The organism is Ensifer canadensis, from assembly GCF_017488845.2.
In the GTDB taxonomy this organism is placed as follows: domain Bacteria; phylum Pseudomonadota; class Alphaproteobacteria; order Rhizobiales; family Rhizobiaceae; genus Ensifer; species Ensifer canadensis.
In genome coordinates this window covers 3236077-3285000 of record NZ_CP083370.1, presented here as the reverse complement: position 1 = coordinate 3285000, position 48924 = coordinate 3236077, and the positions used below count along the sequence as shown (strand labels likewise).

Below are 48924 nucleotides of genomic sequence, written 5' to 3'. Positions count from 1 at the left end.
GATCCCGCTCAGCTCCACCATTCGATTGGTGTTGAACTGGCGGAAAGGTATCCTTGGAGAAATAAAAGTTTGCATCGGCTTTAGGGCCTGATGCCTGTTCTGATTACATTGTGAAGAGAAGATATGTCTGGAAGCTTCCAGGTGTTGAAGATGGTCGAAAGATCGTTGGAGATGTCCGAGCCCAGTCCTTATGAAACCATGGAAGGTCTAGCCGACCGGATATGGAAGAGGGGCTGGAGGTAGGAAGGAAGCTTGTCTTATGGGCATGATCATTGTTTGGGTGTTCTTCGGAACGCCCTTCTGGTGTTCGTGCCTGATTGGTGTTGCCTGACCGCGCATCACCGGACAGATCTCGAGAAGCTGGTCTTAAGACAGGCTGCAAGCGAACCGCTCGGCGTGGTTCCAATAAAGCAGGCCTGTCGAACACGTCGATGGCATCTGATTGGCTCGGTTGTAAAAGGTAACCGGGTTTTTGGAGTTTGACATTCAGGCGACCTGAGGGTTGTCCGGATTGCCAGATACAGCACCCCTTCGAGCGCAAGCGAGGAGGATAGGTTTGCTGGATCCAAATAAGGATGAGCATTGGCAATGAGAACGATCAAGTGAAAGAAGGGCATTTGGTGGATGCCTTGGCATGCACAGGCGATGAAGGACGTGATACGCTGCGATAAGCCGTGGGGAGCTGCGAATAAGCTTTGATCCATGGATCTCCGAATGGGGAAACCCACCTTAAATACTTGGAAAATTTAAGTCGTGCTTAGGTACGGCTTAGGTTTCCAAGTATTGTTTAAAGGTATCTTGCTCTGAATACATAGGGGTAAGAAGCGAACGCAGGGAACTGAAACATCTAAGTACCTGCAGGAAAGGACATCAACCGAGACTCCGCAAGTAGTGGCGAGCGAACGCGGACCAGGCCAGTGGCACTGAGGAATAAAGTGGAACGACATGGAAAGGTCGGCCGTAGAGGGTGATAGCCCCTTACACGTAGAACACTCAGTGTCCTTGAGTAAGGCGGGACACGTGAAATCCTGTCTGAACATGGGGAGACCACTCTCCAAGCCTAAGTACTCGTGCATGACCGATAGCGAACAAGTACCGTGAGGGAAAGGTGAAAAGCACCCCGACAAGGGGAGTGAAATAGAACCTGAAACCGGATGCCTACAAACAGTCGGAGCCCGCAAGGGTGACGGCGTACCTTTTGTATAATGGGTCAACGACTTAGTGTGACGAGCAAGCTTAAGCCGATAGGTGAAGGCGCAGCGAAAGCGAGTCTGAACAGGGCGTTCAGTTCGTCGCATTAGACCCGAAACCGAGTGATCTAGCCATGAGCAGGTTGAAGGTTGGGTAACACCAACTGGAGGACCGAACCCGCATCTGTTGCAATAGATTGGGATGACTTGTGGCTAGGGGTGAAAGGCCAATCAAACTCGGAAATAGCTGGTTCTCCGCGAAAACTATTTAGGTAGTGCGTCGACCGAATACCCTCGGGGGTAGAGCACTGGATGGGCTATGGGGACTCACCGTCTTACTGATCCTAACCAAACTCCGAATACCGAGGAGTACTAGTCGGCAGACACACGGCGGGTGCTAACGTCCGTCGTGAAGAGGGCAACAACCCTGACCTCCAGCTAAGGTCCCCAAGTCATGGCTAAGTGGGAAAGGATGTGAGGATCCCAAAACAACCAGGATGTTGGCTTAGAAGCAGCCATCATTTAAAGAAAGCGTAACAGCTCACTGGTCTAATTAAGGGTCTTTGCGCCGAAAATGTAACGGGGCTAAAGCCATGCACCGAAGCTGAGGATACGTCGCAAGACGTGTGGTAGCGGAGCGTTCCGTAAGCCTGTGAAGGGATACCTGTGAGGGGTCCTGGAGGTATCGGAAGTGCGAATGTTGACATGAGTAACGATAAAGAGGGTGAGAGACCCTCTCGCCGAAAGACCAAGGGTTCCTGCTTAAAGTTAATCTGAGCAGGGTTAGCCGGCCCCTAAGACGAGGCGGACACGCGTAGTCGATGGGAACCACGTTAATATTCGTGGGCCTGGTGGTAGTGACGGATTGCTTAACTTGTACATTCTTATTGGATTGGGTGTGCAGGGACGCGGTTCCAGGAAATAGCTCCACCGTATAGACCGTACCCGAAACCGACACAGGTGGTCAGGTAGAGTATACCAAGGCGCTTGAGAGAACTATGCTGAAGGAACTCGGCAAATTGCACGCGTAACTTCGGAAGAAGCGTGACCCTTTTTGACGCAAGTCAGAAAGGGTGGCACAGACCAGGGGGTAGCGACTGTTTATCAAAAACACAGGGCTCTGCGAAGTCGCAAGACGACGTATAGGGTCTGACGCCTGCCCGGTGCTGGAAGGTTAAGAGGAGGGGTGCAAGCTCTGAATCGAAGCCCCAGTAAACGGCGGCCGTAACTATAACGGTCCTAAGGTAGCGAAATTCCTTGTCGGGTAAGTTCCGACCTGCACGAATGGCGTAACGACTTCCCCGCTGTCTCCAGCATAGACTCAGTGAAATTGAATTCCCCGTGAAGATGCGGGGTTCCTGCGGTCAGACGGAAAGACCCCGTGCACCTTTACTATAGCTTTACACTGGCATTCGTGTCGGCATGTGTAGGATAGGTGGTAGGCTTTGAAGCAGGGACGCCAGTTCTTGTGGAGCCATCCTTGAAATACCACCCTTATCGTCATGGATGTCTAACCGCGGTCCGTTATCCGGATCCGGGACAGTGTATGGTGGGTAGTTTGACTGGGGCGGTCGCCTCCGAAAGAGTAACGGAGGCGCGCGATGGTGGGCTCAGACCGGTCGGAAATCGGTCGTCGAGTGCAATGGCATAAGCCCGCCTGACTGCGAGACTGACAAGTCGAGCAGAGACGAAAGTCGGTCATAGTGATCCGGTGGTCCCGCGTGGAAGGGCCATCGCTCAACGGATAAAAGGTACGCCGGGGATAACAGGCTGATGACCCCCAAGAGTCCATATCGACGGGGTTGTTTGGCACCTCGATGTCGGCTCATCGCATCCTGGGGCTGGAGCAGGTCCCAAGGGTTTGGCTGTTCGCCAATTAAAGCGGTACGTGAGCTGGGTTCAGAACGTCGTGAGACAGTTCGGTCCCTATCTGCCGTGGGTGTAGGAATATTGACAGGATCTGTCCCTAGTACGAGAGGACCGGGATGGACATATCTCTGGTGGACCTGTTGTCCTGCCAAGGGCATAGCAGGGTAGCTATATATGGAATGGATAACCGCTGAAGGCATCTAAGCGGGAAACCAACCTGAAAACGAGTATTCCCTTGAGAACCGTGGAAGACTACCACGTTGATAGGCTGGGTGTGGAAGTGCGGCAACGCATGAAGCTTACCAGTACTAATCGTTCGATTGGCTTGATCGTTCCCATTGCTCATGCTCATCATTGATGAGCGACGTGTTCAAAACAAAACGAGGCGGTTTATCCTCCTCACCAGCTTCTCATTCGGTTTGCCCCAGCTAAGGGCAAATCTTGCGCTTTGCCGACCTGGTGGTTCTGGCGGGGTGGCTGCACCCGTTCCCATTCCGAACACGGCCGTGAAACGCCCCAGCGCCGATGGTACTTCGTCTTAAGACGCGGGAGAGTAGGTCGCTGCCAGGTCTGCAAAACGCAAGATAAAAAAACCGCCGCTCCCCTTCGAGGCATAGCCGAGAAGGACAAGGCAGCGGCGAAAACAAACCGAAAATCTTCTCTGAACAAACGCTCGGCCAAGCCGAAACGCAAGGGCCGCCTACAAGCGGCCTTTTTGCTTGGTTAAACTCGCAGTAACAAACGGGATTTTGCTTCGCAAAACCCGAACCGGATTAAAGCATAACCGCTAAAGCGGTTACGCAACCGCGATAAACCGCACAGCGGTTTACGCACCGGATAAACCGCATAGCGGTTTACCGAGATGGCGCGGGGTGGAGCAGCCCGGTAGCTCGTCAGGCTCATAACCTGAAGGCCGCAGGTTCAAATCCTGCCCCCGCAACCAAATCAAACAAAAAGCCCGCGAGACCGAAAGGTCCGCGGGCTTTTTGGCGTTCAGGGGCAAAGAAAACAAAACCGGCTAACCGCCAAGCGCGCCCAGAACAAAGTCCAGGAAAACACGGACCTTCAAGGGCAAATGAATGCGAGACGCGTAAACCGCATACACGTGCGTCAACGGCAAAGGCTCGAACCAGCATCGTCTTGGAAGAGGGCGTCGGTTCTGACGGTTTTGACGGTCGCATCAGGCGCCGTAACATGGCGAGGATCCGGCATAGAGCATTTCTAGGAAAAGTGCGAAGCGGTTTCCGTGAGGAAATGCGTAAAAACAAAGAGATAGAGCGTTTGTGCGGTTCCGTCTAAATCGGAAGCCCCCTGGGATGTCGCTCTGATGAGCCAGGATGCGACCCGGCCTTGAAGGCGTCGGCGGCCACGCACCGGCGGCCGCACAAATCAACTCACTGTAAAATCTTGCACCGCTCAGCCTGTTGGACAGAGAAAACGCGTCAGCAGCAGGTGCAGCATCGGCGCCTCTTCCAGCGGCTTAAAACCCGGATCGACGGCGATGCGCCCGAAGATGCCGTCGATGATCGCTGCAATCCAGCGTGCGCCGCCCTCGGGATCGATGGCGGCATCGATCTGTCCGCGTTCATGCGCCGCTTTGATCACAGTGGCAAGGGCGGTGCGCAGGTCAGCGTCATTCGCCGCCACCAGTTCGCCGATGCGTTCGTCGCGCGTGGCCTCGGCGGCGATCTCCAGCGCCAGGCTGGAAAAGACCGGATCGGCCGCCAGCCGCAGGACAACGTCCATAAAACCCAGAAGGGCGGCAAAAAGATCCGACGCTTCATGGAGTTCACGGAAAAACTCCGCCGTTTCTTGACGTTCGACCTCCACGATCGCGGCGATGATGGCGTGTTTGGTCGGAAAGTAATGGAAGAGATTGCCCGGGCTCATGCCTGCCTCGGCGCAGATTTCCGCAGTCGAAGTGCCGTGGAATCCCTTACGGGCAAAACAGACGATTGCGGCGTCGAGGATGACTTGCCGCCTTGCGGCATGTTTTTCCGGGTCGATCTTGCGCATCGTGCCTGCTCCCAGTGGCCATCATTCTTTAATAGACTGATCGATCTCATATGCGATGCGGGTCTTGCAGAGTCAATAGAAGCGGTCTGGTGCCAAGAGCGCCATGTTCCCGCAATGCTTGCATGCGATCGCCTTACTATTGACGTGTTCAGCTGATGGAATTAATAGATTGACTAATCGAAGAAATAATTCCTTCTGAACGCGATAATCAGGGACCTGTCGACGCGATGCGATCCTCAAGAGGATTGGTCGACATCCATTCCCGTCAGCGAAAGCCAACCAGAATGAGACGTTCCCCAGTTCTGAGCGCAGCAATTGCCACGTTCCTGCTTGCTGCCACTGCAGGCGAGCTGCTTGCCAACGAGGCTGCCGCATCGGTGGGCGCCGATGTCGCAGCCGCAACCCGCACCGTCTCGACGCTTGTGGCCGACAGGCAGCCACAGAAATGGATGCGGTCCTTTGCCGGCATCTTCGTCGCACGCGAAGAAATCGCCGTCGGCACGACGTTGACCGAGCAGCGGATCGCCAAGGTCGAGGTCGAGGTCGGCGATCGAGTGGTCGCCGGCCAGGTTCTTGCCCGACTGGAAACCGAGATGCTGGAAAACCTCCTGCGGGAAGCCGAAGGGCGCGTCGCCCGCACCAGTGCGGCGGTTGCTCAACAGGAAGAGACCGTTCGACAGGAAGAAAAGAAGCTCGACCGTGCACGCCAACTGCGGCACCTGAAAGCCGAGACTTTCCTTGAAGAGCGTGTTTCGGCAGTGGCCATCGCGCACGAGGCGGTCAAAGTCGCCCGCGCCGAGGACGCACAGGCTCAGGCGCTCCAGGCGGAGGCGCGGCGCAAGCTCGAACGCGCCGTGATCGTCGCCCCTTCCACCGGCATCGTTTCCGAGCGCCTTGCCCGCGCCGGTGCATTGGCCGGAACGGAACCGCTGATGCGGCTGATCCGTGACGGCGAGATCGAGCTTGCCGCTGAAATACCGGAAAGCGAGCTACCCCTGCTTGCTGTCGGTCAGCAGGTGAAGGTCAAGCTTTCCGGACGCACGGACACGATCGAGGGTCATGTCCGGGTGATCAATCCGAAGATCGATAGCGAGACACGACTTGGCACGGCCAAGATTGCGCTCATGACCGACAAGCCGCCCTATGCCGGAACGTTCGGCCGCGCGGAAATCGTTGTTGCGGAACGTCCGGCCATCATGGTCGACGATTCCGCGCTGCTTTACGGCACGCCGGACGGAATGCCCTCAGTGTTCATTGTCGAGGACGGCAAGGTCAAGCGCAAGACCGTCCAGGCCGGGATGCGCCAGAACGGCAAGGTGGAGATCGTGTCGGGGCTAAATACCGGCGAACGCGTTGTTGCCAAGGCCGGCGTCTCTCTTCGTGAGGGTGAGGCCGTTGCCACCAAAGACATTGAACCCGCTCAGGCAGGCGCGCAGAAATGACCAGCAATATATCCGCCTGGGCGATCCGAAAGCCCGTACCGACGCTCGTCCTGTTCGTTGTTCTGACCCTTGTCGGCATCGCCTCGTTCCTGCGTCTGCCCGTCAACGCCAATCCGAGCGTGTCGTTTCCCGTCGTCACCGTGACAATCACCCAGCCGAGCGCCCAGCCGGCGGAAATGGAGACGCAGGTCACGCGGCGCGTCGAGGGGGTGGCCGCCGGCTTGGTCGGCGTCAACCACATTCGCTCGACGGTTACCAACGGTGTCTCGACAACGACGGTCGAGTTCAAGATCGGCACGGACCCTGACCGTGCCGCCAACGACGTGCGCGAAGCGGTCGCCCAGATCCGCTCCGATCTGCCGCAGTCGATCCAGGAACCGGTGGTCTCGCGCCTCGACGTTGATGGCAGCGCCATCATTTACTACACCGTGCGCGCACCCAACATGTCCGCGGTCGAGCTGTCGTGGTTCGTGGACGATACCTTGAACAGCGAGCTTCTGACGCTTCCGGGCGTCCAGAAGGTTCAGCGTCTCGGTGGCGTCAGCCGCGAAGTTCGCGTTTCCTTGGATCCGGAGCGCCTGCTGGCGCTTGGCGTGACGGCCGACCAGGTCAACACCGCGATGCGCGAGCTCAATACCAATGTCCCGAGCGGGCGTGGCGAGATCGGCGGGCGCGAGCAGTCGATCCGAACGATTGGCAGCGCCACCTCCGTCGAGGAGCTTTCGCGCCTGTCGATACCGATTTCGGGCGGCCGTTGGGTCCAGCTTTCGGATGTGGCGAAAATCGAGGACACCTCGTCCGAACCACGCAATTTTGCCCGGCTCGACGGCGAGCCGGTCGTCAGCTTCTCGGTGTCGCGCAGCAAGGGCGCGAGCGACACGGTGGTTGCCGATCGCGTTGCCACGCGGCTTGTGGAAATCCAGGCGCGTACACCCGGCGTCGAGATCAAGGAGTTGATCTCGCTGGTCGAGTACACCAAGGACAGCTACGACGCGGCGGTGACGGCGCTGCTCGAAGGGGCGGCGCTGACCGTCGTGGTCGTGTTCGCGTTCCTGCGCAATTGGCGGGCAACACTGATCTCGGCGCTGGCCATGCCGCTATCGATCCTGCCGACCTTCATGGTCATGGATCTGCTCGGCTTCACCTTGAACAGCATCAGTCTGCTGGCGCTGACGCTCGTCATCGGCATTCTGGTCGATGACGCCATCGTCGAGATCGAGAATATCGAGCGGCATGTGGACATGGGCAAACGGCCGTTCCTTGCCGCGATCGATGCCGCTGATGCGATCGGGCTGGCGATCGTGGCGACGACGCTGACGATCGTGGCGGTGTTTGCGCCCGTCAGCTTCATCGGCGGCGCCGTCGGACAATATTTCAAGCAGTTCGGCCTGACGGTCGCCATCGCTGTCCTGTTCTCGCTGGCGGCCGCCCGCCTGCTGACGCCGCTGATGGCGGCCTATCTGCTTCGTCCGAAGGCGGGGCATGGCCATGAGGTCAAGCGCTCGCGCATCGCCGATACCTATGTCCGGATGCTCGGCTGGACGCTCGATCATCGCAAGACGGCGCTTTCCATCGTTGCCCTGATCTTCGTCGGTTCGATCGCGCTCCTGACCATGTTGCCGACCGGCTTCATACCGGGGAGCGACAGCAACCTCTCGACCTTGAAGGTCACTCTGCCGCCGGGCACGCGGCTCGAGGAAACGGCGCGTGTTTCGGATGAGCTGACGCGCAAGATCAAAGCGCGGCCGGAGGTCGACAGCGCGCTTGCGACTGCCGACAGCCTCAACCGGGTCGACCTGCTGATCAAGCTTCGTCCGCGCAAGGAGCGTGCGCTCGGCCGCAAGGCGTTCGAGCTTTCTTTGCGGCCGCTGCTTGCGGAGACGCCGGATATCCAGGCGACCTTTGCGTCCGACCAGGGCGCCAAGGATCTGTCGATCTATCTGACCAGTGATGACGCGGAGGCATTGACCCAGGCCGTGCGCCAGCTCGAAAACGAGATGCGGGCGATGCCGGGCCTTGTCAACGTCCAGTCGACCGAGCCCTTGCTGTCGCCTGAGCTGTTGGTGAAGCCTCGCCTCGACGAGGCTGCCCGGCTTGGCGTCTCGGTAACGTCGATCGGCACGGTCGCGCGCATTGCCACGATGGGCGATAGCGAAAGCAATTCGGCACGGTTCAATCTCGGCAACCGGCAGGTGCCAATCCGGGTGATGCTCGACGAAACCGCGCGGGCGGATTTCGACACGTTGCGAAATTTGCGCGTCGGCACCAACTCCGGCAAGCTGGTGCCGCTGACATCGGTGGCTGACATTTCCTTTGGCGCGGAGGAGGGCAGCGTCGAACGCCTCAACCGCAAACGCCTGATGGCGGTGGAGGCCAATCTGAACGGCATCACGCTTGGCACGGCATTCGAGGCAGTTTCAGCCCTGCCGGCCATGACCAAGATGCCGGCGGGGGTTTCGCAGGCCAGTTACGGCGAAGCCGAATACATGTCGGAAATGTTTCGCAATTTCGCGCTTGCTCTGCTTGCCGGCATCCTGATGGTCACCGCGGTGCTCGTGCTCCTATTCAAGGACTTCCTGCAGCCGATCACCATCCTGATTGCCCTGCCGTTGTCGATCGGCGGCGCTGCGCTGGCACTCATCCTGTTTGGGGCGGCGCTCGATCTGTCCTCGACCATCGGTATCCTGATGCTGATGGGCATCGTCTGCAAGAACTCGATCCTGCTGGTCGACCATGCGATCGTCTGCCGCAAGGAAGGGGCGGACCGGCGAACGGCCTTGCTGACGGCGGGCACGACCCGTGCACGGCCGATCATCATGACGACGATCGCCATGGTCGCCGGCATGGTGCCGGCGGCGATCGGCGTTGGTGCGGATGCAGCCTTCCGCGCGCCGATGGCGATCGCCGTGATCGGCGGCTTGATCACATCGACGATGCTGAGCCTCGTCTTCGTGCCGGTGATGTTCACGGTGATGGATGATGTCAGCGTTCGCCTGGGGCGCCGGCTGAAGCGGCTGTCATCGGTAACAGATGAGGACAAGATCGCTGATGCCGCGCGCAAAGGCCGCCCGCTCGCATCTGGCTCTTCCCATTGAGCCGACCGGCCTATTCGAAATAGTTGACGAGCCGCGTTTCGCCGACGGCGTGAACGCGGCAGTCGACGTTGAAGATCGCCTGCAGGCGCGACGGCTCGATCATCTCCTTCGGTGCGCCCTCGAAGGCGAGCTTGCCGTCGCGCATGGCGACGATGCGATCCGAATAGGCGGAGGCGAAGTTGATGTCGTGCAGCACGACGACAACGGTCTTGGCGAAATCGTCGGCCAGGCGCCGCAGCAGCTTCATCGTCTCGACGGCATGTTTCATGTCGAGATTGTTGAGCGGCTCGTCGAACAGCATGTAATCGGTATCCTGGCAGAGCACCATGGCGATGAAGGCGCGCTGGCGCTGGCCGCCCGATAGCTCGTCGAGGAACCGGTGTTCCAGGAAGTGCAGGCCAACATAGGCGATCGAGCGCTCGATATGCTCGACGTCAACCGCCGTCAGGCGACCCTTCGAATAGGGATAGCGGCCGAAGGCGACGAGATCGCGCACACTGAGGCGCGCGGTGATGTGGTTGTCCTGGCGCATGATCGACAGGCGCCGGGCGAGCACGTCGCCGGCGGTCCTGCTGACATCGAGCCCGTCGACCAGAACCTGTCCCTCATCCATTGGTATCAGCCGGCTGACGATCGACAGCAGCGTCGATTTGCCGGCGCCGTTCGGGCCGATGATCGAAGTGAGGCCGCCGGCCGGCAAGGTCATCGAGACCCGGTCGACGACCGCATTGCTGCCATAGGATTTGGTCACGTCGCGGATTTCGATCATCGGGCGGAGCCTCGAACAAGCAGGAAGATGAAGACAAGACCACCGACAAATTCGATGACGATGCTGAGCGCGGTGTTGAAAGCGAACAGCCGCTCCAGGATCACCTGGCCGCCGACGAGCGTGACGATGGCCAGGCACACGGCAATCGGCAGCACGAAGCGATGGCTGGCCGTCGGGGTGATCTGCCAGGCGAGGCTGGCGACCAGAAGACCGAAGAACGTCACCGGGCCGACAAGCGCGGTGGAGACGGAAACGAGAACGGCGATGAGCACGAGCAGGATGGTAAGGGTGCGGTGATGGTCGACACCGAGCCCGATGGCGCTTTCGCGGCCGAGTGACAGCACGTCGAAGGTTGGGAACAGCCGCCAGAGAACGAAGGTAACTGCTGCGACGGCGACGGCGGAAATGCCGAGAAGGTCGGCGTTGACCGTGTTGAAGCTGGCAAACAGCCGGTCCTGTAGCACCACGAATTCGTTGGGATCGAGGATCCGCTGCAGGAAGGACGAAAGGCTGCGAAACAGCCCGCCGAGGATGATGCCGACCAGCATCAGGAGATGCAGGCTGCGGGTGCCTCCGGAAAACAGCGCCCGGAACAGGAGTACGGAAAAACCGACCATCGCCGCGGCTTCGATGATGAACTGAAACCGCGGGTCGACGGCGGTGGCGCCGGCGGCTCCGAGGAAGAACACCATGACCGTCTGCAGCAGCGCATACATCGCATCGAAGCCGATGATCGATGGCGTCAGGATGCGGTTGCCGGAGATCGTCTGGAACAGGATGGTCGAGACGGCGATCGCATAGGCGACGAGAACCATGCCCGCAAGTTTGGTGCCGCGGAAGGAGAGGATGAAGGCCCAGCTTCCCCTGGCACCGAGTGTCATGAAGGCCAGCATCGACAGGAGCGCGAGCATAGCTGTGACGAGCAGCATGCCGGAGGGTGAAACCCTTTTAATGTCAGCCTGCATGGGCGCGCCTCGAAAGCAGCAGATAGAGGAAGACGACGCTGCCGACGACGCCCATGACCGTTCCGACCGGGATCTCGTAGGGCGCAATCACGATGCGGCCGACGATGTCGCAGGCGAGCACCAGCCCGGCCCCGGTTGCGGCGATCAACGGCAGGGTGCGCCTGAGATTGTCGCCGACCAAGAGGCTGATGATGTTCGGCACAATCAGTCCGAGGAACGGCACCATGCCGACGGTGGCAACGACCGTGGCCGTCACCATCGAAACGATGCCAAGGCCGAGCGTCACCACCTTGTTGAAGTCGAGGCCGACATTGCGGGCGATCTCCTCGCCCATGCCGATGACGGTAAAACGGGCAGCGGTGACATAGGCGATCAACGTCAGAACAAGTGCGATCCACAGCAACTCGTAACGACCGCGCAGTACGCCGGAGAAATCGCCTGACATCCACGCCCCCATCGACTGCATCATGTCGTAGCGATAGGCAACGAAGGTGGTGACGGCGCTGATGACGCCGCCGAGCATGATGCCGACCAGTGGCACCATCAGCGCCGAGCGCAACGGGATCTGGCGCAGGATTTTTAGAAACAACGCCGTACCGGCGAGCGCGGTGAGCGCCGCGACGCCCATCTTGGCGGCGACCGGCAGAGTGGGCGCAAAGATCATCGTCAGCAGCATGCCAAGGGCGGCGGATTCGGCGGTGCCTGCGGTCGATGGTTCGACGAAGCGGTTGCGGGCGAGCATCTGCATGATGGTGCCGGCGACGGCGAGACCGGTTCCGGCGAGCATCAGTGCGAGTGTGCGCGGCACCCGGCTTTCGACGATTAACAGCCAGCCGCGACCATCGCTCTCAAGTCCTGAAGCGAGGCTGCCGACGCCGGTAATGACGCTGATGACGGCAAGCACAAAGATGACGGGAACGGCAATCAGAAGTGGTTTCATCGATCGGTCTTTAGGCGCGCCGGCGTTTTGGTGATTGGCTCTTCTTTGTCGACTTGTTGCCGTTCATTCTTCCGTCGCCTCCAAGCAGCTTGGGACAGGTTTTGTTTGCGTCTTTCCCGGCACCGCTAAAAGCTTGCCCCGCCCAGCGCCGGATTGGAGCTGAGCTTCATTCATATATATGACATGGCTAGTCAAGTTTCGTCGCATCCGCTGCGGCAGTTCGCTCGACGTCGCCGATGCCAGCGCAGGCTGGCCTGTGGATCGGTCCAGGACATTTTTGGTGGCGCTCGCACACGTTCATGGGCCGCGGTTTGGCGCACGGCATTTGCAAGGACGGCAAACGGCCTTGTTGCCCTCTTTGGAAAATCGCGCTAGGACGATCGAAAAGATGAGGGAAAAAGTCATGAATATATCTCTGTTTTCTAATGGTCTTCGTAGTGTTGCAGTCGCTGCCGTCCTGGCTCTGGCGCCTGCCGCAAGCGCTGAAACGTTGAAGATCGAGCACAGCAGCGGTACGACGGATGTCGAAAAGAATCCGAAGACCGTGCTGGTTTATGACTTCGGAATGCTGGAAACGCTAGACATGCTCGGCATTCCCGTGGCGGGCGTTCCCGGCTCTGCGATCCCGCCGTCACTCGAAAAATACAAGTCCGACACCTATCCGAAGATCGGCACGCTGTTCGAGCCCGACTACGAGGCGGTCAATGCCGCCGAACCGGATTTGATCATCGTCGGTGGTCGTTCGCAGTCGAAATATGCCGAGCTTGCCAAGCTCGCGCCGACCATCGACCTCACCTCCGACGACAAGGATCTGATCGGCAGCGTCAAGAAGAACGCCGCTATTCTCGGCCTCATCTTCGGCAAGGAAGCGGAGATCAAGGCAGCTTCGGAGAAACTCGACGCCTCGATCGAAAAGCTGCAGGGTGTTGCCAAGGGTGCCGGCACCGGCCTCGTGCTGCTGACGACCGGCGGCAAGATCAGCGCCTATGGCAAGGGTTCGCGGTTCGGCGAAATCCACGACATCTTCGGTGTGGAACCGGCTGATCCGAAGCTGCAGGTCGCGACGCATGGCCAGGCCGTTTCCTACGAATATATCCTCGAGACCAATCCGGACTGGATCTTCGTCGTCGACCGCGACGCGGCGATCGGCCAGGAAGGCCAGCCGGCCGCAGCGCTGCTCGACAACGAGCTGGTGCGCCAGACCAAGGCCTGGAAGAACGAGCGGGTCGTCTATCTCGATTCCGCCAAGCTCTACCTGACGAGTTCGGGCCTGAAGTCCGAGCAGGATATCGTCGATCAGCTCACCGAAGCACTGAGCAAGAAGTAGGCTTGAGGTTCCGATAAGGGCGGTAGGAGCAATCATGGCGCCTTTTCTCTTTCATTGGCCTGCCCACCGACCCCATGCAGTGTGGAGAAGAACATGTTGAAAGCCACGAGCGGTATTACCACCGCGCGCGCGTCGCAATACCTGCAGCAGCTGTCCAAGCATTTCGCCCACAAGACGACGGTCGAATATACCGAGACGGATTCTGTGGCGACGATAGGGGCGAGCACCGCGCGCATGACGGCGCGCGGCGATCAGCTATCTTTCGTCGCGGAATCACCGGATGCCGAGGCGCTGGCGGAATGTAAGGACGTCATCGAACGCCACATCATCCGCTTCGCATTTCGCGAGGAGCTGACGTCGCTCGACTGGTCCGACACCGCCGAGTGAGCGGTCGGCCACCTCGCAATCGATATATTTAATGCTTGATCCGTGAACCTGTTTCGCCCGGCCTGTTCGATCGCGACTGCAGGTGCGCCGATATGCCTGATGGCAGGGACGGCTGAAGCAGGGGTGGCGCGGTCGGCAGGCGCACGGATGCATCAAGCGCTCGTTTCGGCGACACCAACACTCTCTGCGGCGGCGGGATCGATACCGGCGTTTGCTCCGGTTCGGGAACCTCGTCCTGCTGCGGCGTTTGCAGGGCTGCCTTCAGACGTATGACGGCTTCCTGCGCCTTGAGCTTGCAGCGCACATGATCCGGATCGTCGGAAAGGATATCCTCGAAGCTGCTGAAGATGCTGAGGGCCTCTTCGCCTCGGCCCGTCGCGCAGAGGGCGACGCCGAGCTTGTAGCGCACGAGGCTTACGAGCGGATGGCGGGCCAGCAGGGCCTCGAAGGTCTCGGCCGCTTCAGCGTAGTGCCCTTGCGCCATCTGGCTGTCGCCGAGCCGATGCTGGATCTTGCCAGCGCCCGGCATCGTTGCAAGCAGGCTTCTGTAAAGATATTCGGCCTCGTCGTGCTCGCCCTTGTCGTCGAAAAGCTGGGCGAGGCCGTAGCGAGCCCGGGTGTGTGTCGGCACGGTGTGGATGACCTGCCGGTAGCCGGGTTCCGCCTTGTCCAGTCGCCCCTGGCTGTGCAGTTCCACCGCGCGCTCGTAGACATGTTCGATGCTGCGCGGGTTGAGGCAGTTGCGCAGATTGCGGCCTGATCGCGTTTTGACACGCATGCTGCGAATGCGGCGCTCTTCAACCCCGAAGGAATATTTGTAGGCTTCGTTGCCGCGCAGGAAATCGTAGACCCGATATCCCCAGGCGATCGCATTGCGAATGGCAAAGCCGTGCAGCAGAAGCCCCGGGGAAGGGGTCGTCCACGTCTCGTCGCGGCCGGTGATGTAGAACAGGACGGTCTTCTTCTGCCGGTCGAGCAGATTGGCAAGCACGCCGAGCGGCTGGTCCTGATACCACAGAACGGGAACATCGAGCGCGCCCTGGTTAAAGGCGTCCAGCAGCATCTCACGTGTGAACGTGATTAGCCGATCGACCTTGCTGCCTTTGCGCTCTGCCCATTTGATGCGCCACAGCCGGAACAGCGTGTCGAGGTCTCTTTCGATCGTGTCTTTTGTCGCGTGGGTAATGCGGTAATCGGGTGATGCCTCGACCATCCGCATGAAGCGACGCAGCTTCTGCCGCGTCTGGGCGCTCATATGCGTGGCGAGATAGTCCTCCCAGCTTTCGGGCAGGTTCACATAGGGGCAGATCGTATTGTCGATATTGTCGGGATTGCTGCGCTCGTTGCTGGTCTGGACGAACTGGTCTTCGGGAAAGGCGCCGAGCAGACGATCGAGCCGCGAAGAGGCCGTAGAGAAATAATCGAACGTGAGGGTCGTCCAGTTCTCCTTGCCGATGTGGGCAGAAAAGGTATCGGCCGCAGCATCCTCCAGGCCGGGCCGGCACAGGAAGCCGGTATAGTCGGCGCCATAGTTGCCGGCCATCCGGATCTCGTCGCAGAAAAGCTTGGTCGTGTCGTCCTGGTAGGTCGACACTTTCAATGGCAGGAAGGCGCAATACCGCCCATCGTCTTCCTGCTTGAGGGCAAGAATGAACCAGCGGTGTCGGTGCGACAGATATTTCTGCAGCCACTCCCAGGAAAGAAATAGATGAGCTTCCGGGTCTTCTAGGTAGATCAGATCCCAATCTTCGCGAACTTTCTCAAAATATTCTAAAGTATCAATAATATCTATTTTCATAACGCCCTCTTACGCAACTGAGAAGTATTTTTAGTTTAGCGTATTTCAAGCCAGAATTTCTTCGAAACAACTTTAGCTTATAGTCAATATTTAGCCATTATATACCAAGGATATTATCCGAATGCAGGATGTCGCCTGCCGGCTGTGGCAATCTCGTCTAGATCGAACGCTCGTCGAAGTTCGGCCGTGAGCGAATGAAGGCCCAGAGGCTCTTGCTGATTTCGGTGATCTCCTGGATGGCGGCTTCGAGCCGCTCCAGTTCCCGGGCGTCCAGTTGCTCGACCTTGCCGTAGCGAATGTCCTTGTCGCCCTCGACCAGGCGCATCAGCTGTGTACTGGAGATCTCGCCCTGCTCGTCGAAGGAATAGATGCAGTGATTGTATTTGTTGCGCATCTTCGACTGCTGTTTCAGCCGGTCCATGATCGAAAGAACGCTGTCGCGCGTGTCGACCGGCGTGACCGGCAGCTTGGCCAGGCGCTCGGTCAGATCGATGCGGGCGCGCGTCGTGTTCAAGGTCAGAAAGACCACGATCGCCCGCTCCTTGTCGACATTCAACAGGTGGGCGATGATATAGATCAGCAGGCTTTCGGTATTGGTCCAGACATAGTTGAGGCGGCCGACAAGCAGAAGCACCTCGTGTATCGCTGCCATCGAACGTCTCCTCTGTGCGCCATCGATGACGCGCTGCCATTGCCGGCGCAAACCATTTTGACGGAAATGACCGAGCCTTCAAGGCGTTGGCAGATTGCTGGTGAAACAGCGAAAGCTGCCGCCCCATTCTGCTTAGCCCCTTCGTCATCCCCACCCCCCGTACTTCGCCTCAGGTTTCCTTGAAGGCGCGTGACATGCTGTCGGTGATCGGCTTTGTCAGATACTCGAAGAACGTGCGCTCCGACGTCGTGATCAACACTTCCGCCGGCATGCCCGGCACCGGATGGAAGCCGTGGATGCGGTGGATCTCGCTGACGGGAACCTCGACGCGGACGATATAGACATCGCGCTGCTGGCCGCCGCTCACTTCTTCAACCGAGTCCGCCGAGACGTAGAAGACCTTGCCGCTCAGCACCGGAGTCGTGCGGCGGTTGAGCGCCGAGAGACGGATGGTCGCATCCTCGCCCACCCGCAACTGATCGATCGAGGTTCGCAGCACCTGCGCTTCGATGATCAGCGGCACATTGGCCGGCAGGATTTCCATGATCGGCTTGCCGGTCGCGATCACCCCTCCGGCGGTATGGAAATAGCTGCGCACCACTGTGCCGTCGACGGGCGAACGGATGGTGGCGCGGCCGAGAACTTCGCTTGCCTCGCGCAACTGCTCGCGCACGCCATCGAGATCGGCTTCTGCGGCCTCAAGCCCATCGAGCGCCGCCTGCTTGTTGGCGTTGACGGCAATGACCGCCTCCTGGCGATAGCGGTCGATCTGCGACAGGCTCTCCTTGACCTCGGCGTCGAGCCTGCCGATCTCGCCCATCGCATCGGCCGCGGCGCGGTCGAGCGCCATCAGTTCGGATTTCTTGGTCAGTCCACCTTGGACAAGCTTGCTCTTGGCGTCCCGCTCCTCGTTGAGGATATCCAGCTGCTTGTTGAACGATTCCTGCTGGCGCTGGTAGCCCTGGGCTCGGAACTCCAGCGACCTGATGTTCTGGTCGATGAGGTTCAGCTGGTCGTCGAGCTTGATCTTCTTGCTGTGAAAATTGACGTTCTGGCTCTCGATGATCGCGTGGATATCCGGATCGCTGGCCTCGTTCTTGACGATGTCGGGGATCTTGAATGTATCGCTGCCCATGGCTTCGGCACGCAGCCGTGCGACCACCGCCTCGAGACGCAGGCGTTTGAGGTTGAGGGCGCGCTCGTTGGCGCGCGACGGCGTCTGGTCGAGCTTGACCAGGATATCGCCGGTCTTGACCTTGTCGCCTTCGGCCACCAGCATCTGCTCGATGATGCCGCCTTCGAGGTGCTGAATGATCTTGTTGTTGCCGTTGGCGACGAAACTGCCCTGGGCGATAATTGCCGCTGCCAGAGGGGCTGCGAAGGCCCAGTAGCCGAAGCCGCCGAATGAAGCGACGATCAACGCGAGGCCGACCATGCTGTGCAGCTTGATCGATCGCGGCACCTCCGAGTACCACTCGACGGCATGTTCTTCGGCGGCATTCTTCTTCTCGCGGCTCATGGTCATTCTCCGGCGATACGGGGTGCGGACTTTTCGTCCTTCGGCTTGGCGCCGATGGCTGCAAGCACGTCATTGCGCGCACCGAACATGGCAACGGTTCCCTCGTTCAGAAGCATGATCTTGTCGACGCATTGCAGCAAGGAGGGACGCTGGGTGATGGTCACGGTGGTGATGCCCTGCTTCTTGGCATGCACCAGTGCGCGGGCAAGCGCTGCCTCACCATTGGTGTCGAGATTGGAATTGGGCTCGTCCAGCACCACGAATTTTGGGTTGCCGAAGAAGGCGCGTGCCAGCGCAATGCGTTGCTTCTGGCCCCCCGAGAGCGGCGCACCGTCCGCAGCGACGATCGTCTCGTAGCCCTGCGGGAACGACGCGATCAACTCGTGCACGTCGGCGAGTACGGCCGCTTCGAAGATCGCGCTGTCTTCGACATCGTCGCGCATGCGCGAGATGTTGGCCTTGATCGTGCCGGGAAACAGCTGCACGTCCTGCGGCAGATAGCCGATGCTTTCGCCGAACTGCCGCTGGTCCCAGTTTCTCAAATCCATGAGATCGAGGCGGACATTGCCTGAGGTCGGCACGATCGAACCGACGAGCATCTTGCCGAGCGTCGTCTTGCCGGAGCCGGAATTACCGATAACCGCAAGCGACTCCCCCTTGTTGAGCGAGAAGGAGATGCCGTTGAGGATCACGCGCTTCTGCGGCGGCGGCACGAAGAGGATGCGTTCAACATCGAGCCGGCCCTCCGGGTTCGGCAGTCGCAGGCGCGGAAAGTTCAAGGGCGAGTTGACCAGCAACTGCTTGATCCGGCCATAGGCGGCACGTGAATGATTGAGCTGGTTCCAACCCTCGATTGCCCCTTCGACCGGCGCAAGCGCCCGCCCCGAGATGATCGAGGCAGCAATGACCATGCCGCCGGTGAGGTGCCCGTCCATCGACAGATGCGCGCCCCAGCCAAGCAGGGCGACCTGGGTGAACATGCGCACCGCCTTTGATGCCCCGGTAAAGATGATGCTGCGGTCCTGGGCATAGACTTGCGATTTCAGCGAACCGGCAGTCTCGCGGCCCCACATCTTTACTGCTTCCGGGATCATCGCCAGTGCGTTGATGATCTGTGAGTTGCGCGACATCGAATCCAGGTGGAAATTGGCGCGGCTGAGGAAGGCGTTGGCCTCGCTGAAGGGCTGCGACGTCGCCTTCTGATTGAGATACGCGATCACGAACAGCACCACGCAGCACATGATGACGATCAACCCGAGCTGCGGCTGGATCATATAGACGACCACCACGAAGAACGGCATCAGCGGCGCGTCGAGGAACGAGATCAGGGTGCCGGAGACGATGAAGGAGCGCAGTTGCTGGAGGTCGCTCAACACCTGATAGTCGCGACCGTTGCCGTGCAGTGACGCTCTCGCGGCCGCACTCAAGATAGGCGCGCCGAGCTGGACCTCCATTTCGACGGCAGTGCGCATCAGGATGAAGCGGCGGATGGAATCGAGGATGACCTGCAGGACGATGGCACCGAGCACGGCGATCGTCAGCATCACCAGCGTATCCTGCGAGCGGCTGGTCAGCACCCGATCGGAGATCTGGAAGAGGTAGATCGGAATGGCAAGGACCAGAACGTTGATCGCGATGGTAAACGCGATGACGATCATCATGTTGCGGCGGACGACGGCCATACCGTTGCGCAGGCTGGCGGCAAAATTGACCGGTCCCATGCGCTTGTGGAAGGTGTGCTTGTCGCCACCACCACCACCGCCGCCATCGGTCGGGGCGCCGCCGCCGTCGCGGACGGCCGGACGGCGGTCATTCTCTTTCAGCGGGCCTGGATCGTTGTCGATCGTCTGCGGGAGAGCGCGACCCGGTCGGCCCTTCAATTCATCGGCCGGGTCGCTGTCGTTGCCACGACGATGTGCTTGCTGCTGCGCAGTCGAGCTGTTTTCCGGCAGTTCCGCCGGCGCCGCCTTTGCGATCGGCATCTCGGCGATTGCCGCGACGACCGGCGCTGCCTGACGCTCAACTTCCTCCAGCGGTGCGCTTTCGCGGTCTTGCCACCGGGCGCCGTCGCGCCTTGGGCCGAAGTGATAACTGGCCTGCTTCTTCTCGGTATGGCGGATGGGGTTTGCCATCGAGCGGGCGAGGGCGAGAAACTCTGCGTCGGAATCGTCTTGGTCGCGGGGGGCGGGGGCATCGGCGAGTTTCGCGGGTTCCGACATCGCTTTCGGTGCCGGCGCGTGCCCTTTCCGTGTCGTGCGGATATCCAGGCCGACCTTTCGCAGGCCTTCAACGGCCTCGTTGATCGCGGCGATGCATCGGTTGGTCAACGCTGCTTCGAGTTCGTCGACGACCTCCGGAGCCGGCTCTTCCCGTGCAGGCGCCTTGCTGCCGCTGCCACGCCACTTAGAAAGATCGTTCATGCCTTCCCCCGTTCGTGTTCTTGTTAGGTCAGCACCGTGTGCATGACGTCGTTCCATTGGCCGTTGGACCAGGACAAGTCATTGCCGGCGTCGATCACTGTTTCGGTCGGATGTGACGGTGCGTCGTCGTCGCCGATGAAGGCGATGACTTCGTTGGCGAGCCGGTCGCCCTTGGGCGTCACGTCATGGGTATCGGTGTCGTGGTCGACAAGGCCGGCCTGGATCAGGATCGCATCGGAATAGACCTGGCCGCCGACATAGGTCGTGTGGCCGAAACTGTCGTAGTCGATGATCTGAGCGCTGTTGACGACGGCGTTTGCACCAGTGTGGATGGTAATGTCAGCATCCGGATTGTCGCTGAGGATCTTGCTGGCGACGTAACTGACGGAATCGGCGTCGCCGAGAATGCTGATCTGCTTGATGACATTGACGTCATACAGGTTGCCGGTGATGTAAAGAATGTTCAGGCCTTCATAGCCCTGGAAATTGAGGTCATGCGAAAAGCCTGAGGGCAGTTCGTCAATGCGGTCGTTGATGTTGTCGACGGCCTTCTGGATATAGTCCGGGATCGCTTCGAAGCGGTCATTCGCGCCGATGTTCTGGATCGACGCCTGGTTCCAGATCAGGTTGCCGCTCTCGTTTACGGTCATGCCGTTGCCGGCGGCAATGCCACTGATGTGGTCGTTGTCGTAGAAGACGGCGACCTGGGTGATCATGTTGAGGTCCAGGACCTTGCCGCCGACGATCACCAGGTCGTACTGGTCGCCCAAACCGAGGAAGGAAGCGAGGTTGACCGCCACGTTGCCACCGGTCAGGGCCGTTGTCTGGACGCCGGTGGTGGTCACGGTCACCGTGTCGTTGTCGTTTACGAAGTTGTACTGCTCGACCCAATGGACGAAGGAAACGTCGCCCTCCACCATGCTGACGCGCCAGGCGTTCGGGAAGATCGACGATTGAGCCGTATCGCCGTCCTGCTCGGAAGACGATGAATGATAGGCATCACGGCCGAAATTGGCGATGTTCATCGCAACCGTGCGTGACGTAGATTCGGCCGAGTTTTCACTCAGAACCCTATCCAGCCTGTCACTGTCGGCATAGGCGTAGGATTGCGAGATGATGTCGATCTGATGGTATCCGCCCATCACCGCCGTTACGGGGGCGATGACGCCGGTCTCGACGATGCTGACGATATTGGCGACGATGTTGGCGCCGGCTTCGACGTAAACGGAATTGCCGCTCTTGTCGTCTTCCTCCTGCAGCGGGCCGTCGGTGCCTTCCGGATCGGCAACCGGTTGCGCCAGTCCACGATCAGGCATGAAGTCCGCAAGAACCGGGGCTTCGTCGACGCGGCAGCCGTTGACGTAGACGCCCTCGATGCTGTCGGCGGCCAAGGCGAAATTGCCGTTGTCATCCCTTGGCAATTCGTCCGGAGAGACGGTCGTGGGAAGGTCGATTTCGTCGTCGAGCGGATCCGTAGTGGCGGGTTGCTCGGTGAGTACAATGGTTGTGCCAGCATCGGCGCCTGCGTTGAGGGCGGGCTCGCTGCTTGAGGCTGGCGGTTCCGGCAGTCGGTTTGCCGCGGCGTAGTCCGACAGATCGTCGGCGATTTTCGAGAGACCTTCAAAGGTGTCGACGCGGGTGTAGTGCGCGAATGGAGTGGCTTCGGCTGCCTCGGCGCTGAATTCGGCAAGTTTGTAGCTGACGTAGGTCGTGTCGCGCGGGGCGACCTCGGAATCCGTCATGTTCAGGGCGTCGTCGTCGCGCACCATATTGGCCTGGACCACATGGGCGATGACCGAGCCGGGGCCGTCGTGGACAATCAACTTGTCTTCGACAGGTGCCCCGTCGGGTTGGCCGAGGTTGGCGAACAGCTTCACCGGTACGGTATTGCCGTATTGGGCGACAGCATCGGCAAAATGATCGCCGAAGCCGCGGATCCGGCCGAACAGGTCCACATCGGCAATGTCATGGGAGGGCGCTCGATAAAGCACTTCAGGATCATAGTCGACCAGCTGGTATGAGGATGTAAAGTCGGACGGCTTTGCTTCGCCGTCTTCGAGCTGCTGCGCAACTTCCTTCAGATCACCGCCTTCGAGCTGCTTCTGCCTCAGCCGTGCTTCATCGGTATCGGCTTCGAACAGGCCGATGAAATGTGCAATGATTTCATTCACTCTTTCCGTATGCATTGTCCCGATCCTTCCCTTTTTTCCGCATCAAAGGGAGACTTCGGTGGGCCTAGACAGGAATGCCCCGGTAAAAAAGAAACGAACCGATCCGAAATCAAATCTGCGCGACTGCACCGGCCGCGCGGGGGGCCGGTGCAGTCTTCTCTTGTGAAACGGATCGATCAGCTGTCGGTGTCGTGACCGACATCCGTAGTTTGCGAATTGCCACCGATGACGCTGGAGTCGACGGTGTTGCTGACAAGGTTCGCGCCCTGGACGATTTCCTGATGGAAGCCGGAATTTGCCAGGATCGCCGACGAGTCGGAGGTCGTGCTGCCGTTGATGCCGTCACCGGCCTTGAGGTCCCAATCCGACTTGGTGTCGAAGTTCAGACCATCGCCGCCATCCGAGTGCCCGCCGTCGGCGCGCAGGTCGTTGTTGGCGTCCGAGTTGTTCATCCTGACGTCGTAGGCCTGGTCCTGATCGGCAAGGTTGTTGGCCTGTACCACGCTGAAACCGGTATCGTTGCCGGCGCCTTCGAGCGAGTTGTTGAGGATGTGGTCGACGTTCAGATTAAACGAGAAGTCGTCGCCGAGATTGAAGGTGAGGTCCCCACCGGCGATGCCGAGATTGTCGAAGTCCTTGACGTCCTTCAGCGTTGCAAAGTCGTCGTCCGATTTGGTGATGATGTCGTTGTCGGATGACGAGTAGTTGTTGCGATTGTCGCCGTTGTCGTTGGCTTCCGTCTTGATGTCGGTATCGATGTCTGTCTTGGTGGTAACCTTGCTGTCATAATCCCATTCATAGGAATTGTCGCGGTTGTCACCGTTGGCCTTCTGGTCGATATCTGTTTCGACCCTGCTGTTGTCCTTGTAATCGTAGTCGTAATTGTAGTCGGTCGAGCTGTCGGAGTAGTTGTTGCGGTTGTCGCCGTTTTCATTGGCCTCGGTCTTGATGTCGGTGTCGACATCCGTCTTGATGTGGGTGTCGTTGTCCTGCGAACTGTCGCTGTAGTTATTGCGGTCATTGCCGTTGGCGATGCCAACGTTGCTCGTTGACCCGTCGTCAACGTTCAGATCATTGGCAGCACTGGTTGCCAGTCCATCGGCGAGAGCGCCGACTTTCAGATCATCATCGGCCTTGATGCTATCGTCGAGAAGTGCGGACATGTGGTTCTCCTCCTGAGAAGGAGCCAGCACCGAAACCCCTACATCTTTATGAGGTTTTTATCCGGAGCTGGCTCTTTTTTGAATTTCAGATGATGCTCCCGCGGGATATTCATCTGTGGGGTCTCAATATATTTCAATGTTGTTTTAAGTATCGAATTGCGGCAGGTTAGTTCCTGCACTCAATCATTACGTGTGATTATGTCTTTGGTTTAATACTGATTTACGCTTCACTACGCTTACACATTCACACGGGCCGCGAGCCAGAACGCACACACAGGTACCGGGCTCGGATCACACGAAACTCAAGTGCGATGAGAGGAGTGTGGCTCTGAATACGACGGGACGATAGACATCAATTGGAGCTAGCATGCCATTTTTGGGCGAATTATCGGCGTTTTTTCGGGATTTTTTGGGGTTTTAGGGATCGCAAGGGTTTGTTAATCTTTGCAAAAATCGACCTGGCGCAACCTCTGGTGCTCGCGGGCAAGTTGCGCTTTAGAGCGCAGAGAGGTCTTGTCAGCCATCACGGGGAGTGCAATGCTCACCCCGAGAGATAGCTCCTAGGAAGTATTATTAGGTATATGCCTAAGGTTCTCTCTGGAGAGAAGCTATTTCTGGTGGCGAGAGCCGGCGCACGGACGGTGTGCGGCCGACGCTGCGGATGGAAATGGATGATATGGATGGCTGAGTAGCCTAGGCTGAAAGCCCATTCAGACGCTTCGGATACGATCTTGTTATACTTTTGGTTAAGAATTAGCCCAAAGATGGTTCTAATTAGAACGATTTAAGGGGCTTTCTGGAGGGCATCTAATCCTTTTGGGTTGTTTCACCCCTCCTACCTTTACGATACATTAGCTAGTGCGAATTTTCCGTCTGTGGAGAGGGTTCGCGCTATCCACTGGTCACGAATCAATTTGCTGAGATGGGCGTAACTCCGAGTCAGGCTGGCGCACCCATAAGAATAAATGGGAAAACCCGAGGAGGGCGTAATGCATCCTGAAGGCCATAACGTGGGCGATTTTGAAGATAACAACAAGGCTTTGTCGCAAAAGAAAAAGATTGTCATGCTTGCCAAGATCGACCTGTTTGCCGAGTGCTTGATGCAGGCGGTCGGCTCCCGGTTTTCTGGACATGACGTCGTTAGTCTTTCCGACCCCGACAATTTGCTCGACGGCAATCTCGTCGATGTTTCTTTGATCATGCTATACCGCATGTCTGCCAAGACATTTCCGACAATCCTGCGGACCATTCACGAGTTCCATCCCAAGGCCTCGATCGGACTGGTGGTGGACAATGCCGAAGAACTCGATCCGTCGATCGCCGGTTTTGTTGAAGAGCGGTTGATCCATGGTGTCCTTCCTCTCAACCTGCACCTTGATGTCTGCCTTGCGGCGATCGATCTGCTGATGAAGGGGGGCGAGCATTTCCCGGCTGCACTGTTGCGGCGGCTGTCGGTAGACCCCTTTAACTCGGCCAAGCTCTATGGTCGGCAGGCGGAAGCGTCCGATGCTGCTGTCTATGCGAATGCCGGAAAGCGGCGGCGGGAGGCAAGTCTGGGTGGGTTAACAACCCGCGAAGTGCAGATTCTCGATTTGATCTGCATGGGAACCCAGAACAAGATTATCGCCGATCGCCTTGGGTTGTCGGAAAACACCGTGAAGGTTCACGTCCGCAACATCTACAAGAAGATGAATGTGCGAAACCGGACGGAAGCAGCATCGCGCTATTTTACCACCGATGCGGATTCCGAGCACGCGGCGGGACCGTTTTCTTCGCGCTGGAAGAACTGACGCCGTGAGACGTCGGGGATGATGCTTCCGTTGCTCATCGCCAATTGGCGACTTTGAGGGACGGTTTGCGTTGGGCGCGGTTTAACCCAAGTACTCTCACGTCGTCTGTGATGTTTGTTGCGGTGGCCCAGGCGGGCATCGCATGCTTTGTCGTGGCGGCGAGTATCGCGTGTCGCAGACAGAGGTGCGAGGAAGCGTGGCCGTATGGCGTAGATCCGATATGTCGTTGATGCCGGATGGTTGAGTAATTATTCTTCAGTTATGTAGTTATACGAAGATATTTCGATGGATGTAATTATATCTTCTCGCTATCTGTTTATAATTTGTGATGTCTGCTGATTTTTTGTTCAAATTAGGTACATGTTTTGTGATTGTAACTTTATTGTGTATGGCATCATATATTGTTATTTTAGTTCCGTGTTGACTATGTATTAATTATTTGCTAATCATCTAACATAATAAATTACTGAAGAAGGATTCGTGGTCCTTCTGGATATTATTTTTATATTGTCGGGTCGTGTTTTGAATTCTTGATAAAGAATATTTCCTTATTGTAGCTTTCAGTCACGTCTCGTCTCCAATCACCAGGTGCAATGGTGTGTATAATAATTGGAGGTGTGTAATGCGTCAGGTCGGTCGTGGTCAGCTGCCGGTTGTCGGCGGGCAGGATTTTCTGAAGAAGGTAGCAGGCATACCCAAGCGAATACTGGTGACCGGAGGCGGCGGATTTCTCGGGTCTCATCTTTGCGAAAGACTTCTTTGTCTGGGGCACAGCGTTGTCTGCCTCGACAACTTCTCGACCGGTCGGCGAGAAAACCTCTCTCATCTCAGCGAGACAAGCCGCTTCCAGATCGTCGAGCACGACGTCCGCAAACCTTTCCTTTTTGACGTGGACGTCATCTTCAACTTTGCTTCACCGGCATCTCCGCCGGACTATCAGGCCGACCCGGTGGGAACGTTGATGACCAACGTGCTCGGCGCCATGAATGCGCTGGAAAACGCCCGCGCCACCGGGGCCACGGTCGTGCAATCCTCCACATCGGAGGTCTACGGCGATCCGCTGCACAGCCCGCAGCGCGAAAGCTACTTCGGCAACGTCAACCCGATCGGGCCGCGCGCCTGCTATGATGAGGGCAAGCGATCGGCCGAGACATTGTTCTTCGACTATCACCGCACCTACGGAGTAAAGACGAAGGTCGCGCGGATCTTCAACACCTATGGGCCGCGGATGCGCCCCGACGATGGACGCGTCATCTCGAATTTCGTGGTGCAGGCGCTGCTCGGCAAGGACCTCACAATCTATGGCGATGGCCATCAGACGCGGTCGTTCTGCTATGTCGACGATCTCATCGAGGGCTTCATACGGTTATCGATCTCGGATGACGGCTGCATCGGCCCGATCAACCTTGGAAACCCAGGCGAGTTCACGGTTCTCGAACTTGCCGAGATGATCCGCACGATGACCGGCTCACGCTCGCGCATCGTGCACCGTGCGGCAGCCGTCGACGATCCGCGTCAGCGCCGGCCGGATATTTCCCAGGCCATGGCGGAGCTCGGCTGGGAGCCCAAGGTCGCGCTACGCGAAGGGCTTCAACGCGCCATTGCCTATTTCGATCGCCGCCTGGGCGCGTCAGATCTCGCCGTGGCGGGAGAGGCGGTATGATATGTCGCGCGTCGTTCTTGTCACCGGCGGAGCCGGCTTCATAGGCAGCCATACCTGCAAACGCCTCGATGAGGCCGGCTTCCTGCCTGTTGTCTACGACAATCTGTCGACGGGGCACCGGACCAATGTCCGCTGGGGACCATTGGTCGAAGGAGGGCTCGAAGACACGGATCGGATCGTCGAGGCTATACGGACCTTCAAACCCGAATGCCTGATCCACTTCGCGGCCTCCGCCTACGTCGGAGAATCGGTCGAGGATCCCGGAAAGTATTATCGCAACAATGTCGCCGGCAGCGTTTCGCTGCTCGAGGCCTGCCGTCAAGCGGGGCTGGCGCGCGTCGTCTTTTCCAGCACCTGCGCGACCTATGGCGTGCCGCCGCGTTTGCCGATCACCGAGGACACGATCCAGCTTCCGGTCAATCCTTACGGTCGCACGAAGCTGATGATCGAATTGATGCTCGGCGACTATGCCCGGGCCTACGGGTTCCGGTCGGTTGCATTGCGTTATTTCAATGCCGCCGGCGCCGATCCCGATGGGCAGCTGACCGAGCGGCACGATCCCGAGACCCACCTGATCCCGCGGGCATTGATGGCCGCAGCCGGCCGCCTCGATAGGCTCGATGTCTTCGGCGACGACTACGATACGCCCGACGGCACCTGCATCCGCGACTACATTCACGTCATGGACCTGGCCGAGGCGCATGTTGCCGCCGTTGACTACCTGCGCAACGGCGGCGAGCCGCTCAAGGCCAATCTCGGTTCGGGCCACGGCACATCGGTCCGGCAGGTGATCGACGCCATCCATCAGGTGACCCGCAGACGGGTTCCCGTGCAGCTTCTGGCGCGTCGCGCCGGCGACCCGCCGGTGCTGTATGCCGACACCACCTGGGCACGCCGGACGCTCGGCTTCCGGCCGTCGCTGTCCAATATCGAAACCATCATCCGAACGGCTGCCCCCGGTTTCGGGCTGGAGGTACGGTCATGACAGGCAAGATGTCATTCGCCCCATCCGCCAGGTCCGCTGCCTTGACGGCGGCGCCGGCCGGCGATGCTTCGGCGATGCTCGTGGCGCTTTTTTCGACACGCATGCGGATTGCGAACGGCTTCGGCATCGCAGCCTGGATTGTCGCATTCCTGTTCTTCTGGGCGTGGTGGCTTGATCCCGCCCATGTCACCCATTGGCCATCCTACGTCATGATTACGATCGTGGTCGGCTGGATCACACTACTGCCTGCCTATTTCATCTTCATCTTCGCAGGCGCCAAGGTCGCGGGAAAGAACGGCCGGGCCGTCCCGAACGGCCGGATCGCCATGGTCGTGACCAAGGCGCCGTCAGAACCTTTCACTGTTGTCCGCAAGACGCTGCTGGCAATGCTCGATCAGATCGGCTGCGATTACGACGTATGGCTGGCGGACGAGGATCCGTCGCCTGAGACGATCGATTGGTGCGCGCGGCAGGGTGTGCTCGTTTCGACGCGCAAGGGGGTTGCTGACTACCACCGCGCCACCTGGCCGCGGCGCACCCGCTGCAAGGAGGGAAACCTCGCCTATTTCTACGATCATTATGGCTATGAACGCTATGATTTCGTCGCCCAGTTCGATGCCGATCACGTGCCGGAGCCGACCTATCTCGTCGAGGTGCTGCGCCCGTTCAACGACCCGAAGGTCGGCTACGTCTCGGCGCCAAGCATCTGCGATGCCAATGCGGCGCGCAGCTGGTCGGCGCGCGGTCGCCTTCACGCCGAAGCGAGCCTGCACGGCTCGTTGCAGGCGGGCTACAACAACGGCTGGGCGCCGCTTTGCATCGGCTCGCATTATGCCGTTCGCACCAAGGCGCTGAGAGAGGTCGGCGGTCTCGGGCCAGAGCTTGCCGAAGATCATTCGACCACGCTCCTGATGAACGCCGGCGGCTGGAAGGGCGTGCATGCCCTGCATGCGATCGCCCATGGGGATGGGCCCGCGACCTTTGCCGATCTCGTTATCCAGGAATTCCAGTGGTCGCGCAGCCTGGTAACGATCCTGCTCAAATATTCGCCGGTCTATGTGCCCAGGCTGCCGATGCGGCTGAAGTTCCAGTTCGTCTTCTCGCAGCTCTGGTACCCGCTGTTTTCCCTGTTCATGGCGTTGATGTTCGTCATGCCGATCATGGCGCTGGTCATGGGGCGGAGCTTCGTCGCCGCCACCTATCCCGACTTCCTGCTGCACTTCGCGCCGCTGTCGCTGGTTCTGATCGGGCTTGCCTATTTCTGGCGCTCGACCGGCACGTTCCGTCCTTTTGATGCGCGGGTTCTCAGCTGGGAAGGCATGCTGTTTCTCTTTGCCCGCTGGCCTTGGTCGCTGCTCGGCTGCGCCGCGGCTGTGCGCGATCACGTCAGCGGCTCCTTTGTCGATTTCCGCATCACGCCCAAGGGCGCAGGACCGGCAGCCCCCCTGCCGCTGCGCGTCATGATGCCCTACCTCCTGCTATCGCTCGGCTCAGCGCTTGCGCTTTGGCTCGTCTCCGACGCCGGCACGGCGCGCGGCTTCTACATCTTTACCGGCATCAATGCCCTTGTTTACGCCGGGCTGGCTGCCACCATCCACGTCCAGCATGCGCGGGAGAACCGCCTTGCCCTCGTTCCCCGTACGGCCATGACGGCGCTGACCGCTGGCTGTCTCGTGGTCATTTCGGTGCTGTCGGGACAGTCGGCCATCCGCCATGGCGCGGAGGCCACCGAGGCGCTCTCGCAGGGACTCGGTTTCGTCGGGCTCACCGAAGCGAAGTTTTCGGTCGCCGGTGCCGGGCAGGGTGGATCGGACCTCAGGGTCGTTCGTTTTCGCCTGAAATGGAAAGGGTTTTCGTCGTCCGCGACAGACGGGCTGCGGAAAGGCTCCGGCTTGCCGGAGGTGCGTGAGACGAGGGTGACAGGCAAGGTCGGGCGGCTTCAGGCATCGCTGTAGCGCAGCGTGCCGCAGGCCTCTCGCACCGCAAAAGGCCCTCAAGCGAGGAGAAAAAATGATGAAACGGTCCATGAATGTATTGCTTTTGCCGCTTCTGCTGCCTCTCGCAGCCTTTGCGGTCTATACCGGCGCGCAACCCGCCAGGGCGAAGACGGAGATCAAGCCGATCCCCTTGAGCGCCTACGAGGTCTATTCTCTCTACCGGAACAAGACCTGGCAATGGCCGACGGGCGGCGCCCGCTTCACCGCGCATGACAGGAAGCTGGTCGCCTTCGTGAACGACAAGGGCAAACGCTCGTTTGCGGAAGGCAACTGGTACGTCAGTGATCTCGGTATGATGTGCATGCAGGCGAAATGGACGGCGCTCGATGGCTCCGGTCCGGCCCGCACCTGTTTCGGGCACAGCAAGATTGGCGACACGATTTATCAGCGGCGCGTGCCGAATGGCGAGTGGTACGTCTTCAAACATGCCAAGCCCAAGCCCGGCGACGAATACAGGAAACTCGTTGCTTCCGACGCAATCACGGAAAAGGCGTTACGCCTGAAGGACCAATACCTGGTCAAGAAGAGCGGTCGAACCGCCACAGGAGGATGACATGAAACGCAAATTGGCATTCGCCCTATGCACTGCGCTCGCCTTCAATCTGGGGTCCGGCGCGGGCCTGGTATCAGCGTTGGCACAGGAGAAGGCCGATCTTGCCGCCAATGGTAATGCAGGTCAGACACAGACAATGGCCGACAAGCGCCCCGTCATCCACCCCGGCGGAACGCGGCTCGGTGCCTATGATCCGCATGGCGATTTCGGCGACCAGACCGATGTCTCGACAGAGCATCTGTTCCTGCCATGGGAAGACGTGGATCTGGAATCGTTGCGCCTGGCTGACGCCTACGCGCTTCAGCGCAAGCGCAAGCTGCTGGTTACCATCGAGCCGTGGTCATGGTCGCTCGACTGGAAGCTGACGCCTGACCAGTTGCGCGACCGGACACTCAGGGGCGACTACGACGCCAACATGGAAGCGATCGCCAGCATGCTTGCCGAGCTGAAGAGCCCGGTCATCGTGCGCTGGGGGCAGGAGATGGAGGACACATCGGGACGGTTCTCCTGGGCCGGATGGGCGCCGCAGGACTACGTCAAAGCCTACAAGCACGCGATGGATATCGTGCGCAAACGAGTACCCAATGTCCAGCTGATGTGGTCGCCCAAGGGCATGCCGAACCTCGGCGAGTACTATCCGGGCGACGACTATGTCGATCTCGTCGGTCTTTCGGTGTTCGGTCTCGAACAGTTCGACGCGATCGAATACGGCGGGCCTCACACCTTCAAGCAGGCGCTGAAACCCGGCTACGGTCTTGTCGCCAAATACAACAAGCCGATCTGGGTCGCCGAGCTCGGTTGGCAGGGCGGCGCGCCCTACATGCAGTCCTGGATCGACACCGCCACACAGCCCGACCCGGATTTCCCAAACCTAGCCGAGGTCGTCTATTTCAACGATCGGGACGTGCATGAATGGCCGCATGAACTCGGTCGGCCGAACTGGCGCGTGGTCAACGACGCCACGAACTGAGTGCGGCGACAGTGCCGGAACCAAAAAAGCCCCTCGCCAGCGGGCGAGAGGCTTTTGTAAGACTCGAGAATAGCGCCACCACAAGAGAATGGAGGCGCTGTCCGTGCTACTCGGCCGCCTGCGGCCCGAGTTCGCCACGGCGGATCTGGTCGGCCTCGATCGATTCGAACAGGGCACGGAAATTGCCCTCGCCGAAACCTTCGTCACCCTTACGCTGGATGAACTCGAAGAAGATCGGTCCGATGACGGTCTTCGAGAAGATCTGCAGCAGGATCTTCGTCATGCCGCCGTTCACCACGCCTTCGCCATCGATCAGGATACCGTGCTTCTTCATCCGGTCGATCGGTTCGTCATGGCCGTGTACACGGTCATGCGACATGTCGTAGTAGGTTTCCGGCGGGCCTGGCATGAAATTCAGGCCATTGTCCGCCAGCTTGTCGGTGGCGTCGTAGATGCCTTCGGTGCCGACGGCGATGTGCTGGATGCCTTCGCCCTTGTATTTGCGCAGATATTCCTCGATCTGGCTGGTATCGTCCTTGGACTCGTTCAGCGGAATGCGGATCTTGCCGCAGGGCGAGGTGATCGCCCGGCTGACGAGGCCGGTGATGCGGCCGTCGATGTCGAAGAAATGGATCTGGGTGAAGTTGAACAGCTCGCGGTAGAAGGCCCACCACTTGTCCATGTTGCCGCGATAGACGTTGTGCGTCAGGTGGTCGAGATAATAGAAGCCGACGCCTTCCGGCTTCGGATTGCGCTCGCCGGTCCATTCGAATTCGGCCTCATAGGCCGAGCCCTTGGCGCCGTAGGTATCGACGAAATAGAGCAGCGACCCGCCGATGCCGACGATCGCAGGAACATCGAGACATTTGTCGGTGCCTTCGTAGGGGATGGCTCCCTTGGAGACCGCGTGGTCGAAGGTGTGCTTGGCGTCGACGACGCGCCAGGCCATCGACGGGGCGCAGGGGCCGTGCTCGTCGACGAAGCGCATGGCATGCGAGCCCGGCTCGGCATTCAGGATGTAATTGATATCGCCCTGTCGCCAGACGGTAATGTTCTTGCTCTTGTGTCTCGCGACAGGGCTGTAGCCCATGCGGGTAAAGAGCTCGGCGAGCTTCTCCGGCTCCGGATGGGCGAATTCGACGAATTCGAAGCCATCCGTACCAGCCGGGTTCTCCGCGGTAATCGTTGCGGGCGGGGCGTCATGCGGGAACGGGCCCATCGGAAGTCTCCTCTTTAAGTTCTCCAGATTTCTCTGGCCTCCAAACTTTGCTGGAGTATGACGCAAATTCGATGCATGATGCTTGTATTCTTGTGCGTTTTGAGCAGGATGCCGCACAAAACGTGCGAAATACTGTATAAGGATGCATGAATGGAGCAGCTTGACGGGTTCGATCTCAAGATCCTCAGCGAACTGCAGCGCGACGGACATCTCACCAACAACGAGCTATCGGAGCGCATCGCCCTTTCGCCCTCGCAATGCTCGCGCCGCCGCACCCGCCTGGAGGCGGAAGGCTTCATCACGGGCTATCAGGCGCAGATCGACCGGCAGAAGCTCGGACTCGATCTGATGGTGGTGATTTCGGTGACGCTCGCCACCCACAACCGCGACAACGCCAAGCGCTTCGGCAAGCTGATCTCGGCTCTGCCCGAGGTTCTGGAGGCTTACGCGCTGACCGGCGAAATGGATTATCACCTGCGGGTGGTGACGCCGGACCTCGCCGGCCTCTCGCGCTTCGTCAACGATGTGCTGCTGCCGCATGACAGCGTGCAGCACGTCAAGACGTCGATCGTGCTCGACACCTTGAAGAGTTTCCAGGGCGTGCCGATCCCGGAACGCATGAAAGGCTGATATCAGCGCCGGCTGGTACAAGGCTCATTTGCGGGAAGGGCGCTTCTCGGCCCTGTCGATCGCCCGTTCGATCGCTTCAAGGCCGGCGCATAGCGCCTTCAAGCCGCCGGCGCCGATCAGTTCGTTGAGGTGCGCCTGGTAGACGCTCGCAAGTCCTGTGAGTTCGCCATAGGCCAGCCGGCCGGCCCTGGTCAGTTCCAGATGTTCCAACCGGCGGTCGTCTTCGTCCTCGCTGCGCTTCAGCCAGCGCCGCTCCTCAAGCGCCGAGACGGCGCGGCTGACCTTGGTCTTGTGCATGGCCGAATGGGTGCCGACTTCCGTCGCCGTCATCGCACGGGCCGAGCTTCCAAGCGCCGCCAGCGTGCGCCACTCGGGGCGCGTCAACTGATAGCGCGCCTTGTATTCGGCTGCGAAGCGCACGGCGACGAACTCGGCGGCGCGGTTCAGTCGGTAGGGCAGGAATGCGTTGAGCTCGAAGCCATCGGCCGCCATCTGTGGCATCCTTGATAGTTACAAAATCGATAGTTACGATTGCAACTAATAGGGCGGCAGCGCGCCACCGTCCATTCGGATTTGGGGCGGCGCCCATATGTATAGAACGTGCCGTGGACTTCCGGGATCAGCCGTGATCCTCGATGGGCAGGCACCAGAGGAGGAGGTTGAGGTCATGTTGGACAAGGCACAGAAGCAGGCGGGCGCCGGGTCGACTGCTGATCAGTCGCTTGATTACATGCCGGGGTTCGGCAACGATTTCGAGACCGAAAGCCTGCCGGGCGCCTTGCCGCAGGGCCAGAACAGTCCGCAGAAATGCGCCTACGGTCTTTATGCCGAACAGCTCTCCGGTTCGCCCTTCACCGCGCCGCGCGGCACCAATGAGCGCTCCTGGCTCTACCGTATTCGCCCGAGCGTGCGTCACACCGGGCGGTTCCAGAAAATCGACTATCCGTACTGGAAGACCGGGCCGCATGTGGCCGATCATTCGCTGGCTCTTGGCCAGTTGCGCTGGGGGCCGCTGCCGGCGCCGTCGGAAAAATTGAACTTCCTCGAAGGCATCCGCACCATGACGACGGCCGGCGACGCGCTGACGCAGGGCGGCATGGCAGCCCACGCCTATGCCTTCAACGCCGATATGGTCGACGACTATTTCTTCAACGCCGACGGCGAGCTTTTGATCGTGCCGGAATGCGGCGCCATCCAGGTGTTCACCGAACTCGGCAAGATGGATGTCGAGCCTTCGGAGATCTGCCTGGTGCCGCGCGGCACCATGTTCAAGGTGACCAGGCTTGGCGACGAAAAGGTCTGGCGCGGTTACATCTGCGAAAACTACGGCGCCAAGTTCACACTGCCGGATCGCGGTCCGATCGGCGCCAACTGCCTTGCCAATCCGCGCGACTTCAAGACGCCGGTAGCTGCATATGAAGAAAAGGAAACGCCCTGCCGCGTGCATGTGAAGTGGTGCGGCGCCTTCCACGTCACCGAGATCGGCCATTCGCCACTCGACGTCATCGCCTGGCATGGCAATTACGCGCCCTATAAATACGATCTCAGGACCTTTTCGCCTGTTGGAGCGATCCTGTTCGATCATCCTGATCCGTCGATCTTCACCGTGCTCACCGCGCCGTCGGGCGAGGAGGGAACGGCGAATGTCGATTTCGTCATCTTCCCGCCGCGCTGGCTGGTGGCCGAACACACCTTCCGGCCGCCCTGGTATCACCGCAACATCATGAGCGAGTTCATGGGCCTGATCTATGGTCGCTATGATGCCAAGGAGGAGGGCTTCGTGCCCGGCGGCATGAGCCTGCACAACATGATGCTGGCCCACGGGCCGGACGCATCAGGTTACGACAAGGCGACAAACAGCGAGTTGAAACCGGTGAAGCTCGATCATACGATGGCCTTCATGTTCGAAACCCGCTTTCCGCAGCAATTGACCCGCTTCGCCGCCGAACTGGAGACGTTGCAGGACAACTACATCGATTGCTGGACCGATCTGAAAAAGCGCTTCAACGGCACGCCGGAAGGCGACTGGTCTTGAGAGCACGCCTGGTTCTGCTCGGCAGCAAGGGTGGCCCGGCAATCCGTCCGGGCGGCCCTTCGCCGACCTCGTCCTTGCTTGAAATCGGCGGCCGCACTGTGGTTGTCGACTGCGGCCTCGGCGTCACCCGCGGCCTCACCGATGCCGGCGTCAGCCTCAAAGCGCTGGATTTGATCTTCATCACCCATCTGCATTCCGATCACGTGCTCGAGCTCGGGCCCTTGATCCACACCGCTTGGACCGCCGGTCTCGCAACGACCGTGCGCGTCTTCGGCCCGCCGGGAACCCGCGACTACTGGCACGGCTTTCTGCAGGCGATGAAATTCGACATCGTTATCCGCGTCATCGACGAGGGCCGGCCCGATCTGCGCCAACTCGTCGACATCGTCGAATTTGCCGAGGGCCCGGTCCTGGCCGAAGGCGACCTGGCGGTGTCGGCGCTGCGCGTCGATCATCCGCCGGTGACCGATTGCTTCGCGCTGCGGTTCGACCATGCGGAGGCGAGCGTGGTATTTTCGGCCGACACGGCCTATTTCCCGCCGCTCGCCGATTTCGCTGATCGTGCCGACATTCTGGTGCATGAGGCAATGCTGACAGAGGGCGTCGATCGGCTGGTGGCGCGCACCGGCAACGGCGCGCGGCTGAAGGAGCACCTGCTGGCAAGCCACAGTTTTGCCGGAGAGGCCGGTGCGATTGCCACGGCGGCCGGCGTCGGGCGGTTGGTGCTGCATCATCTCATCCCGGCCGACGATCCTGAAATCACGCACGCTCATTGGACGGCTGCCACGCGCAAAAGCTGGACCGGTGCCTTGACGATCGCGTCTGACGGCCTTGTTGTGGAACTTGCGGACGAATCGTCTGCGTAGAGGGAGGATTGCATGAAACTGGCGACACTCAAGGATGGCTCGCGTGACGGAAAACTCGCGGTCGTCTCCCGCGATCTCACCCGCTGCTCGGAGGTCGGGCACATTGCCCGCACGCTGCAGGCCGCACTCGACGACTGGGCACATACAGGGCCGCGGCTCGAGCGCGTTGCCGAAGGCATCGAAACCGGTGCGCAGCCAACGGTCCGCTTCCACGAGCACGATGCGCTTTCGCCGTTGCCGCGCGCCTATCAGTGGGCGGACGGTTCAGCCTACGTCAATCACGTCGAGCTGGTGCGAAAAGCCCGCAACGCCGAGATGCCGGCGAGCTTCTGGACCGATCCGCTGATCTACCAGGGCGGCTCGGACAGCTTCATTGCGCCGCGCGATCCGATCCTGATGGCGGATGAAAGCTGGGGCGTCGACATGGAAGGCGAGATCGCCGTCGTCGTCGACGACGTGGCGATGGGTGCCTCGATCGAAGAGGCGCGCGCCGCCATTCGGCTGGTGATGCTGGTCAACGACGTGTCGCTGCGCGGTCTTATCCCGGCCGAACTCGCCAAGGGTTTCGGTTTCTATCAGTCGAAGCCGTCGTCTGCCTTCTCGCCGGTCGCCGTCACGCCGGATGAATTGGGCGACGCCTGGGATGGCGGCAAGCTGCATCTGCCGCTTCATGTCGACCTCAACGGCAAGCCTTTCGGCCGCGCGGACGCCGGCGTCGACATGACCTTCGATTTCGGCCAACTGATTGCGCACGCGGCCAAGACGCGGCCGCTTGCATCGGGCACGATCATCGGTTCGGGCACCGTCTCCAACAAGCTCGACCGTGGTCCCGGAAAACCGGTCTCCGAAGGTGGCGCCGGCTACTCCTGCATTGCCGAGCTGCGCATGATCGAGACCATCGTTGGCGGCGCGCCCAAGACGCACTTCCTGCGCTTCGGCGACATCGTGCGCATCGAGATGAAGGACAAGGCGGGCCATTCGATCTTCGGTGCGATCGAGCAGTCGGTCGGGCCTTACGAAAAGGCCTGATTGTGGGCAGCGCACGCGACGAGGATAGCAGCATGGCCGAGACCGATCTCTATGACTATTGGCGGTCCTCGGCGAGCTACCGTGTCCGCATCGCGCTGAACAGTCTCGGCGAGACCTATCGATCGGTGCCGGTGGACCTGCTTGCCAGGGGCCATCGGCAAGCGGAACATCTCGACCGCAATCCGCAGGGGCTCTTGCCCGTGCTCGACATCGATGGCGAGCGGTTCACGCAATCGCTCGCCATCATCGAGTATCTGGCGGAAACGCGGGAAGCGGCCGGCTTCCTGCCTGATGATGCGGTGGGGCGGCAGCGCGTGCGCGCGCTGTCCTACGCGATCGCGATGGACATCCATCCCGTCTGCAATCTCGGCGTCGTATCCTTCGTCATGGCCAATGCTGCAGACGGCGAGGCCGCGCGCCGCGACTGGATGCGCAAGTTCATCGGCGAGGGCTTGGCGGCGTTCGAGCGCCTGCTCGACCACCCGTCAACCGGGAGCTTCTGCCACGGCGACAGCCCCGGCATGGCCGATTTCTGCCTGGTGCCGCAGGTCTACAATGCCCGTCGCTGGGACGTCGATCTTTCCGCCTGCCCGAAACTTGTCGCCATCGACCAGCGCTGCGCCGAGATCGACGCGTTTGCCCGCGCCCATCCCGATCGCACCCCGCGCTAGCCAATCCAGGCGCCATTCACAAAGCCGCACCGGTGCCGGCTGGCCGGTTCCGTCCAGCCGATGTCGCGAATGGATCGACAGCCGGGCGAAGGCCGCGCTAGTTTTCGCGGTGACTGGCCGTATAAGGGGGGCCGGAAAAACCTCTGGAGCGAGAGACAGATACCGATGAAAAGCTATGTGCTGACCGTCACCTGCAAGTCCACCCGCGGCATCGTTGCCGCCATTACCGGTTATCTCGCGGAAAAAGGCTGTTATATCACCGACAGTTCGCAGTTCGACGACCTGCAGACGGGCCTGTTCTTCATGCGCCTGACCTTCATCAGCCAGGACGGCGTCAAGCTCGACGAGCTGAAGGAAGGCTTTGCGCCTGTTGTCAAGCGGTTCGACATGACCTGCGAGATCCGCGACAGCGAAGAGCGCATGAAAGTGCTGCTGATGGTGTCGCGTTTCGGCCATTGCCTCAACGACCTGCTCTACCGCTGGAAGATCGGCGCCTTGCCGATCGATATCGTCGGCGTCATCTCCAACCACTTCGATTACCAGAAGGTGGTCGTCAACCACGACATCCCCTTCCACCACATCAAGGTGACCAAGGAGAACAAGCCGCAGGCCGAAGCACGCATGCTGGAGATCGTCGAGCAGACGGACGCCGATCTGGTCGTGCTCGCCCGCTACATGCAGGTTCTGTCCGACCAACTCTGCAAGAAGATGTCCGGCCGGATCATCAATATCCACCATTCCTTCCTGCCGTCGTTCAAGGGCGCGAACCCCTACAAGCAGGCCTATGAGCGCGGCGTGAAGCTGATCGGTGCGACGGCGCACTATGTCACCGCGGATCTCGACGAGGGTCCGATCATCGAGCAGGACATCGCCCGCATCACCCATGCCCAGAGCGCCGAGGACTATGTCTCGATCGGCCGCGACGTCGAAAGTCAGGTGCTGGCGCGCGCCGTACACGCCCATATCCATCATCGCTGCTTCATCAACGGCAACCGCGTCGTCGTCTTCCCGGCGAGCCCCGGCAGCTATGCTTCCGAGCGCATGGGCTGATTGCCGGCCGGCAGCCCGACCTGCCATCGCCGGGCGTTGTCCCGGCGGTGGAACACGTGAAAATCCGATCCGGTCGCTGGCGCCAACAAGTCGCGTTGCACTGCACAATCGCTGCGCTATAGTCGCTTCCAACCGCGAGAGAGGCGGTGCAGGAGGAAGACATGGACAAGCTTGACCCGGTCGTCATCGTTTCGGCGGCACGCACACCGATGGGCGCCTTTCAGGGCGGCCTCAAGGATTTGACGGCGCCGGAGATCGGCGCCATCGCGCTGAAGGCGGCGCTTGCGCGCGCCGGCCTCGATGCCGTCGACGAAGTGCTGATGGGCAATGTACTGCCCGCGGGCGTCGGCCAGAACCCGGCGCGCCAGGCGGCACTCGGCGCCGGCCTCGGCATGGAAACGCCGTCGACCACGATTTCGAAAGTTTGCGGTTCGGGCATGAAGGCGCTGATGCTCGGCCATGACACGCTGCTTTCCGGCGGCGCCACGGCGCTTGCGGTCGGCGGCATGGAGTCGATGACCAATGCGCCCTATCTACTGCCCAAGGCACGCGGCGGTTTTCGCCTCGGCCACGGCGAAGTCAAGGATCACATGTTCCTCGACGGTCTCGAGGATGCCTATTCCGGTCGGCTGATGGGCACCTATGCCGAAGATACGGCCGAGCACTACCAGTTCTCCCGCGAGGATCAGGATGCCTTTGCCCTGCGTTCGCTGGAACGCGCCGTGAAGGCATTGGAGGATGGTTCGTTTGCCGAGGAGACGGTTGCGATCAACGGCGCCGGCAAGCGACAGACCGTAACGCTTGACCACGATGAGCAGCCCGGAAAGGCGGACCCGGCAAAAATCCCGAAGCTGAAGCCGGCGTTCCGTGAAAACGGCAGCGTGACGGCCGCCAACTCCTCCTCGATCTCAGACGGTGCGGCAGCGCTCATCCTGATGCGCGCAAGCGAGGCGGAGAAGCGTGGGCTGACGCCGCTTGCGATCGTTGCCGGCCATGCCGGTCATGCGCAGGAGCCAGCCTGGTTCACCACCGCGCCGATCGGAGCCATTGAGAAGCTGCTGTCAAAGCTCGATTGGGAAAAGAACAGCGTCGGGCTCTATGAAATCAACGAAGCCTTCGCCGTGGTTGCCATGGCTGCGGTCCGCGACCTCGGCCTTTCCGATGACATCGTCAACATCCACGGCGGCGCCTGCGCGCTCGGCCACCCGATCGGCGCTTCCGGCGCCCGGATCATCGTGACGCTTCTGCACGCGATGCGCGCCAAGGGCGTCAGGCGCGGCATCGCCTCCCTCTGCATCGGCGGCGGCGAGGCGACGGCGGTGGGGCTGGAGTTGTTGCAGTAAGGGGGGCATTGTCGCCGCCCTCATTCCTGTGCTTGTCACAGGAATCCAGCAGCGCCGCGTCTGCGGCGCTGAAGGGCTTCTTTCCTCCGAAGAGCTGAATGCGCGATGACGATTCATTCACGGCGCCGACGCGCCGTAGCTGGATTCCTGTGACAAGCACAGGGATGAGGTGAGAGGAGATCGTCTCTCGCCGTTCAGATATGCAGCGCGTGGCCCAAAGCCTTGAGGGCCGCCTCCTGGAACGCTTCCGATTGCGTTGGGTGAGCATGGATCGTGCCGGCGATGTCTTCTAGGCGCGCGCCCATCTCAATCGCAAGTCCGAAGCTTGCCGAAAGCTCGGACACGCCGTGGCCAACGGCCTGGATGCCGAGGACCAGATGGTTGTCGGCGCGCGCGACGACGCGCACGAAACCGTCCTCCGACAGCGTCGTCATGGCGCGGCCGTTCGCCTGGAAGGGAAACTGGCCGATCTTGATCTCGATGCCGCTGGCACGGGCTTCTTCCGGCGATAGTCCTGATGTCACGATCTCCGGGTCGGTGAAGCAGACGGCGGGAATGCAGCGCTTGTCCCAGGCGCGTTTGTTGCCGGCGACGATCTCCGCGACCATTTCCCCTTGCGCCATGGCGCGGTGGGCCAGCATCGGCTCGCCGGTGACGTCGCCGATCGCATAGATGCCGCGCATCGACGTGCGGCACTGGTCGTCGATGCGGATGAATTTTCCGGCGCGGTCGAGATCGATTTCTTCAAGCCCAAAACCTTCGGTCACGGGTTTGCGGCCGACCGTCACCAGAACCTTTTCCGCCGGTACCTCGATCGGCCGACCATTGTGCTCGGCAAGCAGGCTCTTGCCGTCGGCGGAGAGCCCCTTGGCAACTGTCTGGGTGAACACTTCGATGCCGAGTTCGCCGAGCCGCTTGGCAATCGGCTTCGACAGATCGGCGTCATATTGCGGCAGGATGCGCGTCTGCGCCTCGAGCACGGTGACGTGAGCGCCGAGCTTGGCAAAGGCGGTGCCGAGTTCCAGTCCGATGTAACCGCCACCGATGACGGCAACGCTGGCCGGCACGCTTTTCAACGACAGCGCCTCGGTCGACGAAATGATCGAGCCGCCGAACGGCATGTCGGGAAGCTCGATCGGCGCCGAGCCGGTGGCAATCACGATCGCGTCGGCGCGAATGCGCTGCAGGCCGATCTCGGTCTCGACATCGACCGTCTTGCCGTCGACGAAACGGGCGACGCCGATGACGGCCTTAACGCCTGCCTTCTTCAGAAGGCCGGTGACACCGCCGTTCAGCCGGCCGACGATGCCGTCCTTCCAGGCAACGGTGCGGGCGAGATCGATCGTCGGGTTGGCGAGCGACAGGCCGAGCGGACTGCGGCCGGAGGCAGCCGAGCGCAACTTATGGAATTCGTCGGCGGCGTGGATGAGCGCCTTGGACGGGATGCAGCCGACATTGAGGCAGGTACCGCCGGCCTTCGCCTTCTCGACGATGACGGTGTCGACGCCGAGCTGGCCAGCGCGGATGGCGCAGATGTAGCCGCCGGGGCCGGCACCGATGACGAGCAGCTTGCAGGAAATTTCCTTCATGATCGCCTCATGCCTCCACGAAAATCAGCGCTGGCGTTTCGAGCAGAGCCTTCAGCCGCTGCACGAAGGTGGCCGCATCCCAGCCATCGATGACGCGATGGTCGAAGCTCGACGACAGGTTCATGATCTTGCGCGGTACGAATTGCGCACCGTCCCAGACCGGGCGAACCGCCAGCTTGTTGACGCCAACGATCGCGACCTCGGGGTGGTTGATAACAGGGGTCGTGACGATGCCGCCGAGTGCGCCGAGCGAGGAGATGGTGATGGTCGAGCCGGTGAGCTCGTCGCGGGTCGCGGTGCCAGTACGGGCCGCTTCCGCCAGCCGGTTGAGCTCGACGGCGCAATCCCAGATGCCGCGCGCTTCGGCGTGGCGCACGACCGGCACGGTCAGGCCCGCCGGCGTCTGCGTGGCGATGCCGATATGTACCGCGTGGTGACGGTTGATGATGCCGGCGCCATCGTCGAAGGTGGAGTTCACACCCGGCAGATCGGCGATCGCCCGCACAAGCGCGCGCATCAGATAGGGCAGGATCGTCAGCTTCGGCTGATCCGGCTTGCGATCGCGGTTCATCATGGTGCGCAGGTCTTCGAGTGCTGTCATGTCGACCTCCTCCACATAGGTGATGTGGGGGATGCGCGAGGTCGACAGCGTCATCTTCTCGGCGATGCGGCGGCGTAGACCGGTCACCTTGATCTCGTCGATGGCGGTCTTGCGCACGAGCCCGGCAGGGACTGCCACCGGCTGCGCGCCACGGGCAAGAAACTGGTCGAGATCATCATGGGTGATGCGCCCGGCAGGCCCGGTGCCGGTCACCTGGCGCAGGTCGACTCCGCTTTCGCGGGCGCGCAGGCGCACGGCGGGGGAGGCCAGTGCCTTCTCCAGGCGCTCGGATGAAACATGCACGCCGTTCTTGGCCGGGGCCGCCGTCTTCGCCTCGACCTTTGCCGGTTGGCTCGGTGTTGCGGCCGGGGCTTCGGTCTTCGGCACCGGTTTTTCCTCCGCCTTGGCCGCTGGCTTTTCTTCGGCCGCAAGAGCCTCCGTGCCTTCGCCGGCGATTTCGATGCGAACGAGAGGGGCCTTGACCGCCACCGTGTCGCCGATCTCGGCACCGAGCCAGAGCACCGTGCCGTTGACCGGTGAGGGGATCTCGACCGTCGCCTTGTCGGTCATGACGGCGGCGAGGATCATGTCCTCGCGCACGGGATCACCGGGTTTCACATGCCATTCGACCAGTTCGGCCTCGGCCACGCCTTCGCCGACATCCGGCATCTTGATTACGAATTCGCCCATGCTCAGGCCTCCATCACTTCGACGAGCGCGCGTCCGACGCGCGCCGGGCCGGGGAAATAGTCCCACTCCTGGGCATGCGGGTAGGGTGTGTCCCAGCCGGCGACGCGCACGACGGGGGCTTCCAGATGGTAGAAGCAATACTCCTGGACGAGGGAGGCGATTTCGCCGCCGAAGCCCGATGTCAGCGTCGCCTCATGCACGACGACGCAGCGGCCGGTCTTTTCGACCGACTGGACGATGGCGTCGAGATCGAGCGGCAGCAGGCTGCGCAGGTCGATCACCTCGGCGTCGATGCCGGTTTCTTCCACTGCTGCCAGCGCCACATGCACCATGGTGCCATAGGCGACGACGGTGACGGCCGAGCCCTTGCGACGCACTTCCGCCTTGCCGATCGGGATCGTGTAATGCCCCTCCGGCACCTCGCCGAGATCGTGTTTCGACCAGGGGATGACGGGCCGGTCGTGATGGCCGTCGAAGGGACCGTTATAGAGCCGCTTCGGCTCCAGGAACATCACCGGATCGGGGTCTTCGATCGAGGCGATCAGCAGGCCCTTGGCGTCATAGGGATTGGACGGCACCACGACCTTGAGGCCGCAGACATGGGTGAACAGCGCTTCCGGGCTCTGGCTGTGCGTCTGGCCGCCGAAGATGCCGCCGCCGGTCGGCATGCGCAGCACGATCGGGCAGGTGAAGTCGCCGTTGGAGCGATAGCGGATGCGGGCTGCTTCCTGGGTGATCTGGTCGTAGGCGGGGTACATGTAGTCGGCAAACTGGATCTCGACGCAGGGTTTCAGCCCGTAGGCCGCCATGCCGATTGCCGTGCCGACGATGCCGCTTTCGCTGATCGGCGCGTCGAAGCAGCGGGTCTTGCCATATTTCGCCTGAAGCCCTTGCGTGCAGCGGAAGACGCCGCCGAAGTAACCGACGTCCTCGCCGAAGACGACGACATTGTCATCGCGCCCCATGGAGACGTCCATGGCGCTGCGCACGGCCTCGATCATTGTCATTCTGGCCATATCAGTATCCTGCCTTCTGGCGCTGGCGGCGAATATGTGGCGGCATCTCGGCGTAGACGCCTTCGAAGATGTCGCGCACCGATGGCTTGCCGCCGGCATGCAAGGTGCCGTGGCCTTCTGCCTGCTTTTGCGCCTGGATCACCGCGTCGACGATCTCGGCTTCCGCCTGGGTGTGGCGCTCTTCCGACCAGGCGCCACGCAGGATCAGGTGCTTTTTCAGCCGGAGGACCGGGTCGCCGAGTGGCCAGGCTTCCGATTCCGTCTTCGGCCGGTAGGCGCTCGGATCGTCGGAGGTGGAATGTGCTCCGACCCGGTAGGTGACATATTCGATCACCGTCGGGCCGAGGTTGCGCCGGGCGCGCTCCGCCGCCCATTTGGCGACCGCATAGACGGCGAGATAGTCGTTGCCGTCGACGCGCAGTGCCGGGATGCCGAAGCCGAGGCCGCGGGCGGCAAAGGTGCCGGAGCCGCCGCGGGCGATGCCCTGGAAGGTCGAGATCGCCCACTGATTGTTGACGATGTTGAGGATAACAGGCGCCTTGTAGGTGGAGGCGAAGACGAGCGCTGAGTGGAAGTCGGATTCCGCCGTCGAGCCGTCGCCGATCCAAGCGGCCGCGATCTTGGTGTCGTTCTTGATCGCCGAGGCCATGGCCCAGCCGACAGCCTGGACATATTGCGTGGCGAGGTTGCCGGAGATGGTGAAGAAGCCATGTTCCTTGGAGGAATACATGATCGGCAACTGGCGGCCGCGCAACGGATCGCTCTCGTTCGAGAAGATCTGGTTCATCATCTCGACCATCGGGTATTCGTCGGCGATCAATAGGCCCGCCTGGCGATAGGTCGGGAAGTTCATGTCGCCCTTGTTCAGCGCCTTGCGGAAGGCGCAGCTGACCGCCTCTTCGCCCAGATGCTGCATGTAGAACGAGGTCTTGCCCTGCCGCTGCGCCATGACCATGCGCGCATCGAAGGCGCGCAGCGTCATCATGTGCTTGAGGCCGGCCAAGAGTTCGTCGTCCGACAACAGCCCGGCCCAGGGGCCGACCGCCTCACCGTCGCGGTTGAGTACGCGGATGATCGAATAGGCGAGGTCGCGGATCTCTTCCGGGGCGACATCGATTTCCGGCCTCGGAACGGAGCCCGCCTTCGGAATCTTGACGTTGGAAAAGTCCGGCTCGCCACCCGGCCGGACGGCCGGTTCGGGGACATGCAGGCTAAGTCGATCGGGATCGCTCATGCGGTTTCCGGCCTCCCTCCGGAGTGCGCGACGCGCACCAGTCAGCATCGGGGAAAACGGGATGTCGCCGCATGGCAAAAGTGGGCGGGACCACCTGCGGGCTCCTCCGCCCCAGATCGTCACGCCTTCCTCCTCAGCCCGTTCTCCCGACGGGAATGCACACAGACTGCCATGAGTTCAGGGGCTTATGAAGGCCTTTCGGCCGCCCGGGCTGCTTGCAGCAGAAGAAAGACAGATTCCTGCCATCGCCATGCCAGCGGCAGATGCGGCTGCGATTCCAGGTCCGGCTCACGCGTAATTTTCTTGCGCGACCACTTGCCGTTCGGATGATCAAACCGGCGGAGCGATGGTGATCGGGGTGCCGTCGGAGAAACGTGAGAGGCGAAAAGGTGTGGGGTCGACGATCGGTTTTTGACCGGTAACGAGGTCGGCGACCAGATGTCCGGCCCCTGGGCCGATGCCGAAGCCATGGCCGGAAAATCCTGCGGCGACGACCAGGCCGGGCAGGCTTTCGACCGTAGAAATCACCGGCACGGCGTCGGGCGTGACGTCGATCAGGCCGGCCCAGACCTGCTGTACGCGAGCGTCGCGGAGGGACGGCAATGCCTTTTTTGCTTCATCGAATGCGCGCAGCGCGGAATGCTGATCGGGTTGCGGATCCAGCACCCGGTGCCGCTCGAAGGCGCCTGGGCGGTTGAGTGGAACGGAACCGATCTCGAAGAGTTCGCGCCAGCTCTGGGCACTGAGGCCGACCTGGACGGAATCGCCCTCGGCCTTCCGCGCCGGTTGGAAATCGCGGAAAAAGGCGACACTATCAGGCACAACGGGGTGCAGATTGGCGCCACCGTCGGCAATCGTGTAGCCGCCGTCGAGGCGTTTGCGATAGGCGTAGCTGCCCGTCGCGCCCGCGCCCTCGGGGCCGCCCGATACCGCACTGGTCCGGAGCACTGTGTTGCGCACTTTCAGTTGCGGCAGCCGGATGCCGAGCCCCTTGAGGAAGAGGCGTGACCAGGCGCCCCCGGCCACGACCACGGTCGCGGTTTCGATCCGGCCCTTCTCGGTGACGACGGCACTGATCCGGCCGGCCGTCCTCTCGACACCGCGGACGGCACAGCCGGACAGAACGCGGGCGCCGGCGCGCCTGGCTCCGGCAACGATTGCCGGTACCGCCTTTTGCGGTTCGGCCCTGCCGTCGCTCGGCGTGTGCAGCGCGCCCCAGTAGCGGATGCCTGCGCCCGGCATCAGGTCTTGTGTTTCTTCGGCCCCGATCTGCCGGCTGTCGACGCCATAGGGTCTTGCCATGGCAAGCCACGCATCGCGGTTGGCGATATCGGCATCGTTTTCGGAGATGTAGAGGATGCCGCTGCGGCGAAAGCCGGTTTCGCCTGCAACGCGGGCATCGAGCGTATCCCAGATCTTCAGCGCTTCGATCGCCAGCGGTATCTCCCGTTCGTCACGGCCCATGACGCGCACCCAACCCCAGTTGCGGCTCGACTGTTCCGCTCCGGGCACACCCTTTTCGCAGAGCACAACATCGATGCCGCGTTCGGCGAGAAACAGTGCGGTGCTGGCACCGATGATGCCGCCACCGACGATGACGACATCGGCTTTCGCCGGTTGGATCTGATCGGTTTCGACGGCATCGAGAGGGGGACCGGGCATGAGGGCAAGCTTTCAGGCGGGGTTTTGCGGACGCGCCATCGGTACATGCCGGCATCGCCAGATCAAGGCCCGGATTCTAGCCTTTCTGCACCCTTGATGTTTTGCCCGGTTCGGCCGATGTGAAATCGGCCGGGCCTGGCTTCAGACCGACTTTCGATTTGGCGCGCAAACTTCTATGTTTCGCGCATGAGTGACCGACCCGACGACCTTCGCCCTATTCTGCGCATCGACTTTCCGCCAGGGGACCGACTTGGGCGCGGCAAGATCATGCTTTTGGAACTCATCCGCGAGACCGGATCGATCTCGGCTGCCGGCCGCGCTATGGACATGTCCTACCGCCGGGCGTGGCTTTTGGTCGATGCGCTGAACCGGATGTTCCGGGAACCGTCGGTCGAAAGCCAGCGTGGCGGCAAACAGGGTGGTGGTGCGATGCTGACACCGTTCGGCGAAACGCTGATCCGCCGTTATCGCGAAATGGAGGCGAAGGCGAAGGCCGCCATCGCCGATGATCTCGCCTGGCTGGAGGCAGTCCGCGATCGGGAGCAGGCGAGTGCGCCTGTCAGTGATCGATCGCCACGGACTTGATGATCGCGTGGACCGGCTTGCCCTGATAAAGCTGGAGCGCATCGCGTGAAAAGGTGGTGATGCGGGCGGCGATCGTCGCGCTTCCGCAGTCCACCCGCACATCGACACTGCCGTTTTCGCCCACTGTCAGGTCGACGATCGTTCCCTCCAGCACGTTTAGAGCGCTGATGCCTTCAGGACGAACCGTCGCCAGCATGACGTCGCGTGCGGCAATATGCAGGCGCAGCGCGTGCCCCGGCGCCACGTCGATCCTTTGCACCCGGATCAGCCGGTCGCCGACCCGGACGGTTGTCAGATCGTGGGTGGCGTCGTGCATCTCGACCACGCCTTCGAGCAACACGCCCGCTTCGCGCCGGCCGGTTGCCAGTGCCGCCGCCGGCGCGCTCAACACTTCGGCGGCGGCGCCCGATGCCTTTACGCGGCCGTTCTCCAGCACGACGACCCGTTGCGCCAGGCGCGCGACCTCACTCACGGAGTGGCTGACATAGACGATCGGCACGCCCGCATCGTCGCGCAATCGCTCGAGATAAGGCAGGATCTCGGCCTTACGCGCATCGTCGAGCGCGGCAAGCGGCTCGTCCATGAGCAGCAGGCGGGGGGCGGCAAGCAAAGCGCGGCCGATGGCGACGCGCTGCCGCTCGCCGCCCGAGAGCGCCGAGGGGTTGCGCTCGAGCAGATGGCCGATGCCGAGCATGTCGACGACACGCGCCATGTCGGCCGCCTTTCCTGACCTGCCGGCAAACCAGCGGCCATAGGCAAGGTTGCTGCCGACGCTTAAGTGCGGGAACAGCCGAGCTTCCTGGAAGACATAGCCGAAGCGGCGGCGATGCACCGGCGTGAAGATCCGTCGTTCGCTGTCGGCGATGATGTCGCCGTCCAGCACCACGCGGCCGCTTTCCGGCTTCATCAGTCCGGCGATGATGTTGATCAGCGAGGTCTTGCCTGAGCCCGAGCGGCCGAACAGCGCGGTGACGCCGCCGTCGGAGGTGAAGGTGGCGTCGACGGAGAAATCCCCGAGCCGAT

General features: G+C 60.8%; 36 protein-coding genes, 2 tRNA genes and 2 rRNA genes (2 of these 40 cut by a window edge). 22 read left to right on the top strand and 18 right to left on the bottom strand.

Going from position 1 to position 48924, the window contains the following annotated elements; genetic code table 11:
• From J3R84_RS16000 to J3R84_RS15985, 4 genes are all read left to right on the top strand, one after another.
• A tRNA-Ala gene (locus J3R84_RS16000) sits at positions 1 to 20 on the top strand (it extends 56 nt beyond the left edge of the window).
• A 576-nt stretch (positions 21 to 596) separates the two neighbouring features.
• Positions 597 to 3392 (top strand): 23S ribosomal RNA (locus tag J3R84_RS15995).
• Positions 3393 to 3514: 122 nt separating this feature from the next.
• Positions 3515 to 3629, top strand: a 5S ribosomal RNA gene (gene rrf, locus J3R84_RS15990).
• A 296-nt stretch (positions 3630 to 3925) separates the two neighbouring features.
• Positions 3926 to 4002: transfer RNA gene (locus J3R84_RS15985), tRNA-Met, on the top strand.
• A gap of 473 nt (positions 4003 to 4475) precedes the next feature.
• Here J3R84_RS15985 and J3R84_RS15980 read toward each other — a convergent pair.
• Positions 4476 to 5075, bottom strand: coding sequence for a TetR/AcrR family transcriptional regulator (locus J3R84_RS15980; protein WP_025424976.1), 600 nt, complete (start codon positions 5073 to 5075; stop codon positions 4476 to 4478).
• A gap of 284 nt (positions 5076 to 5359) precedes the next feature.
• Here J3R84_RS15980 and J3R84_RS15975 point away from each other — a divergent pair, with 284 nt between their 5' ends.
• Together J3R84_RS15975 and J3R84_RS15970 are read left to right on the top strand one after the other, a co-directional pair.
• Complete coding sequence (locus tag J3R84_RS15975; RefSeq protein ID WP_025424975.1) at positions 5360 to 6517, top strand: efflux RND transporter periplasmic adaptor subunit; 1158 nt, start codon at positions 5360 to 5362, stop codon at positions 6515 to 6517.
• A complete protein-coding gene (locus J3R84_RS15970) occupies positions 6514 to 9612 on the top strand; it encodes an efflux RND transporter permease subunit (RefSeq protein WP_025424974.1) in 3099 nt (1032 codons plus the stop codon). Before J3R84_RS15975 ends, J3R84_RS15970 begins: the two co-directional genes overlap by 4 nt.
• A 10-nt stretch (positions 9613 to 9622) precedes the next feature.
• Here the strand turns inward: J3R84_RS15970 and J3R84_RS15965 are convergent, their stop codons facing one another.
• From J3R84_RS15965 to J3R84_RS15955, 3 genes are read right to left on the bottom strand one after another with little or no spacing between them, the layout of a single operon-like run.
• Positions 9623 to 10381: an iron ABC transporter ATP-binding protein gene (locus tag J3R84_RS15965; RefSeq protein WP_203530044.1), complete on the bottom strand. Its 759-nt coding sequence runs from the start codon at positions 10379 to 10381 to the stop codon at positions 9623 to 9625.
• Entirely contained in the window at positions 10378 to 11346 is a 969-nt protein-coding gene (locus J3R84_RS15960; protein WP_025424972.1) for an iron chelate uptake ABC transporter family permease subunit, read from the bottom strand. Before J3R84_RS15960 ends, J3R84_RS15965 begins: the two co-directional genes overlap by 4 nt.
• Complete coding sequence (locus J3R84_RS15955) at positions 11336 to 12286, bottom strand: ABC transporter permease (protein WP_203530045.1); 951 nt, start codon at positions 12284 to 12286, stop codon at positions 11336 to 11338. Before J3R84_RS15955 ends, J3R84_RS15960 begins: the two co-directional genes overlap by 11 nt.
• Before the next feature lie 388 nt (positions 12287 to 12674).
• On the opposite strand from J3R84_RS15955, the gene J3R84_RS15950 reads away from it, so the two are divergent.
• A complete protein-coding gene (locus tag J3R84_RS15950) occupies positions 12675 to 13613 on the top strand; it encodes a siderophore ABC transporter substrate-binding protein (RefSeq protein ID WP_038575727.1) in 939 nt (312 codons plus the stop codon).
• Positions 13614 to 13706: 93 nt separating this feature from the next.
• A complete protein-coding gene (locus J3R84_RS15945; protein WP_051509135.1) occupies positions 13707 to 14000 on the top strand; it encodes a DUF2218 domain-containing protein in 294 nt (97 codons plus the stop codon).
• 28 nt (positions 14001 to 14028) lie between these two features.
• On the opposite strand, the gene J3R84_RS15940 is transcribed toward J3R84_RS15945, so the two are convergent.
• The 6 genes from J3R84_RS15940 to J3R84_RS15915 all read right to left on the bottom strand — a co-directional run bounded on the left by J3R84_RS15940 (position 14029) and on the right by J3R84_RS15915 (position 23723).
• Positions 14029 to 15798, bottom strand: a complete 1770-nt coding sequence (locus tag J3R84_RS15940; RefSeq protein ID WP_025424968.1) for a GNAT family N-acetyltransferase — start codon at positions 15796 to 15798, stop codon at positions 14029 to 14031.
• A gap of 157 nt (positions 15799 to 15955) precedes the next feature.
• The gene (locus J3R84_RS15935) at positions 15956 to 16450 is read right to left on the bottom strand and encodes a hypothetical protein (RefSeq protein ID WP_025424967.1); all 495 of its coding nucleotides are present in this window, start codon (positions 16448 to 16450) and stop codon (positions 15956 to 15958) included.
• Positions 16451 to 16619: 169 nt separating this feature from the next.
• Positions 16620 to 17969: an HlyD family type I secretion periplasmic adaptor subunit gene (locus tag J3R84_RS15930; RefSeq protein ID WP_025424966.1), complete on the bottom strand. Its 1350-nt coding sequence runs from the start codon at positions 17967 to 17969 to the stop codon at positions 16620 to 16622.
• A 2-nt stretch (positions 17970 to 17971) separates the two neighbouring features.
• Positions 17972 to 20389, bottom strand: coding sequence for a type I secretion system permease/ATPase (locus J3R84_RS15925; RefSeq protein WP_025424965.1), 2418 nt, complete (start codon positions 20387 to 20389; stop codon positions 17972 to 17974).
• Positions 20390 to 20412: 23 nt separating this feature from the next.
• The gene (locus J3R84_RS15920) at positions 20413 to 22575 is read right to left on the bottom strand and encodes a hypothetical protein (RefSeq protein ID WP_025424964.1); all 2163 of its coding nucleotides are present in this window, start codon (positions 22573 to 22575) and stop codon (positions 20413 to 20415) included.
• Positions 22576 to 22736: 161 nt separating this feature from the next.
• On the bottom strand, positions 22737 to 23723 hold the full coding sequence (locus J3R84_RS15915) for a hypothetical protein (RefSeq protein WP_025424963.1): 987 nt from the start codon (positions 23721 to 23723) through the stop codon (positions 22737 to 22739).
• A gap of 989 nt (positions 23724 to 24712) precedes the next feature.
• Between J3R84_RS15915 and J3R84_RS15910 the strand changes: the two genes are divergently transcribed.
• From J3R84_RS15910 to J3R84_RS15885, 6 genes are all read left to right on the top strand, one after another.
• The gene (locus tag J3R84_RS15910; protein WP_025424962.1) at positions 24713 to 25513 is read left to right on the top strand and encodes a LuxR family transcriptional regulator; all 801 of its coding nucleotides are present in this window, start codon (positions 24713 to 24715) and stop codon (positions 25511 to 25513) included.
• A gap of 622 nt (positions 25514 to 26135) precedes the next feature.
• Positions 26136 to 27176, top strand: a complete 1041-nt coding sequence (locus J3R84_RS15905) for a UDP-glucuronic acid decarboxylase family protein (protein WP_025424961.1) — start codon at positions 26136 to 26138, stop codon at positions 27174 to 27176.
• 1 nt (position 27177) lies between these two features.
• Complete coding sequence (galE, locus tag J3R84_RS15900; protein WP_025424960.1) at positions 27178 to 28161, top strand: UDP-glucose 4-epimerase GalE; 984 nt, start codon at positions 27178 to 27180, stop codon at positions 28159 to 28161.
• Positions 28158 to 30116 carry a glycosyltransferase family 2 protein gene (locus J3R84_RS15895; RefSeq protein WP_025424959.1) on the top strand — a complete coding sequence of 653 codons (1959 nt, stop codon included), beginning with the start codon at positions 28158 to 28160 and terminating at the stop codon, positions 30114 to 30116. The genes galE and J3R84_RS15895 overlap by 4 nt, the downstream gene beginning before the upstream one ends.
• A gap of 55 nt (positions 30117 to 30171) precedes the next feature.
• The gene (locus tag J3R84_RS15890; RefSeq protein ID WP_025424958.1) at positions 30172 to 30711 is read left to right on the top strand and encodes a DUF995 domain-containing protein; all 540 of its coding nucleotides are present in this window, start codon (positions 30172 to 30174) and stop codon (positions 30709 to 30711) included.
• A gap of 1 nt (position 30712) precedes the next feature.
• Positions 30713 to 31681, top strand: coding sequence for a glycoside hydrolase family 26 protein (locus J3R84_RS15885; RefSeq protein WP_025424957.1), 969 nt, complete (start codon positions 30713 to 30715; stop codon positions 31679 to 31681).
• 106 nt (positions 31682 to 31787) lie between these two features.
• Here J3R84_RS15885 and hppD read toward each other — a convergent pair whose 3' ends face one another.
• Entirely contained in the window at positions 31788 to 32900 is a 1113-nt protein-coding gene (gene hppD, locus J3R84_RS15880; RefSeq protein ID WP_203529256.1) for a 4-hydroxyphenylpyruvate dioxygenase, read from the bottom strand.
• 150 nt (positions 32901 to 33050) lie between these two features.
• On the opposite strand from hppD, the gene J3R84_RS15875 reads away from it, so the two are divergent.
• Complete coding sequence (locus tag J3R84_RS15875; RefSeq protein ID WP_025424955.1) at positions 33051 to 33530, top strand: Lrp/AsnC family transcriptional regulator; 480 nt, start codon at positions 33051 to 33053, stop codon at positions 33528 to 33530.
• A 24-nt stretch (positions 33531 to 33554) separates the two neighbouring features.
• On the opposite strand, the gene J3R84_RS15870 is transcribed toward J3R84_RS15875, so the two are convergent.
• On the bottom strand, positions 33555 to 34022 hold the full coding sequence (locus tag J3R84_RS15870) for a MarR family winged helix-turn-helix transcriptional regulator (protein ID WP_025424954.1): 468 nt from the start codon (positions 34020 to 34022) through the stop codon (positions 33555 to 33557).
• 175 nt (positions 34023 to 34197) lie between these two features.
• On the opposite strand from J3R84_RS15870, the gene hmgA reads away from it, so the two are divergent.
• From hmgA to J3R84_RS15840, 6 genes are all read left to right on the top strand, one after another.
• Positions 34198 to 35565 (top strand): homogentisate 1,2-dioxygenase, encoded by a 1368-nt coding sequence (gene hmgA / locus J3R84_RS15865; protein ID WP_025424953.1) that lies wholly within the window; start codon positions 34198 to 34200, stop codon positions 35563 to 35565.
• Positions 35562 to 36431, top strand: a complete 870-nt coding sequence (locus J3R84_RS15860) for an MBL fold metallo-hydrolase (protein ID WP_025424952.1) — start codon at positions 35562 to 35564, stop codon at positions 36429 to 36431. Before hmgA ends, J3R84_RS15860 begins: the two co-directional genes overlap by 4 nt.
• A gap of 12 nt (positions 36432 to 36443) precedes the next feature.
• Positions 36444 to 37460 (top strand): fumarylacetoacetate hydrolase family protein, encoded by a 1017-nt coding sequence (locus J3R84_RS15855; RefSeq protein ID WP_025424951.1) that lies wholly within the window; start codon positions 36444 to 36446, stop codon positions 37458 to 37460.
• 32 nt (positions 37461 to 37492) lie between these two features.
• Entirely contained in the window at positions 37493 to 38131 is a 639-nt protein-coding gene (gene maiA / locus J3R84_RS15850; protein WP_025424950.1) for a maleylacetoacetate isomerase, read from the top strand.
• A 165-nt stretch (positions 38132 to 38296) separates the two neighbouring features.
• Positions 38297 to 39181 carry a formyltetrahydrofolate deformylase gene (gene purU / locus J3R84_RS15845; protein ID WP_025424949.1) on the top strand — a complete coding sequence of 295 codons (885 nt, stop codon included), beginning with the start codon at positions 38297 to 38299 and terminating at the stop codon, positions 39179 to 39181.
• Between the two features lie 161 nt (positions 39182 to 39342).
• Positions 39343 to 40524, top strand: coding sequence for an acetyl-CoA C-acyltransferase (locus tag J3R84_RS15840; RefSeq protein ID WP_025424948.1), 1182 nt, complete (start codon positions 39343 to 39345; stop codon positions 40522 to 40524).
• Positions 40525 to 40718: 194 nt separating this feature from the next.
• On the opposite strand, the gene lpdA is transcribed toward J3R84_RS15840, so the two are convergent.
• From lpdA to J3R84_RS15815, 5 genes are all read right to left on the bottom strand, one after another.
• The gene (gene lpdA / locus J3R84_RS15835) at positions 40719 to 42113 is read right to left on the bottom strand and encodes a dihydrolipoyl dehydrogenase (protein ID WP_025424947.1); all 1395 of its coding nucleotides are present in this window, start codon (positions 42111 to 42113) and stop codon (positions 40719 to 40721) included.
• Positions 42114 to 42120: 7 nt separating this feature from the next.
• Complete coding sequence (locus J3R84_RS15830; protein WP_025424946.1) at positions 42121 to 43404, bottom strand: dihydrolipoamide acetyltransferase family protein; 1284 nt, start codon at positions 43402 to 43404, stop codon at positions 42121 to 42123.
• A 2-nt stretch (positions 43405 to 43406) separates the two neighbouring features.
• The gene (locus tag J3R84_RS15825) at positions 43407 to 44420 is read right to left on the bottom strand and encodes an alpha-ketoacid dehydrogenase subunit beta (RefSeq protein WP_025424945.1); all 1014 of its coding nucleotides are present in this window, start codon (positions 44418 to 44420) and stop codon (positions 43407 to 43409) included.
• A 1-nt stretch (position 44421) separates the two neighbouring features.
• Entirely contained in the window at positions 44422 to 45654 is a 1233-nt protein-coding gene (locus J3R84_RS15820) for a 3-methyl-2-oxobutanoate dehydrogenase (2-methylpropanoyl-transferring) subunit alpha (RefSeq protein WP_025424944.1), read from the bottom strand.
• Between the two features lie 330 nt (positions 45655 to 45984).
• Complete coding sequence (locus J3R84_RS15815) at positions 45985 to 47316, bottom strand: NAD(P)/FAD-dependent oxidoreductase (RefSeq protein WP_025424943.1); 1332 nt, start codon at positions 47314 to 47316, stop codon at positions 45985 to 45987.
• Positions 47317 to 47502: 186 nt separating this feature from the next.
• Here J3R84_RS15815 and J3R84_RS15810 point away from each other — a divergent pair, with 186 nt between their 5' ends.
• On the top strand, positions 47503 to 47901 hold the full coding sequence (locus J3R84_RS15810) for a winged helix-turn-helix domain-containing protein (RefSeq protein ID WP_025424942.1): 399 nt from the start codon (positions 47503 to 47505) through the stop codon (positions 47899 to 47901).
• Here J3R84_RS15810 and modC read toward each other — a convergent pair.
• Positions 47876 to 48924, bottom strand: the 3' portion of a protein-coding gene (gene modC / locus J3R84_RS15805) for a molybdenum ABC transporter ATP-binding protein (RefSeq protein WP_025424941.1). Its footprint extends 25 nt past the window's final position; only the last 1049 of its 1074 coding nucleotides appear in the window; its start codon lies off the right edge, out of view — the gene reads right to left on this strand; its stop codon occupies positions 47876 to 47878. The two genes, J3R84_RS15810 and modC, sit on opposite strands and share 26 nt — an antisense overlap.

Excerpts from the sequence above, each read along its gene's own strand:
- galE (WP_025424960.1), top strand. The coding sequence starts at position 27,178 with ATGTCGCGCGTCGTTCTTGTCACCGGCGGAGCCGGCTTCATAGGCAGC.
- J3R84_RS15960 (WP_025424972.1), bottom strand. The coding sequence starts at position 11,346 with ATGCAGGCTGACATTAAAAGGGTTTCACCCTCCGGCATGCTGCTCGTC.
- hmgA (WP_025424953.1), top strand. The coding sequence starts at position 34,198 with ATGTTGGACAAGGCACAGAAGCAGGCGGGCGCCGGGTCGACTGCTGAT.
- J3R84_RS15930 (WP_025424966.1), bottom strand. The coding sequence starts at position 17,969 with ATGAGCCGCGAGAAGAAGAATGCCGCCGAAGAACATGCCGTCGAGTGG.
- J3R84_RS15830 (WP_025424946.1), bottom strand. The coding sequence starts at position 43,404 with ATGGGCGAATTCGTAATCAAGATGCCGGATGTCGGCGAAGGCGTGGCC.
- J3R84_RS15825 (WP_025424945.1), bottom strand. The coding sequence starts at position 44,420 with ATGGCCAGAATGACAATGATCGAGGCCGTGCGCAGCGCCATGGACGTC.
- J3R84_RS15970 (WP_025424974.1), top strand. The coding sequence starts at position 6,514 with ATGACCAGCAATATATCCGCCTGGGCGATCCGAAAGCCCGTACCGACG.
- J3R84_RS15840 (WP_025424948.1), top strand. The coding sequence starts at position 39,343 with ATGGACAAGCTTGACCCGGTCGTCATCGTTTCGGCGGCACGCACACCG.
- J3R84_RS15945 (WP_051509135.1), top strand. The coding sequence starts at position 13,707 with ATGTTGAAAGCCACGAGCGGTATTACCACCGCGCGCGCGTCGCAATAC.
- lpdA (WP_025424947.1), bottom strand. The coding sequence starts at position 42,113 with ATGAAGGAAATTTCCTGCAAGCTGCTCGTCATCGGTGCCGGCCCCGGC.
- J3R84_RS15935 (WP_025424967.1), bottom strand. The coding sequence starts at position 16,450 with ATGGCAGCGATACACGAGGTGCTTCTGCTTGTCGGCCGCCTCAACTAT.
- maiA (WP_025424950.1), top strand. The coding sequence starts at position 37,493 with ATGGCCGAGACCGATCTCTATGACTATTGGCGGTCCTCGGCGAGCTAC.
- J3R84_RS15975 (WP_025424975.1), top strand. The coding sequence starts at position 5,360 with ATGAGACGTTCCCCAGTTCTGAGCGCAGCAATTGCCACGTTCCTGCTT.
- J3R84_RS15940 (WP_025424968.1), bottom strand. The coding sequence starts at position 15,798 with ATGAAAATAGATATTATTGATACTTTAGAATATTTTGAGAAAGTTCGC.
- J3R84_RS15885 (WP_025424957.1), top strand. The coding sequence starts at position 30,713 with ATGAAACGCAAATTGGCATTCGCCCTATGCACTGCGCTCGCCTTCAAT.
- J3R84_RS15895 (WP_025424959.1), top strand. The coding sequence starts at position 28,158 with ATGACAGGCAAGATGTCATTCGCCCCATCCGCCAGGTCCGCTGCCTTG.
- J3R84_RS15955 (WP_203530045.1), bottom strand. The coding sequence starts at position 12,286 with ATGAAACCACTTCTGATTGCCGTTCCCGTCATCTTTGTGCTTGCCGTC.
- J3R84_RS15815 (WP_025424943.1), bottom strand. The coding sequence starts at position 47,316 with ATGCCCGGTCCCCCTCTCGATGCCGTCGAAACCGATCAGATCCAACCG.
- hppD (WP_203529256.1), bottom strand. The coding sequence starts at position 32,900 with ATGGGCCCGTTCCCGCATGACGCCCCGCCCGCAACGATTACCGCGGAG.
- purU (WP_025424949.1), top strand. The coding sequence starts at position 38,297 with ATGAAAAGCTATGTGCTGACCGTCACCTGCAAGTCCACCCGCGGCATC.
- J3R84_RS15855 (WP_025424951.1), top strand. The coding sequence starts at position 36,444 with ATGAAACTGGCGACACTCAAGGATGGCTCGCGTGACGGAAAACTCGCG.
- J3R84_RS15905 (WP_025424961.1), top strand. The coding sequence starts at position 26,136 with ATGCGTCAGGTCGGTCGTGGTCAGCTGCCGGTTGTCGGCGGGCAGGAT.
- J3R84_RS15820 (WP_025424944.1), bottom strand. The coding sequence starts at position 45,654 with ATGAGCGATCCCGATCGACTTAGCCTGCATGTCCCCGAACCGGCCGTC.
- J3R84_RS15870 (WP_025424954.1), bottom strand. The coding sequence starts at position 34,022 with ATGGCGGCCGATGGCTTCGAGCTCAACGCATTCCTGCCCTACCGACTG.
- J3R84_RS15915 (WP_025424963.1), bottom strand. The coding sequence starts at position 23,723 with ATGTCCGCACTTCTCGACGATAGCATCAAGGCCGATGATGATCTGAAA.
- J3R84_RS15875 (WP_025424955.1), top strand. The coding sequence starts at position 33,051 with ATGGAGCAGCTTGACGGGTTCGATCTCAAGATCCTCAGCGAACTGCAG.
- J3R84_RS15965 (WP_203530044.1), bottom strand. The coding sequence starts at position 10,381 with ATGATCGAAATCCGCGACGTGACCAAATCCTATGGCAGCAATGCGGTC.
- J3R84_RS15890 (WP_025424958.1), top strand. The coding sequence starts at position 30,172 with ATGATGAAACGGTCCATGAATGTATTGCTTTTGCCGCTTCTGCTGCCT.
- J3R84_RS15810 (WP_025424942.1), top strand. The coding sequence starts at position 47,503 with ATGAGTGACCGACCCGACGACCTTCGCCCTATTCTGCGCATCGACTTT.
- J3R84_RS15950 (WP_038575727.1), top strand. The coding sequence starts at position 12,675 with ATGAGGGAAAAAGTCATGAATATATCTCTGTTTTCTAATGGTCTTCGT.
- J3R84_RS15925 (WP_025424965.1), bottom strand. The coding sequence starts at position 20,389 with ATGAACGATCTTTCTAAGTGGCGTGGCAGCGGCAGCAAGGCGCCTGCA.
- J3R84_RS15910 (WP_025424962.1), top strand. The coding sequence starts at position 24,713 with ATGCATCCTGAAGGCCATAACGTGGGCGATTTTGAAGATAACAACAAG.
- J3R84_RS15920 (WP_025424964.1), bottom strand. The coding sequence starts at position 22,575 with ATGCATACGGAAAGAGTGAATGAAATCATTGCACATTTCATCGGCCTG.
- J3R84_RS15980 (WP_025424976.1), bottom strand. The coding sequence starts at position 5,075 with ATGCGCAAGATCGACCCGGAAAAACATGCCGCAAGGCGGCAAGTCATC.